This is a genomic window from Halocatena salina (genome assembly GCF_023115355.1).
Classification (GTDB): domain Archaea; phylum Halobacteriota; class Halobacteria; order Halobacteriales; family Haloarculaceae; genus Halocatena; species Halocatena salina.
The window spans coordinates 1,596,565-1,654,235 of the sequence record NZ_CP096019.1 but is presented as its reverse complement, the minus strand read 5'-3'; the positions used below and the strand labels follow the sequence as shown (position 1 = coordinate 1,654,235).

The following is a 57,671-nucleotide window of genomic DNA, read 5'->3' as shown; positions in this document are numbered from 1 at the left end:
CGGTAACCATCCCCGAGGTGGAGAGGATGATGCTGGGACCGTCGTCGGTGACGTCGCGGCGTTCGTCCTCACCGCCATCGATGTGGTTGAACTGGGACGAAAGGAACGGATTTTCGTTTTCGTGGAAGATCCGATCTCGAAGGTCATCACGAAGATATTCGGGGTAGGTAGTGTGAATAGCCGTCGCCTCCCAGATCATCCCATCGAGATGGACGGGCATCTCGGGGATCTTCCCCTCGCGCATCGCCTCCTCGATGACGAGCATGATCTCCTGGGAGCGACCGACGGCGAAGGCCGGAATGAGGACCTTTCCGTCCCGGTCGTACGTCTCCTGGATGACTTCCATCAGCTTCTGTTCGGAGTCGGCTTGGTCGGTCTGGTAGTCGTTCCGGCCACCATACGTTGATTCCATCACGAGCGTCTCGACGCGGGGGAACTCGTTGACCGCACCGTTGAACAGTCGGGTGTCTTCATAGTGGATGTCGCCCGAGAAAGCGACGTTGTACAGCCCATCACCGATGTGGAAGTGGGAAACCGCACTCCCGAGGATATGCCCGGCGTTGTGCAGCGTGAGCTTCACGTCGGGCGCGATATCGGTCACGTCGCCGTATTCCAGTGGGATCGTGTGTTTGAGTGCTTCCCGAACCATCTCGCTTTCGTACGGTGGCGTCCGTCCCTCCTTGGCGGCGACGTCGAGGTAATCCAGCGTCAACAGTCCCATCAGATCACGGGTCGGTTCCGTACAGTAGATCGGTCCGTCGTAGCCGTATTTGAACAGGAGCGGAATGAGCGCCGAGTGATCGAGGTGAGCGTGGGTGAGCACCACAGCATCGATGGAGTTGAGCGGGTTGGCTTCGGGAGCCTGAAGATAGGGCACTTCGTCTTCCGCACCGGGCTTGTCGCCACAGTCGATGAGAATTCGGGTTTCAGCCGTCGAGAGGATGAAACTCGCACGACCGACCTCACGACAACAGCCGAGCGTACTGATCCGAACCCACTGCTCATCGGAGAGTTCCTCGCGGTGGATCTGCCGACCGACGCGCTCTAAGATCTCGCGACGGTCTTCCCGTTCCTGTTTCAGGAAGTTCCGAACGTTCGAGACGGTAGCGGACTCGATCGGTGGCGTTCGAACGACTTCGGGCGTCCATCCGATTTTCTGTGTAATTTCGCGCAGCGTCGATCCGTGACGACCGATCACCATCCCGGGCTTTTGTGCCTCGATCACGACCTCACCGGTATCTGCATGGAAGTCGAGATCCGTCACACCCGCCTCGTCGGGAATGATCGCCCGAATCTGTGCTTCCGCGTCCGTGGGCCGTGCGAGCACGTCGGGATCGGGTCGGACGGTGATGCGTTTTCGAAGTTTCCCCGCGAGCGTCCGAATCAGATCACCGTTCTGTGCGAACTTCTTCGGATCCCGCGTGTAGATGACGAGTTCGGGACCCTCGTATGTCACATCAGAAACGGAGATGTCGTTCGGTATCTCGGCTGCAATCTCTGCTTTCAAATCGTCAAGTTGCTTCTCTACCGTGCTCATAGGTCACGTAGATAGGCGGGGTTCCGGAACAGACCACACCACTGCACGTTACACGACACGTCGTCCAACGTCGATCCGATCGGACATGGAACCAGCACTGAGATCGAACAACAGGTCATACTCTGATATCACGACCGTTCACGACGGTCCGGAAAACCCGCGTTACTCTTTTCTACTGTACGGTCATTATAAAACCCTTCGCAACCACACAGGATATACCTCCATGGGCACAAACAGCTTCAATCGTCCGCGTGATCGACGAACAGGAACACAGACATGCATTTGACGCCGTCTCGTGTTCGGGCAGAATACGAGTTCGTCCGGGATCGGCCGATCGCGTCGTTGATCACCGACGTTCGGGACGCTCTGGGCGAGCAGTTCGAGACGACCGTCGATCCCGTGAGCGATGAGCAGTACCGTAAGGCGGTCGACGTCGTATTCGCCGACGGCGACCGTGCCGTCAACGTCGCCGCCCTCGTTGCCATCCTCCGCGAGCTCGATGTCGAGGAGGATTATCCCGGGTTTGTCGTGGACGAACTGCTCGGCCGGGAACTCGCCGCGACGATCGCCGGTGGACAGCCCCGTTCGCTGCTCGCAGAAGCCACGTTCCACTACGCCGACATTCACCACCATTCGGGCGAGACGGCCGGTATCGACGATCTCGACGCTGCTCTAGCTGCTGGCTTTCAGACACGGTTGCCCGGCTGGGACTGGACCGAAGGGAAGTCACCGTTCGCCGTAGACCGAAAAGGACAGAGCTGACAGGAGTAGACGGTTTCGGCCGTGGTGCTCACAGCCCGAGCCGCTCTGTTAGGGATTCGACAACCGTCTGGATTCGCCCGGACGATCGTGCGTGTGAGAACTTTGGGTACGAATCCGGAACGTCACCGTTTGGGATCCGTTCGGCATCGACGATCACACCTGATTCGTACACGCTCTCCGGATCGACTGCAGCCCCATCAATTGTTTTGAGCCTCGGTTCTACTTCGAGTAGTTGTCACCCATGATCTCATTCGGACGGGAATTCTGCTTGGTGGCGCTTGTACAGATACACGAGGACGGCGGGGATGTTGAGGAACCAAACCAACGAGAGAACTGGCCAAACCCACTTGTTCGGCGTCCACGTGCTTCGTTCTCGCACGTGTTGGTTGTCGAAGTACATACCCACGGGGAAGATGAGCCACGCGAGTATCGTAACGTTCACCATAGTATCGTATTCGTACAGTGGGAAATAGAGGGTCCAAGTAAGCGAGCACGCCACGACGACGTAGTACCAGTATGGCGAGGTCGGGCTAGAATCGTCAAGCGACTCCACATCGGGGGCCTCACTCGACACGTCAGTCTCCGTCGTCGGCGTGTCGGGGGACTCGTGTTCGAAATCCACGACGTAGTGACTGCCATCGCGTTCTACAGGGATTTCACGCCCGAGGATGTCGGCAAACGAGTGTGCGGATACACCGACAGTCGACAACAGCTGATCGAGGGAGGTGTCTCCTGTCAACTGTTCGGGCCACGCGATGTACACCGATGTGTTACGATTCGGGCTCAGTCGAACATCCAACCGGAGAGCGTATGGTGAGAGGATAGTCGTCGGATACGTGTCCGGCACTGCATCGAACAGTACACGTTCGGCACCCAGCACTGTTCCCGATTCGTACTGTTCGTTCGGGTCCATCTCGGCTCCCGCCATCGAGCTGAGATCTGATTCGAGTTCAAGCAGCTCTTCGGCCTGTTCGTCGAATTCGTTCATCGATATCTCGTCGGGACCATCGGGCATCGTGTAGGTGTACAACTATCCTAGATAACATGACTGTTTTGACCGCCAACCATCGCAGGTCACAACGTGTTTATCGGTCCCCCGTGTGGTCGGTGGTGTTCGACGATGTCAGATTCAATTAGCGAGTTGTTAGGACGGAACGAGCACCACGCGCGCGAGTTCGAAAACGACCGCTTCGAGGACGTCCAAGACGGGCAGGCACCGCCCTTTGTCACAGTGTGTTGTTCCGATTCGCGCGTGCTACAAGACGAACTGTTCGAAAACCGTACACCGGGCGACGTCTTCACGGTCGGAGCGATCGGCAACCGGGTGTTCGAGGAGACGGCCACTGGACTAGCCGTCTCGGGTGACGTGCTGTACCCACTGGTGCACGCCGATACGGACACGGTCGTCGTGATCGGCCACACCGGCTGTGGCGCCGTCACAGCTACCTACAAGGATATACGAGACGAGATCGAGGAGCCAGCCGGGATCCGTCACTGCATCGACCTGTTGAAACGGCGGCTCGCAGACGGCGTCGTGGCGCTGCCCGAAGGACTCGACGAGAGCGAGGCGATCAACCGGCTCGTGGAGTACAACGTCGACCAACAGATCGCGATCCTGCGCGAAAGCGACGACGTGCCCGAAGACACCGATATCGTCGGAGTGGTGTACGACTTCCAGGACGTGTACACCGACGAGCGTGGGCTGGTCCACGTCGTCAACGTCGACGGGGTGCGCGATCCCGAGCAGATCGAAGCGGAACACCCCGAACTCGCCGATCGCGTCCAACGGCTCTGGACGTACTGATCGTCGACTATTTCCTTCCATTTAGTTGATACCATGCCGTATTCTGCCCGAACGGTACACCGCCGAAGAACTGTATCCCCACCAAACGAATCATCCGAGTGGGGGTGAACCTCCACCGGACCGCGCTCGGCTTCGTTGTCGAAGCCTCCCAGCGCCAAGGACGGCGACACGTCGAGTTTAATAGGGGTGTCCGTCACGTTCCTACATGAGCAACGAACAGGATCTTGGAATAACAGCCAGTAAGGAGCACGAGACCGGCGACTGGTACGCCCAGGTCGTCCAGAAAGCCGAGCTCGCGGACTACGCCCCCATGGGTGGGTTCATCGTCACGCGCCCCCGTGGATACGCGCTGTGGGAGGCGATTCAGGACCATCTGGATGGCTGGTTCAAAGACAGCGGCGTGCAGAACGCGTACTTTCCCATGTTCATCCCCGAGTCGTATCTCCAAGCGGAGAAGGACATCGTGGAAGGGTTCGATCCGGAAGTGGCGTGGGTCACCCACGGAGGGTACGACGAACTCGATGAGCGGCTCGCCGTCCGACCCACCAGCGAGTCGATCATCACCCCCTACATCTCCCAGTGGGTGCGCAGCCACCGGGATCTCCCTCTCAGAGTGAACCAGTGGTGTTCGGTGGTACGGTGGGAAGCCACCGAGACAAAGCCGTTCTTCCGGACCAAGGAGTTCCTCTGGCAGGAGGGCCACACCGCCCACCACGACCGGAGCGACGCGTGGGACGAGACGATGCTCCGGCTCGACCAGTACGAGCGGCTGTACACCGACGTACTCGCGCTGCCCCCGCTTCGCGGACAGAAACCCGAACACGACAAGTTCCCCGGCGCGGATACGACGACGACGCTTGAAGTGTTGATGCCCGATGGAAAGAGCGTGCAAGCCGCGACGAGCCACTACCTCGGGACGAGCTTCGCCGAGGCGTTCGACATCACCTATCTCGATGAGAACGAGGACGAACGGACCGCACACACCACCTCGTGGGGGCTGTCGTGGCGCGCGCTCGGCGCGATCATCATGACCCATTCGGACGATCAAGGACTCGTCTTGCCGCCCACGATCGCGCCGAAACAGGTCGTGATCGTGCCCATCTGGCAGCAAGACACCCGAGAGGAGGTGCTCGGATACGCCGAACAGATCCGATCGGAGCTTGCGGCAGCGGGGATCCGCGTCCATCTCGACGACCGCGACGAGCGCAATCCCGGGTTCAAGTTCAACGAATGGGAGCTAAAGGGCGTGCCCGTCCGGTTCGAGATCGGCCCGAACGAGGTCGAAGACGAACAGGTGTCGGTCGTCCACCGACCCGACGGGGAAACGGCGGCCGAACCCCGTGAGAACGTCGCCGAAACGACCCGAGAACACCTCGATACGGTGTATGCGAAGCTGTACGCCGCCGCAGAACAACACCGCGACGAAAACGTCCGTGAGGCTGAATCACGCGAGGAGATCCTCGGAACGATCGGCCAGCACGGCGGCTACGTCAAAACCGGTTGGTGTGGTACGGAAGAGTGTGAGGACGAGATCAAAGACCAGATCGCCGCCGAAATCGTGTTGGTTCCCGGCGACGAAGAACCGATCCACGACAGCTGTGGTGTCTGTGGAGAGTCCGCAGAAACGACTGCCTACTTCGCCAAATCCTACTGATCGTCGCCCACAGCGACGCCGGCGTTCGTGGTCCCACCGAGATGGAGGAGTGTCTCGTCGATCACTATTTCTCATGGAGGAGGATATCACCGTTCTGCTAGCAAAGGCTGAAGCATGTGTGCATGAGGGCGGACTGATGACCCTTCGAATTGGACAAACGAACCCACGTATATATGACCTTATTTGACTTGAACATGCCCTTACCCCTTGAGGAGAAATGTCTTAAGAATCTATCGGACAGCTAGCGGTATGACTGAGAGACAAACACCCACGTTCGCGGGCGGTGCCGGGCTCGCGGACCCAGCAGACACCCGTGCGAGCTGTGGTGTCGGTGTCGTCATGGATCTCGACGGTGAGCGGACCCACCAGCCGGTTTCTGACGGGCTCGAACTGCTCGCTAACCTCGAACACCGAGGGACGACGGGCGCAGAGGAAACCACTGGAGACGGTGCTGGCATCTTGTTACAGCTCCCGCACGATTTTTTCGCCACCGAACTCGATTTCTCGCTTCCCGAGCTGTACGCTGTCGGATCGATCTTCTTGCCACAGGAAACGGCTGTCGCTCGGCGGCTGAAAGAGACGATGACCGAGGTACTGAAGCGCAACGGGGTTTCCGTACTGGGATGGCGCGACGTACCCACCGACAATGAGGATCTCGGACGAACCGCGCTTGAGGGAGAGCCCGACGTCCAGCAAGTCGTCGTCGCGCCGACCGACGATTGTGACGCCGAAACGTTCGATCGTCGGCTGTACGTCGGGCGTCGTGCGGTCGAAAACGAAATCAAGACGAAGCGACTGGACGACACTGGTCGGTTTTACATCTGCTCGCTCGACCGGAAGACGCTCGTATACAAGGGGCTACTCACGGCCGAACAGCTCGCTGACTACTATCCAGATCTCCGTGATGACCGACTCGAATCGACGTTTGCGATGGTGCACGCGCGGTTTTCGACGAATACGCTCGGCGCGTGGCACCTCGCTCATCCCTACCGAACGGTGATCCACAACGGCGAGTTCAACACCATCCAAGGAAACATCAATTGGATGCGTGCGCGGGAGAACGATCTCGCACACGAGGCGTTCAGCGAGGAACTCCGTTCCTCGGGCACCGTGAACGACGACAGCGACGGGCCGCGAACGGATCTCGACGCGCTGAAACCGATCATCAACGAAGAGGACCAGTCCGACACTGCAAGCGTCGACAACGCGCTCGAACTCCTCATGAAGACCGGGCGGGACCTCCCACACGCACTCCGAATGTTGATCCCGGAAGCGTGGCGGGGTGAAGCGACCGGCGTCGAACAGCGCCGCAAGGACTGGTACGACTTTCATGCCTCGCTCATCGAGCCGTGGGATGGTCCCGCCTTGGTCGCCGCGACTGACGGCGAGCGCGTCGGGGCGGTGCTCGATCGCAACGGTCTCAGGCCGTGTCGGTACGACGTGCTCGAAGACGACACGCTACTCATGGCCAGCGAAGTCGGAGTGCTCGACGACCAACACGACGCGAGCAACATCCGTGAACGAGGGCGCCTCCAGCCCGGGCAGCTGTTTCTTGCCGATCCCGAAGAGGGACAGATCGTCCCCGACGACGCGGTGTTCGAGGAGCTTCTCGACGGGAAGTACGGCCAGTGGGTCGAGAACGAACAGCTTCGACTCGAAGCGATCGCAGACGAACGGACGGACGTCCGCGATCCGGTCGAGGAACTTCGCTCCCAGCAGGCACTGTACGGCTACACGCACGACGAACTCGACCATCTGATCGAACCGATGGCCCGCGATGGATCGGATCCAGTCGGATCGATGGGCGACGACACACCGCTCCCAGTACTCAGCGAGCACAATCGACCACTGGCGTCGTATTTCAAACAGCTGTTCGCGCAGGTGACGAACCCGCCGCTGGATTATATCCGCGAGGAACTCGTCACGTCGATGGAGTGTCGGCTCGGAAATCAGCGCAATCTACTTGAAGAATCTCCGGCTCACGCCCGCCAGCTCGTGCTCGAGTCGCCGTTTCTCACCGACGAGGAGCTGTCGACGATCACCAACCTCGACGGACAGCTCTCCAGCGCCGTCGTCGATATCACGTATCCCCGAACGGGGAATCTCGAAACGGCGATGGAGAACGTGCGATCGCAGGCCGCAGAACTCGCGGACGATCACGATGTGCTCGTGTTGTCCGACCGCACTGTCAGTCCGGAGCGGCTGCCGATTCCGAGCCTGCTCGCTACGGCCGGCGTCCACCATCATCTGGTCCGGACGGGTCAGCGCAACCGCGTCGGTCTGGTCGTCGAATCCGGCGATCCGCGCACCGTCCATCAGATGGCGACGCTCATCGGCTACGGCGCGGGCGCGGTCAACCCGTACCTCGCGTTCCAGACGATCGAGGAGATCGTCGCTGGACCGGACGGAGCCGACACCGAGACAGCGATCGACGCGTATCTCGGTGCGCTCGAAGACGGCCTGTTGAAGACGATGGCAAAAATGGGTATCTCGACCGTCGAGAGCTACCGGGGGGCACAGATCTTCGAGGCGGTCGGATTAGATTCCTCGTTCGTCGCGGAGTATTTCGAGGGAACGACGGCCAGAACGGGTGGCATCGGTCTCTCCGAACTCGAAGCCGACCTTCGACGGCGACACGCGAACGCGTTCTCCGCCGATACGGATCCCGACATCGAACGACAAGGCGTCTTCGAGAACCGATCAGACGGCGTGTTCCACCAATGGAATCCTCAGACAGTCGGGACGCTCCAGAAAGCTGTTAGACAAGGCGATTACGAACAGTACCGGGAGTTCGCCGAGCAGATCAACGACCAGAACGAACGTCTCCAAACACTCCGTGGGCTGTTGGCGTTCGACGCAGAGCGCGATCCCGTTCCGATCGAGGAGGTGGAGCCGGTTTCGGAGATCGTCACTCGGTTCTCGACCGCGGCGATGAGTCTCGGGTCGCTCTCGCCAGAAGCCCACGAGAACAACGCCATCGCGATGAATCGGTTGGGCGGGAAATCGAACACCGGCGAAGGCGGGGAGCCACCCGAACGGTTCGACACCGAACGGGAGTGCAACGTCAAGCAGGTGGCTTCCGGACGGTTCGGCGTGACGAGTCAGTATCTCGCTTCGGCGGAGGAACTCCAGATCAAAATGGCACAGGGATCGAAACCCGGTGAGGGAGGACACCTTCCCGGCCAAAAAGTCAACGAGATGATCGCCAACGTCAGGTGTTCGACGCCGGGCGTCGGGCTCATCTCACCCCCGCCGCTACACGATATCTACTCTATCGAGGATCTCAAACAGTTGATCCACGACCTCAAAACGGCCAATCCTGAGGCGGATATCAACGTGAAACTCGTCTCGGAAGCAGGGATCGGAACCATCGCCGCTGGTGTGGCCAAGGCCAACGCCGACGTGGTTCATATCTCCGGCCACTCGGGGGGGACCGGTGCGTCACCCAAAACGTCGATCAAAAACGCTGGCCTGCCGTGGGAACTCGGACTCGCAGAAGCAAACCAGATGCTCCGGCACACGGATCTCCGTTCGCGCATCAGGGTCACCGTCGATGGGGGTATGAAAACCGGTCGAGACGTCGCGGTTGCCGCGTTGCTCGGGGGCGAAGAGTACGTGTTCGGAACGGCGAGCCTCGTCACGTCGGGCTGTGTGATGGCACGCCAATGTCACGAGAACACCTGTCCGGTCGGTGTCGCTACCCAAGATGAGGAACTGCGAAAGCGATTCCCGGGGCAACCCCAGCACGTCATCAACTACATGACGTTCATCGCCGAGGAACTCCGTGAGATCATGGCCGAACTCGGCTTCCGTTCTGTCGAGGAGATGGTCGGCCGCGTGGAGTGTCTCACCCAGCGCGAGGACATTACCCACGAAAAGGCCGAGCAGCTCGATCTCTCGGCTGTGCTCGCGCCCGCAGAGGGTGCCCGAACGAAATCGGTCGAGCAGTCTCACGACGTCGATACGGCACTCGATCACGATCTCATCGCCGAGGCTGCCCCCGCGTTCGACCGGGAAGAGCCGGTGTCAATCGACGCCGACATTGATAATACCCACCGCGCGGTGGGTGCGATGCTTTCTAATCGCATCTCGAAGGAGTACGGCAGCGATGGATTGCCCGATGACACCATTACGGTCGATTTCGACGGCGTTGCGGGGCAGAGCTTCGGTGCGTTTCTCACATCGGGCGTGACGATGTCACTCACCGGAACGGCAAACGACTACGTCGGCAAGGGACTTTCCGGTGGGAAACTCCTTGTCAGAACGCCCGAGGAAGCCCCCTACGAACCCGAGGACAACATCCTCATCGGCAACGTCGCGTTGTACGGTGCGACAGACGGCGAGCTGTACGTCAACGGTATGGCCGGTGAACGGTTTGCCGTGCGCAACTCCGGCGTGAAAGCCGTCGTCGAAAGCGTCGGCGACCACGGCTGTGAGTACATGACTGGTGGCGTCGTCGCCGTCCTCGGAGAGACCGGCCGGAACTTCGCTGCTGGAATGTCCGGTGGAGTCGCGTACGTCCTCGACCGCGACGGCGATTTCGAGGATCGCGCCAACCACGGTATGATCTCGACGACGCGCGATCTCGATCCCAAAGACGAGAAAATGTTGCGCCGTCTGATCGAAAACCACGTCATCTACACCGACAGCGATCGGGGTCAGTACATCCTCGAACACTGGGACGAGGAACTGGCCCACTTCGTGAAGGTGATGCCCGACGCGTACGCCGACATCATCACCGAACGGGAAAGCGAGGACGTGAGACGCGATCTCCCCGAAATCTCATCGCCTTCTGTCAGTGATTCGACTGCTCTTTGGGGCGGAGCCGACTGACACACCTTCTCGACTGATCGGAATCCGGCCACCGCTACGCGCCAGTACCATCTGAATGCTGATTGCTTACCAGCTACGTATCACAATCATTTATCTTTATATTATCAATAATAGCAATATTTTTATCCATGGAGGTGATGAATATGTGATGAAGCGCGTGAGCGCTCCGGGAGGAACATTCCAGGTCAGATCAGCCAGATCAGATCACAATGACACACGCTAGTGGGTAGAAAGGTCGAAACGGACCTTGCCCCGCGTTGTCTACTTCGTGCATTCAGCGGTTCATGGTCAGTGGTTCAGGAGGTTGGTGCCCCTCCCTGGGCTATTGGTTTAGTGGAGTTCTTACCTATTATCTATTATTCATCCATCGATGATCGGGTTGTGCTTCGGGTGCTCGACGGAACTGGAATGAGCGGCAGATCTCGACGCCCCGATCGAACTGTTTCGGCTCTGGGTCCCGGGTAGCCAGCGTTTGGGAGGCTTTTTGCCGTCGCGGTTGCAAGCGGGGATATGGCAATGGAGACAACGGACGATCACGGTGACCAGCACCACCATCTGCCAGCGACGGAGGACTGGCCCCGCGGCTTTGGCGAGGCGAGCTGGTGGCCGTTCATCGCCGCACTCGGTGGAGCCGGTCTCTATGTAGGGGCTGGACTGTTCATCCTCGGCAACGGTGAGGAGCCACTCGTCGGTCCGCTCGCCGGTCCGGCCGTATTCATCGCGAGTACGTTCCTCTTCCTCGCCGGTCTCTATGGGTGGATGTACCACGCGTTCGTCACTGACTTTTGGAGCGGTGAAGTGGCTGAATCGAGCGTTCGCGGACTCCGGATGGGTATGTTGCTGTTTCTCGGCAGTGAAATCGCAACGTTCGGCGCTGGCTTCGTCTATTACTTTTTCGTCCGCGCTGGCGGCAATTGGGCGGGCGCACACGTGCCGGAGGGATTGCTTGGGGCACTCGTACTCGGCAATACGGCCATTCTGGTCGTAAGCAGTATTACACTCCATTTCGCACATCTCTCCTTGTTACGAGGAAATCGATCTCGGTTCCTCCAGCTGCTCGGAGTGACGCTCGCGCTGGGGATCATCTTCATCGGTGGACAGGTGTATGAGTACTACGAGTTCATCGTCCACGAAGGGTTCACGCTCACCGAAGGCGTCTTCGCTAGCGCCTTCTTCGGTCTCACAGGACTCCACGGTATCCACGTCACGCTCGGTGGCGTCCTACTGGCAATCGTCTTCGTTCGGGCACTGTACGGCCAGTACTCTTCAGAACGCCACATTTCGGTCAGCACCGTCTCGATGTACTGGCACTTCGTTGATGCCGTCTGGATCTTCCTCGTCGTCGTCATTTACGTCGGTTCGGTCGTCAATTTATAAGCGTACATTACCCGGCTGTACTCCTTTCTCCGGGGATCTCTTTTAGCCATCCCGCCGATCCCTGCCGCATAATAATTTCACCACTATAGTTAGCAGACGGTAGTAGTAATCCATTTTGTTCATACATCCGATATGAACGAACACCACCTTTCATTACTGAGAGCGTCAAACACAGCCTGTGATGTATCCCGTCAGAAAGCGCATCAGACATCATATTTCACCGAACAATCCCCAAAAATGACATCAAGCACACAATACATAACAAAAGAAATGTTCCAATTACAAGATAGAAATGTTCTCGGAGATATAATATCCCAAATAATATCATACATCCCTCAATTGGTTGGGGCACTCATCGTACTACTCGTGGGATGGATCGTTGGCCGTCTGTTGGGCCGGATCGTGACGATGGTGCTCAAAAAAGCGGATATCGGGCGGTTCGTTCCAAGTGGGGAGGACGACGGGCGGGGCGATACTGACGATGGAAAAGGGGTTGGACTTTCGCGTGGTCTAGGGAAGCTGGTGAAATACTACGTGTATTTCATCGCCGTGTTAGCCGCCGCGGAGATCCTTGCTATCCCGATGCTCACGGAGTTGCTCTCGGACGTCGGTACGTATCTTCCGGCCATCTTTGGCGCTGTGTTGATCCTTCTGCTCGGGTTAGTCGTAGGACGTATCCTCGAGGACATCATCGCGGATCTCATCAGCGGCTTCGGATTCGATCTCCACCTCGAAGGAACGCCACTCGAACGGATCACTGGTCGGCGGGGTATCGGTGGTCTTATCGGGCAGGTCGTGGCGCTGTACGTGTACTTCATCGCGTTGCTGGCAGCTGCGGACACCCTCAACATCACGATCCTTTCGAACTTACTGAACACCATCACGGTGTACATTCCCCAGCTCATCGGCGGGGCAGCAGTGCTGTTGGCCGGGATCTGGCTCGGTGATTGGCTCGGAACGCAGATCGCAGAGACGGACCGGAAACGGCTGACCGACTACGTCGGTCTCGGGGTGAAAGCGATCGTGTACTACCTCGTGATCACGATGGCGTTACAGACCGCGGGTTTCAACGCATCGATCTTGAACACGCTGTTCGTCATCGCAATGACTGCGTTGTTCGGTTCGCTTGCACTCGCGTTCATCATCGCTGCCGGCGTCGGTGGCGCACTCGGTTCGAAGGATTACATCGCGGACAACATCGCTGACTGGATGCGGGAGGCCCGCCGATCCGCCTCGTTCGAAGACGAGGATTCGGACATGTCGGGAGAGTCGGGCTTCGAACCACCCAGCGATTGAGAACCCACGCTCGTTTCTTTCTGCCAGACTGTAATTCGCATCCGCATGACCGTCGGATGTCGCAATCAGGATGTATCTCACGCTCGTAGCTGTGGGTAGTGACACTCTCAGAGGAAGCGAAAGAACGGCTCGCGGACGTAGTGGAACTACAGCCGACGAAGAACAAAGAGCTTCAGGAACGCTGGGGGATTGACAGCGGGAGCGAGATTCACCAGTATCTCGAATCGGAGCTCAAAGAGTACTACTACCGAGACGAGAACAGTTTGATTCGCGCGACGCCGGAAGCAGCCGAACTGGTCGGGGTCGATACCGACGAGACGACGCTCAGCGTCCCGCCACGACAAGCGCAGATCATCGATGTCATTGCGGGTCCCGATGAGAAGCCGGAAAGCGTCGTTTCGGTGCTCCATACGGTTCGAGAGACGGGGTTGGATCCGACAGCAGACGAAGTCCGCTCCAGCCTCCGGAAGCTTCAGGATCGGGGTGTCGTTGAGGTGGTACAGACGACCGTTCCGACGTTCCGACTTGCCGTCGAGCGCGAGGAGATCACCGTCGACGTAATCGACTAACGTGTTGGCAACGACACCGAGATCACTCCTCGTGATCGATGCGGTGACGGCGTCGCTGATCGGCGAGTAACCGCTTGAGGGCGGCACCCGGACCACCGTCGATCGGCCAGCCGCGGGTCCGCCAGTTGGGTGGCTCCGGTTCGAAGGACGAACAGCGTCCGGAACACTCCGCGGACGACTGTGAACACGCGTTGGCGCCACACCACGGGAGCACGTCGCCGTCGACCGACCGGAGCGAGAACCACCGACAGTCCGGACGCATCGAATCGACGTACGAACGCCACCCGCGCTCGTAGGCTCGTTCTGCGATTTCGAGTCGTTTGGTGGCTTTCCACTCCGGATCAGCGTACTCGAATCGCGCCACCGACAGGTCGGACTCCCCGTCCGTGGCCCGTTCGAGAATGCGGGTTCCGACAGCCGTTCGATCGAGCGATCTGGGATGCCACACCACGCGGGCGTCGGTTCGTCCTGTCGAGGCCCGATCGCCGCCGGTCGTCACGGTGAGGATTCCGGTCTCGACAGGGAGTCGTTCAAGCAACGCCGGTTCGACCGTCTCCCCGGTCGCCCGGGTTGCGACCCACACCTCATCAGCGAGGGCGAGTGCAACGTCGCGCTGAAGCTGGTCGGTGAGCGCTTGGGCGGCACTCGCGTCGAGATCAGGCTTGTTCTCGATCGCTACGATCCGGTCGACCCAATCGGGATACTCCCACTTCCGTCGGATCTCGATGCGGTTTCCCCGTCGTCTCGTATCGAGGATGCCCCGATCCTCGGCGGTGTGGATCGCGTCCCGAACGTATCGCCACGGGTAACCCGGATGGGGGAGCACATCGCGGTAGTACGCCCACTCCGGCGGCGCGTTCCGAACCACACCTAACAGATCAGCGTCGAGTCGGTGGGTCCCGAACCGTGCCCGTTCGGCGAGCCGATGACGATCGGTCTCGACCACGATGGTGTCCCATCGACGGTGTTTCGTGCCGAGCTGGCGGGCGATGAGCACACGCTCGTCGCTACCGTCGCTGGTGGGCGGCCAGTGGCGCTCGGCCCATTGACAAACGCGAAGCTCGAACGTGAATTCGGACGTCTGCACGGTCGGACACACTCCGACCTGATCGTGAATCCGTGTTTCGATCCGACACGCCACCCGTGCTGTGGGCACCGGTGTCGGTCGCGATTATTCAGTAGTGTCCGTACAGTCCTCCGTTATCGAGAAACGAATGGGCATGTTCGAGTACCGATCGTGGACCCTTCTGGGTCAGAGTGTTGACCGCCTGTTCGTAATCGCGCCACTGCAGATCGTTGTGCTCCGAAGAGAGCTCTGCGGTGGCCTGAAACGATTTCGCGATGAACAGGTGAACCGTTTTGTGGATCGTCGAACTACCCGCCTGAAAGACGTAGTCGTAGTCCTCACGGAAGCCGTCGACGAGTCGAATGTCGTCGATGCCGGCTTCTTCTTCGACTTCACGGATGGCCGTCTGCTGTAGCTCCTCTGTCCCCTCAACGCCGCCCTTTGGGAACTCCCAATCACCGGTGCGGCTTTTGAGAAGCAGATACTCTCGACGGCCACGTGTATCACGGAACAGGATTGCTCCGGCGCTCGTGGCCTCAATCATGCGTACTGATACTCTATCCGGAGTTAAGAGAATGTCGGCCTGTCCGCTTCTTCTCGCATCGATGGCACATCTCATGATAGGATCTGATCACGTCATCGCTGTCAACTGGTCAGTAAGCGTTCTGTCCAGCGGAATGTACGGTAGTCATCCTGTTCGACCCATCAGTACGCCGATCGTCTGATAGTACATGTAAGATACAGTATGAGTCACATTGCGTGGCCGAACAAATAATAAATATGATGCAATCGTTCGTGTTGGATCGCGGATTGTGAATGTAAGTGGTTCGGTGACATTACCGACCGGGGTAGACGGATGGTCACACCGAGAGGACGGGAGCAGTGGCATACTGGACGACGTAATCGGCGGCTTGTCCGAGCGCGTTCGGTGACCGTTCGCGGGGGATGACGATGAAGTCGGCTCCGATGTCGTTGCTCGCATCCAAAACGACGCTGCCGGGGTGATGGGTGAGATACTCCGTCGAGAAGCCGTAAATGATCGAGTGTGAGAGCGGGATGGTGATGTCATCGGTAGCCGCACGGGTTGCCTCCATGAGCTGCTGGCTCAGGGCGTCGGTGTCGGTCGCATCGCTGTCGAGAACGTACAGCATGTGAATTCCTGCTTCGTACTGCTCTGCGATCGCAACCGCGTGTGCAACCACGTAGGGAACGGTGTCAGTTTCGGCGATCGGGACCAGCACGGTGTCGATCTCCATACGTAAGCACTCACGCAGCGGGCAGAAAAACCCACGGAGTACTTGACGGGGCGGACAGTAGTCGATGACATGTTCGAGACGGTGGTCGTCGCAACGGACGGGAGTAAGTCCACTGAGCGAGCGGTCGAGGCGGCGTTCGATCTGACAGACCAGTTCGACGCGGAGCTACACGCGCTCACCGTCGTCGAATCGAACAGTGCGGAGGCTCACAACAGAGCACAGGCGGTACTCCGCAACCTCACCGAACGGATCGACCGGCCAGTCACCACCGTCATCGAGGATGGCCCTCCGGCCGAAGCCATCAGTTCCTACGCGACAGAGATCGGTGCCGATGTGGTCGTCATGGGGATTCGAGGCCGAGATGGTCCATACGGGTATCATCTCGGAAGTGTGGCTGAAACGGTCGTGTACGACTGTCCGGTGCCCGTGCTGACCGTCCATCATCTCGATGTCGAAGCCGACGGGGAGGTGGAGTGAACGGGTCGAAACCACGGGCTTCATTGAGACCTATCCCCTCTGCGCTGTATGAACGAGTCGCTCATCGACGCCGATCAGCTTCCGCTCGCACGGAAGTCCATCCTCCCCGGAACCGGGTTTTTCGTTCCCGACGACGAAGAGGATGGACCGAACCAAGAGCGGATCGAGACGCTTAGCCGGGCCGATACGGTCGTTATCGCCGACAGTGACGCCGACGGACTCGGATGTGCTGCGCTCATCCGGACGTATCACGACGACGCGCTCACAGCCGAGGTTGATCCCACGATGGCGGCGCACGAGCTACCCAACCACGACGTTGCGATCATCCCCGCCGCGCCCCACAGCCTCACCGATGCCCAACAGCAAGTCATCGAATACACGTCTGCGGGCGTCACGGTCTACATCTGTGATCTCTGTCCGGACCGCGACAGTGACATCGAACCGTTGTCGGAACTGACCGACCACGCCGACAGCGTACGCTGGTTCGACCACCATCAGTGGACCGCCGAGTACGAGCGCCGCGTTCGGGCGGCGGGCGTGGATCTCGTCGTCGGTGACTCCGAGACGGAATGTTCGACCGACGTCGCGCTTGAGAGTCTCGACGAAGCGTTTTCGCCCCGGTTCCAAACGCTGGCAGCGGTCACGCGCGACCACGATCTGTGGCTGCGCGAGGATCCCCGGAGCGACGACCTCGCTGATTTCGCCCAGTGGATCGCTCCCGAGATCTACGTGGCGACGGTCCGCCGCCACGGCGTCGACTTTCCCGATGCCGTGGAAGCGTACATCACCCGCCGTCGGGTGGAAAAAGAACGACTCATCGAGAAGGCCGTCGAACGTGCCGAACTGCGCGAGCTGACCGTTCCGTCTGCAGGTGTTGGAGCGCCGGACAACACGGACGACGATGCAGACGAAACGGAGGACGCTAGCGCCGAAGAGGACGACACCCCGCTCACAGTCGGCGTGACGTACGGTCGCTGTTCTCAAAACGAGGTCGCGGAGGCGCTTCGGGAACAGGGCGCGGACGCAGCGGTCGTCGTCAAGCCCAGCGGACCCGTGAGCATTCGAGGAACGGAGACGTTCGCCCGGTGTCACGAGGTCGCAAAAGCGGTCGGTGGCGGTGGCCATCCGAAAGCCGCGGGCTGTAAACCCGACATCTACGACGACATGCTCGATTATGCACATCACTGGACGACGCGGGGAGCGATCGCCAAACGGTTGATCCTCGATGCGTTCCGGTCACTCCCACAAGAGCCATCTCCCGAAGACGACGCCACCGCATAACACCGGGAGTCGTACTGACCACAGTGATGAGCGCTCGGTGTGTGAGCCGCGCGAGGACTTATATGTGAAGCGTCGATGAAACTGTGCCAATGGTCGAAGCGTTCGCTGTCGCGAGCGGGAAGGGCGGCGTCGGCAAGACGACGAGCACGCTCGCACTCGGGATGGCACTGGCCGAGGAGTACGACGTCACGGTCGTCGACGCCGACACAGGGATGGCGAACATCCTGTTTCACACGGGGTTGACCGATGCTGATACGACACTACACGACGTGCTTCGGGACGAAGCCGCCGTGGTCGAGGCGTCTTACGACCGGTTTGGACTGCGAGTCGTGCCGTGTGGGACGAGTTTGGCAGGGTTTCGGGACGTCGATCCCGCTCGGTTGCGCAACGTTGTCGCCACGCTTGCAAGCGATACCGACGTGCTGTTGCTCGATTCGGCGGCCGCCTTGGGAAGCAAAAGCGCGGTGTTACCCGTTGTGCTCGCAGACCGCGTAATCGTGGTGGTCGAACCGACGATTCCGTCGGTATCGGACGCCTTGAAGGTACAGGAGTACGCTACCTCGTATGGAACGGGCGTGGCAGGCGTGCTGTTCAACCGCGTTCGAGACGACGACGCCATCGACGCCATCGAACGGAAAGTGACCCGATTTTTCACGGGACCGGTTCTCGGCACGGTCCCCGAAAGCACGTCGCCCCGATCGGCACGACGGGCCAGCGAACCGCTGTTAGCCCACGCTCCGGAGTCGGTTGCCGCCCACGCCTATCGAGAGGCCGCGCTGGCACTCGACGTACGGACCGGCGACTCGGGAGCCGTCGCCGATCGGTTTCGGAGCGCAGTCATCCCCGACACACCATGACGGAGTTGGTCATTCCCCAAGGAGAACTCCTCCGGTCGCGCGTGGTTTCCGACGTTCGGACCGTGCTACTCGAAGCGCTCGATCGGTCCCTGACCGGCTACGTCGTCGTCGTGCCCCACCGAGACGCGGCCACCGGCGTGTTCACGTTCGAACGAGGCGTTCCAGTGCTCGTCTACCACGCCGGCACCGACGCCGGCGGCGAGCGAGCGCTTGCGGTGTTTGAGGACGTTGGACCGTGCCGGATCGATCTGTACGCGCTGTCCCTGAAACGACTCCGCTCCGTGCACGACGGAACGGCCCTGTCCGTACCTCCGGTGCTGCCAGCGACGTATCTCACTGGCGATCGCGCGCTCATCGCTCGGACGCGCAAGCGAGCGGCGCGACGGGCTGACACCGATGTCGATTCGGCCGAGAGCCACGCCCCGCCACCCGCTGATCACGACGCCGTGGCAGCGTTCCTCGACGACGCAGATCGGATCGAAACGCTCCGAGAACAGGCGCAAAAGGAGGCGAAACGGCGCGCACAGGAGTGGGGACTCGACGAACAGTTGGTCGACAGAGAGGATGGCGTTCGGTCGTAAAACGAAACGGAACAGTGGCCCTGAGACCACACGGTCAGTTGGATCGGATACTGAACTGAGACGAACCGTCGATGAGCAACGTCTCCTTGATGAGCACCTCGTGACCACGTCGGAGCCGCTCGGACAACGCCTGATGGGAGATGCCAAGTTCCGTGGCGAGTTCGTCGAGATCTACCTCTCGGGGAACGTCGAAATAGCCCGATTCGCACGCGATCGTTAACGCATTGAACTGTTCTTCCGTAAGTCCGTACTGTCCGACGACTTCCTCGGACAGCTCACGGATGCGCTCGACGCTGAACGAAAGCCGGTGTCGCTCACAGAACTCGTTCGTTTCTGAGAGTTCGCTGCGTTGTGGATACATGATCCGGAGCGTCCACTGCTCGCTGTCACCAGCAGCGTCCAACACCGTTGCGTTCGTGCTCGTGAGTATCTGAAGAACGAGTCGTACCTGCCTGATCCACTCCATCCGGTACAGGCCCTCGTTCCCAAGCGACGCCAAACATTCGAACCCATCCACGCTGTGATCCCGTTCGAAGCCTCGCTCAACCGTCTCACGATCGACGCCGCGCACCCAGAGCAACGGCATCACAGTCCCAGATCCCGTCTCGATGATCTGCTCACACTCAAACGTCGCGTCCGGCGCAACGGAGAGGGTTTCGCTGAGCGCGAAATCCGATGCCGGAAGGGTTGCCCACACGACAGTCACCATTGATGACACGTATTCGTAGGAATGTACTAAATCTTCCTCATTCTACATTAAGCGTCATCACAGACGGAATTGGGATGAGATCTGCGGGACGAGCGACCTCTTCGAAAGGAGATCGTTGAAGTGGAGCACGGCGTTCGTAGCGGGCCGATAGTGTCGCATACCCATGCAGTCACCAGATGACACTGTCTCAACCGGTCCACGATGACGTCTCTCGTTAGCCCACAATAGTGAGAATTAATCAACATTATATTTCATCATACACGTGCACGAGCACTGTTCAGTCGTCAGTATGATGTTCGGTACTTTTTGTCGAGTGCGTTTAGTACAATGTGAGTAAATCTTTTGTGGGTTGGCCGGCGAGTGTCAATCATGGCCACTCATACAGCACGGTACGACCAGCACCTCTACGTGGATGGGGACTGGGAAAGCACCCCAGAGCGGATCGAGGTTCCGGACCGCGCGGAAGGAGGAACGTTCGCGGAGATCGCGGCCGCAGACGCGGACGATGCTCGGGCCGCGTTGCGTGCTGCCGACCGCACTAAAGAGCCGATGCGCCAGACCACGATTCCCGAACGTGCGGGCTGGTGTGAAGAGATCGCGGACGGATTGCGCGCGCGATCGGACGAACTCGCCACGATCATCGTTCGGGAGGCTGGGAAACCGATTTCGAGCGCCCGCGGTGAGGTCGAAAGCGCCGCCGAGCGCTTCGACCGGGCAGCCCAAGAGATACGTCATCTGAAAGGCGAATTCCGAGAGGGAACGACGGAGGGCCACGAGGGATGGGAGGCGATCGTGAAACACGAACCGGTCGGGACGGTATTGTGTATCACGCCGTACAACTACCCACTCGGAACGACTGCGCTACAAGTCGCGCCCGCGCTCGCGGCGGGCAACAGCGTCGTTCTCACACCCTCCAGCAAGACGCCGATCAGCGCGGCCTTGCTCGCGGAAGTCATCAGCGACGTGTCCCTGCCACCAGGCGCGTTCAACTTCGTTCCGGGGCATGGAAGCGAGATCGGCGACGTGTTGGCGGGCGATGACCGGATCAATACCATCGCAATGACGGGCTCATCGGCAGCCGGAGAGCACGTTGCCGGCGTGAGCGGAATGGTGACGTTGCATATGGAACTGGGTGGGAACGCACCCGCCGTCGTCTGTGCCGACGCGGATCTCGACGACGTCGTTCCCGCCTGTACTAAGGGATCGTTGAAGTACGCAGGACAGCGCTGTTCGGCTGTCAGTCGGATACTCGCCCACGAATCCGTACACGACGAGCTCGTCGAACGGCTCGACGCCGAGATGGAGACGTGGATCGAGGGCGATCTGTTCGATGAACGGACGGATTTCGGACCGCTCATCTCCGAAGATCAGGCTGAGTGGGTGGATGAGTTGGTCACCGACGCAGTCGATCGCGGGGCGCGACTGATCCGTGGCGGAGAGTACGATGGGCGGTATTACGAGCCGACACTGCTGGCTGACGTACCCGACGACGCCCGGCTCGTCTACGAAGAGCAGTTCGGACCGGTTGCGACGGTCACGCCGGTTTCGGACACCGAAGAGGCGCTCGCACTCGCAAACGGAAGCGACCTCGGGCTGGATGCGTGCGTGTTTACCCAGAACTACGACCGGGCGCTGTCGATCGCCGACCGGCTCGAAGCGGGATCGGTTCGCATCAACGGCGCACCGAGCCACGGTCTCGGTGACATCCCGTTCGGTGGAATCAAACAGTCAGGGATCGGTCGGGAAGGGATCGACGCCTCGATCCACGCGATGCTCAGAGAAAAGAGTGTCATCCTCTGAGACCGAGACTGTAACTGATGCGCGATACAACCCTGGTCTGTACACTCGGTCCTGCTTCGAACGATGAATCGACGATTCGCGATCTCGCAGCGGCCGGTATGGAGATCGCCCGTATCAACACCAGCCACGGCACTCCCGAACAGTACGCATCGATCATCCAGCGGGTTCGGTCTGTCGAAGCGACGCTCGACCGTCCGCTTGGAGTGGTGCTCGATCTTCAGGGACCGGAAATTCGAACCGCACCACTCAGCGAGCCGATCACGCTCGTAGAGGGGGCGACGGTTCAGTTCCGGGCTGGCGACACGGTAACCCCCGAGGAGATCGGCATATCGAGTCCGATCGTCGACGCCGACGTTGGCGCGGAGATCTATCTCGATGACGGTCGCATCGAGGCGGTCATCGAGCGCGTCGATGCGGAGACAGTTGCGGCGCGGATCACGAGCGGTGGCGAACTCGGCGGGCGCAAGAGCGTTGTCGCGCCAGAGGTCGAGTTCGACGTGGACGTAGTAACCAGCACCGACCGCGCGGCGATCGAGGTCGGGATCGAGCATGGCGTCGATTTCGTCGCTGCGAGTTTCGTGCGCAACGCGACCGATGTGATGGCCGTCGCGGAGGCGATCGAGTCACGAGGGGCCGACATTCCGATCGTTTCAAAGATAGAACGCGGGGAAGCCGTCGACTCGATCGACGACATCATCGACGTCTCCTACGGCGTAATGGTCGCACGGGGTGATCTCGGAGTCGAGTGTCCGATCGAGGACGTACCGATGATTCAAAAGCGGCTGGTCCGCCGGTGTCAAGCCGCTGGTGTCCCGGTGATCATCGCCACGGAGATGCTCGACTCGATGATTTCCTCGACTCGACCTACGCGGGCGGAAGCGTCGGACGTCGCGAACGCCGTTCTCGACGGGGCGGATGCAGTCATGCTCTCGGGGGAAACCGCTGTCGGCGAGCAGCCGGTGGCCGTCGTCGAGACGATGGATCAGATCGTCACCACGGCCGAGGCGAGCGGAGAAGCGGGTACGCGCCGCGAACAGCGGGTACCAGCAGCCAACGGAGCTAGCACCGACGCACTGGCTCGCTCGGCTCGGTATCTCGCCCGTGATGCGGGTGCCAGCGCAATCGTCGTTGCGAGCGAGTCGGGGTACACGGCGAGGAAAACGGCGAAATATCGCCCGGAGGTCCCCATCGTGGCGTCAGCTCCGGACGAGCGCGTCCGCCGCCAGCTGTTGTTGTCCCACGGAATTCTCCCGCGCGCGACTGAGTATACGACCGGTGGTGCCCAAGCGATCATCGAAGGAGCGGTCGAGACCGCACTCGAAACACCGGTCGTTGAAAGTGGAGACACCGTAGTCGTGCTTTCGGGTATGATGACCGATCTTCCCGGCACGGACGCGACAAACCTGCTCAAGCTCCACGTTGCGAGTGAAGTGCTCACCACTGGCCAGTGTGTCGTCGCCGGTCGCGTTGCCGGTCCCGTCGTTCGCACGACGGATGGGGAGCTGACCGACATTCCGGACGGAGCGATCATTGCGGTACCCGACTCGTTCGACGCGGAGTTCACCGGCGATCTCTCGCAGGTCGGTGGCATCGTCGCCGAACGACGCGGCATGACGGGGTATCCCGCGATCGTTGCCCGCGAGCTGGACGTGCCGATGGTGAGCGGTGTGGCCGTCGATGCTCTCACCGGCGCGTCGACGGTCACGCTCGACGCCGAACGCGGTGTCGTGTACAAGGGCGTCATTCGGGAGTACGGTGACGAGCCACGAGACGAATAGCGTCGCGTCACCGGGCGATATCGGACTCCCACGCGTCCATCGGGTTTTTACTGACGGTAAATATATCGTACCGTATGGAATCTCTCGATCCCCGCGTTCGTATCATCTGGGGTCTCACCGGTCTCCTGGGTGCGATCGTGGTGAGTCTCGGCGTGGCCATCGTCGATACGTTTCTGTTCTCGATCGGGCAGTGGCTCGCCGTCGTGGCGTTCGTGGGCATTGGCAGCTGTGTCGTTCCGTACACCCTGCTTCGGTACCGCGTGTGGCAGTTCGAGATCCGAGATGACGCGCTCCATCTCGAACGAGGCGTGTTCACCCGCGTCGAAACCGCGGTACCGTTCGTCCGCGTCCAGCACGTCGATACCCAACGCGGACCGGTGGCACGGCTCCTCGGATTGGCAAGCGTCGTCGTCTACACGGCTGGCTCGCGGGGCGCTGACGTAACCATTCCGGGACTTCGTTCTGAGCGCGCGAACGCGCTCCACAACCGGCTCCGGGAGCTGGCGATCGAAAGCGAGGAGGATGCAGTGTGAAACTCCATCCGTTGAGTGGCGTCTGGAACGCGCTCGGCCGTGGAGTGAACGTCGGCTCGTTCGGATTTTTCCTCGGAATGATGGGGGTCGCAGCGATGGATGGGCCGATTTTGCTCGTGTTCGGGCTAGCCGCCCTGGGATTCGTTCTCGGGGTCGGCTACGGAGCGGCGTACTACCTCGTGTTCGAGTACGAACTCACGACCGAGACGTTCGATGTGACCTCAGGGGTACTCAACCGTCAGCACCGCGAGATCCCGTTTCACCGCATCCAGAACATCGACGTCACACAGTCGCTCGGAAAACGGCTGTTCGGGGTCGCCGTCCTCACAGTGGAAACGGCAGGTGGTGGATCGACGGAGATAACCCTAGACTTCGTCTCCGAGGAGAAAGCGGCGTGGCTCCAGTCGACCGTTCGGGATCGAAAGCGAGCGGCAGGGGGCGACGACACGACGGTGACAGAGGATACCGACACAACGATCGACACCGATCAGTCACCGAGACCGCTGTTCGAACTGCAATCCAGTGAACTTGCCGTCTTGGCGGTCGCGTTTCTCCGTCCGGGTGCGTTTTTCATCGCGCTCTTTGGAGTCCCGCTCATGGCTGATCTCGGGAGTTCGCTCCTCCTATCGATCGCACGGCCGTTTGGGGGACCAGAACAGCTCTCAGTGAGTACTCTCTCACCCGACTCGGCGATCGTCCTCGCGTTAGTGGGTATCCCGCTGGTGATCGCCGGTGCGTGGGTCGTGAGCGCACTGGTCACTGTCGTCGAGTATTTCGGATTCAAGCTTGGACGGGCAGGCGAGGATCTCGTCTACCAACGCGGGCTGTTGCAACGGTACAGTGGCACCATACCCGTCGAGAAAGTCCAATCGCTCACCATCACCGAACCGGTGCTCGCTCGACCGCTGGGATACGCCGGGTTGTCGGTCGAGACGGCCGGATACGCCCCGGGACAGGCGAACGAACAGGGATCACAGTCGGCGATCCCGCTGTCGAATCGGTCCCGAGTGTTCGAACTCGCCCACGAAATCGAGCCGTTCGAAGATCCGACGTTCGTCCGGCTTCCAAAGCGAGCACGGCGTCGGTATTTCGCCCAGTATCTCCTCGTCGTCGGTGGACTGATCGCCGTGGGATATCTCCTTTCGCAGGTCCTCGGCGGGTTCACGCTCTGGTATCTGCCGGCGGTGGTTCTTCCGATCACCCCGATCGCGGCTCACTACAAATGGAAACACCGGGGCTATCACGTCGGCGAGGAGCACGTGGCGTTTCGGACCGGCTACTGGCGACGAACGACGCAGATCGTTCCGTACTACCGGCTTCAAGCCGTCTTTACGAGCCGAACGATCTTCCAACGCCGACTCGGACTCGCCACGCTGACAGTCGACATCGCAAGTTCGACTACGCTGGGAGGCAACTCGCCGACAGCCTACGACATCAACAGCGACACTGCCGACCGGCTGTACACCCTGTTGGGTGAACGCCTCCAGCGCACACTGTGACCCCGTCACCAACAAACCGGAACACACCGACTGTAGCCACTGCCGTTGCCGTTATCTCCGACCGGACCGTTACACCGGACGTGACTCCAGACGAGGTCGAACGCCTCATCGAGGCGGAAATAGAAGACGCCAGAGCAACCGTCACTCACCCGCGAGGAGACCACGACGAGGATCACCTTGCCGCTGTGGTCGTATCACCGGCGTTCGACGGTGAAACATTGGTCGACCAGCATCAACGCGTGTACGATGCACTTGGTGAGCACATGACACGAGATATCCACGCGCTCGAACTGAAAACGTACACACCTGACGAACACGACGAACAGTAAGGAGCTGGCCGCTCGCGGTCAAATCTATCAAACCATCAGCCTATATCCCTACGCATCTCCTACAGTGGGTAGCATGTTCGATCGGATTCACGAGGACGTACAGACAGCATTCGCACGGGATCCGGCAGCCAAAAGCGTTCCCGAGGTTCTACTGTTTTACCCAGGACTTCATGCGATCTGGATCTACCGCCTCGCACACACGCTCTGGGAACGCGGATTTCTCCTCACCGGTCGATTCTTGTCTCATCTGGCGCGCTTTCTGACGGGCGTCGAGATCCACCCCGGAGCTGAGATCGGTCGACGGTTTTTCATCGACCACGGGGCGGGCGTCGTGATAGGAGAGACCGCGGAGATCGGTGACGACGTGATGTTGTACCACGGGGTAACGTTGGGCGGTGACTCGTTAGAACCCGAAAAGCGCCATCCGACGCTCGAAAACGACGTGACCATCGGTGCGAACGCCACGCTGCTCGGCCCGATCACGGTCGGCCACGATTCGAGCGTCGGGTCCGGGTCGGTCGTGCTCGAATCCGTCCCGCCCAACTGCACCGTCGTCGGGGTGCCTGCGGAGCTGGTCGGTGACTGTGGAACCGACTACCTCGCGGAGGCCCAAGAGGAGTTCGGGGAGTGATGTGGCGCAGAACTGATGACTGTTAAATCGCATTCGAGCCGATATGGAGCTATCGAGCTAATCAGATCTATATGTGTGTTTGTAGACATCAAGCTGTACGTGGTTCATACCGAGGGTTCTGCTTTCAGGCTGTTTAGGATCACCCCTCATCCTCTCGAACCCGTTCTCCCTCGGCGGTTTCCGGGAATATCTTTCCGGGGTTGAGCGTGTCGTGTGGATCGAGTGCGCGTTTGATCCGCCGCATCGCCTCGACGCCCGATTCGCCGTGTTCGGCCGTCAGATACTCCCGTTTGCCCAGCCCGACGCCGTGCTCGCCTGTCGCGGTGCCGCCACAGTCGATGGCTTTCTCGACAATGTGGCGGTACACGTCCTCGCCGCGGACCACCATTTCCGGGTCGTCGTGATCGACGAACACCGAGTAGTGGACGTTGCCGTCGCCCGCGTGGCCAAAGCAAGGAACGAGCAGATCGTGCTCCTCGGCCAGCGATTTCGCATACCGAATGATTGCCGGATACTCGCTGATCGGCACGGTCACGTCGCCGGGATGGAGCGGCCTGCGATCGGGATCGTACGTCTGGAGCGCGATGGCAAGCTCCCGGCGGGCCGTCCACAGGTCATCCATCCGCTCGTCGTCGGTGGCGATTTCGAACCGGTCGACGTCGTGGCGCTCGAACGCGGAGCGACAGCGCGAGACCGCGGTTTCAACGCCGGGACTGTGGAACTCCAGAAACACCATCGGGGCGTCCGGGAGTCCCGTGTCGAGGTGTGCGTTCGCCATGCGAGCACTCAAATCGTCGATGAGTTCGATGGTGGCGACATCGACGCCCGACCGAACCGCGTCAAAGACGGCTTCGGTCGCCGCATCGAGCGTCGGAAAGATCGCCCGCCCGCCGCGTGTTTGCTCCGGCAGCCGTTCGAGTTCGAGGGTTGCGCGCGTGACCACTCCAAGCGTTCCCTCGCTCCCAACGAACAGATCCAAGAGATTGTAGCCGCTTGAGGTTTTGATCGCCGTGCTGCCAGTTGTGATCACCGACCCATCGGCGAGAACCACCTCCAGTTCGAGCACCCAATCACCGACTTCGCCGTATTTGACGGTCGTCATTCCGCTGGCGTCGTTGACGATCATGCCACCGATCGTTGCAATATCGTTGGCGGCCGGCATCGGTGGGAAAAATAGCCCGTGTTCTTCGACCGCCTCGTTGATCGACGAGCCGATCACGCCCGGCTCTACGTCGATCTGGAAATCGTCGGGCCGAACGTCGAGCACTGCGTCCATCTCCATCATGTCCATGCTGATTCCCTGGTGAGCCGGAACGGGATTGCCTTCGAGGCTCGTTCCCCCGGCGTACGGCGTAACCGGAACCCCACGATCGGTTGCTGCCGACAACACAGCAGACACTTCAGCGGTGGATTCGGGACGGACGACCGCGTCAGGCGTGACGGCGAGATCGAACGCTTCACCACCGAAATCGGCAGCATGGCTCTGTCTGTCCGACTCCGTGTACGAAACTGCCACCCCTACATCGTCGAGAAACGAACAGTCGTGAGTCACGATACGTGTCAACAACCCCGTGAAGATACATCTATCGGGAGCTTTGAATGTCGATTCAGCTGAGAGGCGAGACGGTGTCACGACACACGAAGGATATTCAGTAGTCCGGACTAACAGGGAAGTGGACGTGATTTCCGGTGAGTGAAGAGTATTTCCAGCGTCTCGTGGATCCAGATCGGCTCGCAACGTATCTCGAATCCGAACTCGGACCGGTCGAGGAGTACCAACTCGACCACCACCAGGAGGGTCATTCCAACGAAACCATCTTCGTTACGTGGGGCGCACACGATCTCGTCGTCCGTCGGCCGCCGCCGGGCGATGTGGCTGAGACAGCCCACGACGTGCTTCGCGAGTACCACGTGCTCGATTCCCTTCAGGAGACGGCTGTGCCGGTGCCGAGGACGGTACTGGCGTGTGAGGATCACGACGTGCTGGGTAGCGATTTCTACGTGATGGAACGGCTCAGGGGCAATGTCATCCGCTCGAACGAACCCGAGCAGTATCAGCGACCCGCCCCACGACGGGCGATCGGAACCGAGCTCATCGAGACGCTCGCGGCCATTCACACCGTCGACTACGAGGCGGTCGGTCTCGGCGATCTCGGCCACCCGCCCGGATTCACCGAACGACAGGTACGGCGGTGGTCTGAACAGCTGATGTGGGCCTTCGAAGTGACGGCCGAAGAACGGGAAGTGACGGAGCTGTACGACGTGATGGAGTGGCTGCAATCGAACGTGCCTGACTCGACGCCATCGACGCTCGTCCACGGAGATTACAAACTCGACAACGTGATGTACGCCGGTGAGGATCCCGAAATCGTCGGCGTGTTCGATTGGGAGATGAGCACACTCGGCGATCCCTTCACTGATCTGGGGTGGCTGCTGTCGTACTGGTGGGACGAGGGAGATCCCGATCCACCCGAGGCGACACAAACGCTTTCTGCGACGTTCATGCAAACGGAAGCGTATCAGACGCGCCAAGAACTGATCGATCGCTACGAGGCGGAGACGGGCTTTACGTTCGAGAACGACCGGTTTTACCGCGCGCTCGCCGTGTACAAGCTCGCTGCCCTCGGAGAGATGTTCTTCAGACGGTATCTCGAAGGTAACTCGGACGATCCGATGTATCCGCGCATGCGCGAGGGCGTCCCACAGCTCGCCGAACGTGCTCAACGGATCATCGACGGCCACGAACCGTTGTAAGCAGGTTCTCCGGCTTTCGGATCGGGATCCAGACGTCAGTACCGACCCATCCCTACCCCCGGACTATAACACGGTTCCCGATCACAACAGTGGTATGCAGCCGTTGCCAGGGCCTGCGTTGTTCAGTCCGTTGGGTCCGGTACCCGTGCTGTTTCTCGTGAGCGCCATCGTGTTCTCCTGTGGGGTGGCGTGGCAGTTAGGCGGGCAGGAACGCTATGAGACCGTCAGAACCCGCTTGCTGTTGGGCGTTCCGTGGGGATCGATTTCGGTCGCGGCGGGACTACTCGGCGTGTACTGGTTCGTGCAGGGGGGATGGTCCGACCCACATGCTCCGACGGTGATTCCGTTTCGGTCGTGGTCGTACTTCGCTCCGACGGGGATCGTGCTGTCGTCGTTCACCCATTCGAGCTACAACCACCTGCTCGGGAATCTCATCGGGACGCTCACAGTAGGGGTGCTTGCGGAGTACGCTTGGAGCCATTATCCCCGTGGACGAGGCGTGCGTGTGTTCTCATCGTTGCAAACCAATCCGTACGCGCGTATACTGGCCTTCGTGGGCGGGTCGATCGCCGTCGGACTGGTGTCTGGAGTGTTCTCGCTCGGTCCCACGATCGGGTTTTCAGGCGTGGTGTTCGCCTACGTCGGTCTCGCACTCATCAGATACCCGTGGGGAACGCTGCTCGCGCTGCTGTGGAGCCGCGCGTTGTTGCTCGTGTATCGATCGCTCAGGAATCCGACGATCATCCAAGGAGGCCACACCCAGTTCAGTACGCCGTGGTGGGCAGGTATCTCCTTGCAGGGTCACGTGTTGGGACTTCTCACTGGGATCGTCCTCGGGATCGTGGTGCTCAAACGACGGTCGGTTGCCGTGGATCGATTCCGACTGTGGTCGGCAGTTATCCTCTTTGCCGTTCTCGAAGGCGTATGGGCGGTGTACCTCCCCGTGGACGGCGGTCGATTCATGCTCTTTCGGGCGATCGGCGTGGGTGCTGTCTTTCTGTTTGCGGCTTTGCTCATAAACGCACCCAGACGCGACACCACCCGTCTTGCCGGTAAGACCGATATCGGATACGGAGTGCTGGCACGGCGGATCACGGTCGCATTCGTTCTCGTGCTCGCCGCTGTTGCCATCCCGTACAACCTCTACACAGTGTCCGATTCAACCCCCGGAATCACTGCCGAGAACAGCATCGAAGTCGATGAATACACCGTCGCGTACGCCGAGCAGATCCCTCATCAGTACATCTCGGCCGTCCAGATCGACGCGTTCGACGAACCGACGAACGTGACCACGAGCGGTGTCATCGTGATGAACGATCGACGGGAGATATGGTGGCCAGAGATATCGAAACGCCGTCTCGCGTTCGTGGGAGCGGCCAGTATCCGTATTGGCGGTATCGGAGTGCGCAAAACGGTCCACGTGCGCCGTCCCACGTGGAACCCCATCGGCAATCACTCGGTGTACACCGTACAGCTCGTCCACGACAACGAGCGATCACTCGTGTACAGCTCACAACCGTCCCGAGCAAAACCGGTGGTCGACGGTCGTCGGATCACTGTCGTTCCCGGCGAGCAGTTCCGCGTTCGGGTCACCCAAAACGGTTCCATCCTCGGCAACACACCAGTCCCTACACCCAATGAAACCACATCTGTCGGCGGATTGATGCTCAATCGAACGAAGCGAATGCTGTACGCACAACGCAACGACACGTTGGTTCGAGTAGCGACCTACGAACCACCCTGAATATCGTGTTCAATCGCTGTCGATCGGTTCGAGCAGCGTCGCGTTGCCGACGTGCGAATCGCTGTCGAAGCTGTCCACACGGACCCGAACCCGGGTGCCGACGAGCGCGGGAACACCGTCCGAAATATGGATGAAGCTGTCGCCGACGCGGGCGATGAGGGTGTCGCCTTCGATGTCGGTGACGAACAACTGCAGCTCTTCACCGGGTTCGAACGACGGTCGATTCGTCCGGAACCGCCAGCCTTTCAGATACTTCTCGAACAGACTCATACGCGAGTCACCTCCGTCGATTCCCGATCAGAAACGTATTCGAGTCCGAAGCCGGTCAGCGCGGCGACGATGAACACGGCGAACAACAGCCAGCCGTGGAAGACGAAGGGGACGACCTGAGTCGGGTTGACGACCATCGACTGTGTGAACCAGTCGAACTGCCCCGGTAAATTCTGGATTTGAGCATAGCCGACGAGCACGCCACCGGCCCACGGGAAGATGTACCCGAGCGCCGTGGTGTTCGCATCGAGAATGTTGGCTCGGCGGTAGCCGTTGATGTTGAACTTCTCACCGATGCGGGCGATGTACGGCGCGACAGCGATCTCCGCAGCGGTGTTGATCGTGATCATCGCGTTTGCGGTGGCGGTGACGAGCACCATCACCATTTCCGCCCGCCGAACCGAAGTGGCCACGGTGTTGAGCAGCCAATCCTGGATCGCTTCGAATCCGCCGCCCCGGATCATGATCCGCGAACCGGCGACGATCAACAACACGAGAATTGCCAGCGGGAAAAAGCCCGCCGCACCGGAGTAGATGCTGCCAGCGACGCCCGTCTCTGCGGGGGCGACCAGCTCGATGAACGGAAGCCACGAAATCGACTGTGCGAGCCCGAACTGTTCCGAGACCTGGAACACGAGCATGTCGCTCAGGGAGGCGAGTCCCAACAGCAGGTTGAGCACGACCGCGACGATCAGCCCCCACGAGATCGCTTCGATGATGTGTCGCCCTCGGACGGCAGTGCCGATGACGATGAACATCGAAACGAGATGCACCAGCCCGAGCGGGTTGCTGTTTGCGACGAACAGCTGTTTGGCGCTCTGGGAGATCGAAGGGCCGGACATCATCGAACCAGCGATCAGATAGCCGATGAACGCGAGCACTGCGGCGATGATCGCGTATTTGAACCGCGAGGCGACCACGCCCCCGATGTCCGATTCCTGAGTAACCGCGCTAACGATCGTCGTGTCGCTGACCGGCGCGAGGTTGTCGCCGAACGCCGCTCCCGAGAGGATCGCCCCGAACAACAGTATCGGACTGGTCCCCAACACGACACCAGCCGGAAAGACGAGTGTCGTGAACGCGACGGTCGTACCGTAGCCCGTCCCGATACCGGTCGCAAGCAGTCCCGCGAGAATGAACACCACCGCCGGAAACAGCGATGGGCCGACGTTGAGTACGTCAGCGGCCCACACCAGCCCGGAGACGAACCCGCCCGCCTGAATCGTCTCCGCGAACATCCCGGCCCACAGCCACGCGACGATAGCCGTGGCCGCAACGCGCTGGGTCATTCCATCGAATATCGTGTTAGCGTACGATGTCCAGTCGCCTTTTACGAACAACATTCCGACGATCAGGGCGATGAGCATCCCCGCGACCAATCCCGTCGTATCGCTCACCCGGAGCACGCCGCTCTGGACGATCGCCCACACGATGAACAGGGCGATCGGTAGCGTGCTCATCCACTTGCCGCCGTAAAACTCGATCTCCGACTGGTTCCGCGCCGTCGCTGCTTCAGACAACTCCTCTCCGATATCTGTATCAGTCGGTTCCTCACTCATTTGTAAACAACGATTGTGTGAGAATGGAAGCGACGACTTGAATCTTGTGAAATTCGAGTTATTCCACAGATTCATTCGTCGTATAAGGGTGCTCATTGGTGACTGAGTGATCGTACACCCGGAGACGGGCCGATGATCTTGTGGGCGACCTCGAATTCAGGGGTCGGACAGCGCTTCGAAGGGTTTATTCCCGATCTGGGCTTGATATTACGTACTATGGCCGATAAGCCCGCCAGCATGTACCGGGATATCGATAAGCCGTCGTATACGCGACGGGAGTATATCACTGGCATTCCCGGATCGAAGATCGCACAGTACAAGATGGGTGACATTGACGCCGATCCAGATTCGTATCCCATCCAGATCAGTCTGGAAGTCGAGGAGGCAGTTCAGATCCGCCACGGTTCGATGGAGGCATCCCGTCTGTCCGCCAATCGCCACTTGATCAAAGAGCTCGGCGAGGGCAACTACAAGATGATCCTCCGGAAGTTCCCCCACCAGGTGCTTCGGGAGAACAAGCAGGCGACCGGTGCCGGTGCGGATCGTGTTTCCGATGGCATGCGCCAAGCGTTCGGGCAGATCGTCGGCACCGCTGCACGCATCCAGAAGGGCGAGCGCCTGTTCACCCTCTGGTGTGAACCAGATCAGGCCGACGTCGCCAAAGAGGCGCTCCGGCGCGCGTACAACAAGCTGTCACCCCCGTGTCGCGTCGTGGTCGAACGCGGTGAAGAAGAACTCGTCGCGTGAGCGTCGAAACCGGTCGAACGGAGACCGAAGTGCATGAGGCGGACCCTTCGTGATGTCTTACTTCATCTAACTGTATGGAACCATTCGAAGCGATCTAAGAGATATCAATAACAACCGACACGAACATCACGGAGCTGATGGCTGAGTCGAAGCACGGGCGGCGTACATTCGACTGATTTAAAACCAGCCCGATACGCACCCAGACATCAAATCTGGCTGTAGAGTTGCAAATCCAGAGAGTATACTCGTTATTTTTGAGTTATAGCAGTGACAGTCCGGCCACCACGAGAGACATCACTCCTCTCTAACCCCTTCAAGAAACCCGATGATCTCGTCGTTCACATGTTTAGAAGATTCAATAAACGCCAGATGCTTGCCCGCCAGCTCCACAAACCGCCCGTTGGGCAGCCCGTCCGCAAGCTCTCGGCTCGCCTCGACAGGAACCACCGGATCCTCCACTCCGTGCAACACGAGCGCGGGCACCGTGATCTCGTAGGGTGCGTCACAGGAAAAGCCACACCACGCCTCGGCCTGAGCCTGCCACGCCGCCGGGTCGGCGTCCTCTTTTTCTCGCCACGCCTGAATCCGCTCGATAAACTCCGCGTGCTCCAAAAACGCCTCACTGAAACACGGTTCGAGCGACGACCGACCCGTATCACCCATCAGCTCAAGTGCGTCAGTCGACACCCGTCCGCCGTCCAACGCGGTGCCCATGAGCGTGAGGCTCCGGACACGGTCGTATTGGTGGGCGTACGCGAGCGCAACCGTTCCGCCGAACCCCGTGCCGACGAGATGTACCCGACGGACACCGTGAGCCGACAGCACGCGTTCGACATCCCTAGCGAACACGTCAATGTCATCCGTGACGCCGTTCTCGACGACGGATCGTCCGGTGCCCCGTGGGTCGAACACAAGCGTCTCAAATGGACCACAGAGCGCTGGGTGTTGCCAGCCCCACAACCACGCGCCATACCCGACATCGTTCAGAAACACCACCGTTGGGCCGGATCCGTGTGCCTCGTAGTACAACGAACAGTCCTCGATAGACACGACCGGCATACCTGCCGTTAGATCCACCGAGTGACAACGCTTTCGTCGAGATGCTGTTACCGGGCGTCGAGTTTCTGTTGAAGGATCGTCGGGGCGTCCGCCAGCGCTGCATCGAGTGCGTCGACGTCCGGCCCACCGCCTTGTGCGAAGTCCGGCGGTCCGCCGCCGCCACCACCGACGCGATCGGCGAGTTCACGCACCACTTCACCGGCGTTAACATCCACTTTGTCAGGCACGGCAACCACGAACTGAGCGCTCTCTCGGCCGCTGCCCAACACGGCGACCGACTCCTCCTCTGCGATCGCAGTCGCGGTCGCGCGAAGCTCCTCAACGTCGGCGTCGAACCGTTCGACCACTGCGGTGGTCCCGTTGCCGTTGATAGCGATCTCCTCGGCCGTGCCACCGTGGGCGCGAATCTCGGCGAGTTCCTCTTTTAGCGCTTCGATCCGTTTGCCGCGGTCTTTCCACTCCTCGAAGAACCGCTCTGCGGTGTCGGGCACTTCGAGGGGCGAAACGTCCAGCGTCTCTGCGGTCTCAGAGAGCGCGGTTTCGATGCGCTGTGTGGCGTCGATAGCCGCATTCCCGGCCGAAAAGATGATCCGCTCGACACCGTCTTGGACGCGTTCGGTCGAACGGATCTTGATACAGCCGATGTCACCGGTTCGTCCGACGTGCGTTCCTGCACACGCCTGTACGTCATCATCAACGTGGATCAGCCGGATGTTCGTCCCCGGCGGGATACCACCCTGATAGATATCGAAGCCGTACTGTTCTTCGGCCACGTGTCTGTCGGGCCATTCCTGCACGACGGGCGTGTTGTCCCGCACGATCCGGTTTGCGATCCGTTCGATTCCCTGTCGTTGGGCTCTGGAGATCCGCTCGTAGTGGGTGACGTCCAGTCGAGAGCTGTCGACCCCCTTTTGGGCACCGGCTTGGCGGACGTGGTCGCCGAGCACCTGCCGAGCTGCATGACCGATGATGTGTGTCGCGGTGTGATGAGCCATCAGCCGCTTTCGACGCGTTGCATCGATCTGTCCCCGAACGAACTCGCCTTTCCCCGGATCGTCGTCGGTCCAGTGAAGGATGACGCCGTCCCGTTGTTGGACGTCGCGGACGTCGACCGACGTGTCATCCGTGCTGAGCGTCCCTGTGTCGGCGGGCTGTCCACCACCCTCTGGGTAGAACATCGTCTGATCGAGCACCACGACGAACCCCTCTTCACGCTCGATCACGTCGAGAACGATCGCCTCGAACTCCATGCGGTCCTGATCGTCGTAGTACAGCCGTTCTGTCGGGGGCAGCTCGCTGATATGCTCTTTGAGATCGTCGTGACCCGTCGCCTGGGTCGTCGTGTCCGTGTGTGCATCATCCGTCTCAGTCTCGGACGGCTCGGTGTGGCGAGCGGCAACTAGCGAGAAGAAATCGTCCGGAATCTCGACCGACGCGCCGTGTTCTTCGGCGATCTCGGCGACCATATCCGGCTGTATCCCGTGCGAGTCGTACAACTCGATGAGTTCTGTCGTCGAGATGGGTTCGTCCTTGTCCGCATACTCTTCGGCGAGCTGTCTGACCCGGCGACCACCTCGATCGAGGGTTTCGCGGTATTTGTCCAGTTCCGTCCGGACGATATCACGGATGGTGTCACGGTTCGTGTATCCGAGGCGCTCGGCCTGCATATCCACAAGTTCGTCGAGTGGTGCGCTAACTCCCACCGTGTCGGCGAGCCGCTTGGTTCGTCGGAGCACCATGCGAACGAGATAGCCGGACTCGACGTTGCTCGGCACGATGCCGTCGCCAAGCATGTACGCCAGCGTCCGGGAGTGATCCGCGATGGCGTAAATCGTTTCGAGCGGCTCCATCAGTTCTCGAAGCCGTTCGACATCGACGTCAAACTCGTCCGCGATATCTGCACGGGCGCTTTCCATGTCTTCGGCTTCGTCGATGTCGAGGTTGCCGGCCATCGTCGCCGCACGGTGGACGAGTGAGTCCTCCTCGTCAGTCAGATCGATCCCGGCGTTGTCCCGCAAAAACGAGATCATTTCGGGATAGACAGCCTCATACACCGTCGGCGTTCCTTGGCTCACCCACGTCCACCGCTCTAACCCATAGCCGGTGTCGACGATGTACGTGTCCATCTTCGAATACCGGTTGCCGTCTTTCATTTCATACTCGCCGTCGGAATCCTGTTCCATCGACATGAACACCAGCGTCGCCAGCTCGACACCCCGGTAGATGACTTCGATGGCTGGACCGGCGTTCCCCCCACCGACCCACGGATCCTCGATGTAGGTGAGTTCCGTTAGATCTGCGCCCAGCGACTCGAAAAACTCATCACAGTACTGAACCGTCTGGTTTTTCCAGTACACCTCACCGTGGTAGGCATACCCCTCGGCGTCCTCTTGTGTGTTAAAGGTGTCGTGGGACATCATCTCGAACGCCATCGTGTGACGCCCCGTTTTGCCGACGTTTTGGATGTCATCCATCCGAATGGAGGGCTGGCTGATACACAACGGATTCGCAGGCGGGGGGGCCTGCCCACTGGTTACGAGCGGCTGAAAATCGTAGATAGACGCCTGCGTTAACAAGACATCGTCCCGCCAGCGATTGGCTGCGACGGGGTACGGATCGATGCGCTCGTGGTCGTGATCCTCGAAAAATGAAAGAAACTCCTCGCGCATCTCTTCGAGCGTGTACGACGCGTCGAATCCGGGGTTGCCGATGAAGCTGTACTGTTCACACGGCGGTTCACCACACGTTTCACGCGCCTCGTCGCGGGTCCAGAAATGTGCGCCACAGGAGACACACTCCTTTCGTGTAAACCCCTCCTGCTCGAAGTACTCGAGCTGATACTCCTCGTCGAGTTCACTCATCGCGTTCCATTTGGCCGACCACTGGGTAAAACCCTTCCGAACGCCCGTCTTAGACGCTTGTTTATATTTTATTTATCCACTGATTGACGAAATATACACAAATTTTATATTTAGTCGTTGGCGTCTCGATCACATTCCACAGGTGGGATGAGAGCCTTGATCGTCACTCGTCCAACGCGAGTCCCGCCAACAACGCTTCTAGTTGCACGCGTTCGTTGGCTCCGAGCGTGAGGCGGTAGTCGGTTTCTCCGATCCGATCCATCAGCTGAACCGCCTCACGCTCTCCGAGGCCGTACTCCCACACCGATCGGTGGAGTTGGTCGATGATGTCATCGCCCGCGATACCTTCCTCAGTGAGCAACGTCTCAAGGATCGATCGTGCCGCCATGAAATCGCCCGCAAGCGCGAGCTGCACCATCTCCTCTATCTCTTCGGGGCGAGCAGTGCTGGCGATGTCGTAGACAGTTTCTTCGTCGACCGTCTCACCCACTACACCCGCCGCCTGTAAATCGTTGATGGCTTTGCGCATGTCCCCCCCAGCAGCGTACACCAGCGCATCGATTCCCGCTTTAGTGATCTCGATCCCTTCGGCGTCGGCGATCTGGCGGATCTGTCCGGCGATCGCGTCGTCTGCCAACGGTGAAAACCGAAACACCGTACACCGGGACTGTATCGGATCGATTATCTTGCTCGAATAGTTACACGAGAGAATGAACCGCGTGTTGTGTGAAAACTGCTCCATCGTCCGCCGAAGTGCGCTCTGAGCATCAGACGTCAGTGCGTCCGCCTCATCGAGAAATATGACTCTATAGTCATACCCGCCGAAGCTCGATCGGGCGAAGCTCTTGATCCGATCGCGCACCACGTCGATCCCTCGCTCGTCGGAGGCGTTCAGTTCCAAGAAGTTCTCTCGCCAGTGCTCGCCGTAGATCTCTTTTGCGATCGCCACCGCGCATGTGGTTTTCCCAACACCTGCCGGGCCGGCAAACAGTAAGTGGGGGAGATCGTTCTGTTCGATGTAATTTTCGAGTCGTTGGACGATGGTTTCGTGCCCGGCAACTTCGGACAGCGATCCGGGGCGGTACTTCTCGATCCAAACCTCCCGTCCCTGTGGCGGCGCGTCGCTCATACTCGCATCTCACAGCGTCCGGACTTAACTGGCTTGCAGTCCGGTCGCCCGAGTCAATAGATCGATTCTCGCGGCGTCAGGATTCGTCTGTGTGCGTGCGAATGTGGCCGACGTGAGCGGCGTATTTCGTCTCGTTGGCGGCTTCAATCAGTCGCTCGTCGGCAGTCCCACTTTTTTCCGCTCGGGTGAGACGGTCGCTCACTTCGTTCGTGCTGCGACTCGCTGTCACCGGGCTGCGCCCGGTTGCTTGAGGAACTTCGTTCCTCTCTGCGCTCGCAGGAACGCAACAAAGATGGGCAAAAAAAGCCGCTCGCTGCCGCTCGCGGTGACGACACCTGCGTCTCCCGCCTCCGCTCTGCGACTGCTTGCCTAGCGTGACGCTCGCCCTTCCACTATCTCGGAGTGATTCCCCGAGAAAGCAGGCGTAGGAAATAACAGCGTCCGATCTCAATGCTCGTTGCAATCCATCGAGCAACCGCTGCGGATTAATTGTTAGTGTGACATAACATTTCCATTCCATCAGTACCTTTATGTGTGATGGGGCAGGGAACGATAGATGAGAACGCTTGCGTGCGCCGCGGGGCGTGTGCGTTCATGTTGAACGCGCCGGGTGATTGGGCCACCCGACGCTTGGGTTCTCAGATTGCCCGAAAACCCATGATTGGGAACGAAGCAGAGACATGTAACGGTGTCGAATCGTATCAGAAACGTGACCAGCCACCTTTTTTCCGTTCGGGTGCGCGGAGCGCACCCTCACGCAAAAAACGTGGGCGAAAAAAGGCCGCTCGCTGCGCTCGCGGGAACTGCGTTCGTGGGGGGAAGATGACGCTACCGGTGTTTCAGTTCTGGAATCGGCTGGGTGAGTCAGTGAATCTCTCGACGGTTGAGGATCGATCGACGATCTCGAAAGCGGAGCTGTACTACGTCGTGGATGTGGGGCAAGGCGTCTGGTGCAGACCGTGTCGGAGTACGGGCTGTGCCCACGCCACGCAGATCGAGGAGATTCTAGCAACGGCCGGGCTTGGCCGGTCACAGGTGGCGTACGACGATTTGCCCGGCATTGCGAATATCACGCGCTACGAGGCGGCAGAGGAGCTGGTCGTCGCTGGCTGGTTCGAGAACGGCGGCCGAGTGCGGTATCATGAACAGCGCGACGGGACCGTCGTCCAGTCGGTGTACACGCCGGAAGACGATCAGGACCCGACTGCGATAACTGAACAGCCCGAGGCGACGAGTGCCCCAGCCGCGTTAGTCGCACTGTTGGCGGAGTACTGCCACTATCGCCAGCGCGGTGATCTCGATGGATTGCGGGCCTGTTACCCTGACGTGGCTCGTGTCGTGGATGCGCCGCCTGTCGTCCACGCCGACGACTGAGAACACGGAGGCGGCGGCGGCGGTCGCGGGGCGGAAGCAGGGCGGAAGCGGTCGCGGGGCGGTGGCGGGAGATGCAAGTGTCGTCACCGCGAGCGGCAGCGAGCGGCTTTTTTTGCCCATCTTTGTTGCGTTCCTGCGAGCGCAGAGAGGAACGAAGTTCCTCAAGCAACCGGGCGCAGCCCGGTGACAGCGAGTGAGAGCCAGCGAGAGCTGTGCTCTCGCGCTGTGAGGGTGGCCGGAGGCCACCCGAACGGAAAAAAGGTGGTGGTGCGATAGCCTTTAGCGCGCGCGGCCGGTTGCACTCAATAATGAGCCAAGCGACGCGAACGCGCGATCTCGCCGCGGTTATGGGGTTGGAGGTGCACGTCCAACTCGAAACCGAGACGAAGATCTTCTGTGGCTGTTCGACCGACAGCGCCGACGCCGATCCGAACACACACACTTGTCCAGTCTGTCTTGGCCTTCCGGGAGCATTACCAGTAGTGAACGAGCAGGCAGTCGAGATGGCTGTCAAGATCGGAAAGGCACTCGACGCCAACATCCCCGAAGAGACGCGATTTCACCGGAAGAACTACTACTATCCTGATCTGCCCAAGAACTTCCAGATCACCCAGTACGACAATCCGATCTGTCAGGACGGCAGTCTTGAACTCTCCGTTTCGGGAAGTCGCCGCGTGATCGGGATCGAACGCGCTCACCTTGAGGAAGATCCCGGAAGCCTAAAACACGAAGGAGGGAGCATCGAACGCGCGGAGTACACGAAAGTCGACTACAACCGCGCTGGGATGCCCCTGATGGAAATCGTCACACGACCGGATTTCCGCAGTCCAGAGGAAGTACGGGCGTTCCTCGCAAAGCTGGAAGAAGTGCTCGAATATCTCGGCGTGTTCGACGCCGAACGTGACGGGTCGTTGCGCGTCGACGCCAACATCTCATTGGTAGCGACCAGCGAGATAGATGACGGCACCATCGACGAGGAAACGCTCACCGCGGCGAACCGGACCGAAGTGAAGAACATTTCCAGTCACAAAGGAGCTGAAAAGGCGTTGGCCTACGAGATTACCCGCCAACGCAATGCGATCAAACGCGGGCGAGCGGTCGAACAGGAAACCCGCCATTGGGACGAGGATCGGGGGGTAACGGTGTCGATGCGGTCGAAAGAAGCCCAAAAGGACTATCGGTACTTCCGAGAAGCCGACATCCCGCCGCTCCGAGTCGCGTCGTGGAAAAACGAAATCGAAATTCCTGAACTTCCAGACGCGCGCAGAGAGCGGTTCAGGACGGAATACGGCGTGGGAGAAGAGACCGCCTCAAAGCTCACGTCCACGAAACGAATCGCCGATTTCTATGAGGCGCTAGCCGATACGTTCGATCCCGAATTCGTGGCCACGTGGGTTGCTGATCTACTTCTCGGAGAGTTGAACTATCGCGACATGACGCTTTCGTCGGTGGACCGCGAAGCGTTCGTCCAACTGTTAGAACTCGTTTGGACCGACGAGATCACGGAGAAAAACGCCGAAGAGGTCGTGTTGCGGACGATGCTAGACGAAAATCTCACCCCAGACGAGATCGTCGAACGCGAAGGACTCGGAAAAACCGACGACGACGCGGTGGCCAGCGCTGTCGAAAGCGCCATCGAGAACAACCCCGAGGCGGTCGCGGACTACCACGCCGGCGAAGACGGCGCACTCAACTACCTCGTCGGTCAGGTGATGGCCGCTACCGGTGGCAGTGCGGATCCCCAAACCGTAAACGAACTATTAAGAGAAGAGCTCGTTTAATAATGTTCTGACGTGGGCGGAAATACTTACCGCAACTATTTGTATTTCCAGCGGTTATTGGGGTGCAATGTCAGGGCTGTTGCCGACTGGCACGAACGCTAGTTCGGAGCAGAACGGTGATCCTCGGACGTTGTGGCTGGACAGTGATGATACAGGGGACTTGTTGTCTTCGCTTTCTTCGGACACCGCACGCGCGATCCTCACGGCACTGCACGAGGAGCCACAAACCGCCTCGGAAGTGGCGACTCGCGTCGATACGTCGGTACAGAACGCTCGTCACCATCTCGCGAAGCTAAAACAGGTAGGGGCGATCCGAGTTGCCGATACGCGCTACTCGGAGAAAGGCCGAGAGATGAGCGTCTATGCACCGAGCGAAGAGCCACTCGTGGTGTTCGTCGGGCGGGAAGAGCGAAAACACAGTTTTCTCGACTCGCTTCGGGGACTGGTGTCGATCGTCGGACTGCTTGGAATCGTGAGCCTCCTCGTTCAGTGGTTCGTTACACCGACAATCGATAGGACGAGAACCGGACAGCTTCCAGAACAGCTTCCACGGGCCGGAGACGCGCTGGGAAGCAGTGGCGGGGTGGGACTCTCACCGCTCGGCGTGCCACCCGGTGTGATATTTTTCGCCGGAGGGGTGCTCGTGCTCCTGTTCGTGGTGGTGTTACAACGCAGGGAAGCCATTCGTGACCTGATCGCAAGATGAGATGAACACCCTCGAAGCCAGACGCCGACAGGATGCGGTTCGTACATCGAGCCGGTCGTCGCACACCGAACGCTCCACACTCGAAACCGGACGTGATCGAAGCGGGGGACAGAGGACGCGTCGACGACGATGAGTCAGCGCGAGATGGCCGTCGTCGGCGTAATCGTCCTGCTTCTCTGGACGTCGTTCGTGTTTCCGCTCTCCTATTCCTCGCTCGCAGTCGATAGAACGACGGAGTCGTCGACCGACGTGATCGATAATTTAAAGCATCAGATCAACCGTCAATCCTATCAGCCACCGCCGACAGTCGACGAGGAGGTCGAGGTCGCGATACCGATCGACACCGGAGCCACGCCGAACGTGCACAGCGAGAACTACTCCGGGTCGTTCGTGGTCGACCGCCGGTCCACCAAAAACGGGCAGCAGTACGTTCACGGATCGATGGCGATGTCTGACGTACGGCCGTTTCTGAACGCCACTCGCGCAAACCGAATCCGGATCACAAACACGAACACGTCCGGAGACGGGCGTATCGCATCAGGTGTCAGTGAGATTTCCGCAGATCGCCTCCACGAGCGTGGACTCACTGGGGAGAACGTTACAGTCGGTATCATCGACAGTGATTTCCGTCCTAGTCATCCAGCCATCGCGTCGCAGGTCGGTGGCTACGCCACGATCGATCCTGACGGGGACGGAAAACACGGGACTGCGGTGGCAAGCGTCGTCGTTGACACCGCGCCAAACGCGACGCTGCAACTCGCCGCAGTCGGCACGACGACGACGTCCGAAGAGTACGCCGACGCTGTGGAGTGGCTCCAACGCTCGGGAGCCGACATCATCATCGATGCGGGCAGTTACTACGCCCACCCTGAAAACGAAACCAGCGAACTCACCCGAATCGCTGAGGGGGCTGCCTCTGACACGGTGTTCGTTACCTCTGTCGGGAATCACGCGGGACGGTACTGGTCAGGCAACCGATCCTCGGACACGTGGGTGTCGTTCCAAGGAGACTCACAGATGAATCCGTTGAACGATGGTAAACCGCTCAGTGGAACGGTACAGCTCACCCTCCGGTGGGACGGTTGGCCAAGGACCACGGAGGATTACGATCTGTATCTCTTCCGGGCACAGCCCGGTACGGATGCAGTCGTCGCACAGGCCACCGGTCACGACGGACGGCCGTTCGAACACCTCGAAACGACCGTTCCCGAGGGGCGGTACTACGTTTCGATCCGGTCGAAGTCCGACACCGTCACGACCAATCAGCTCGAACTGTTCGCCAACCACGAGTTACGGTACCGATCGCACGGCGGCCAGGCTGCACCGGCTACCGCGAGTGGAGTGATCGCCGTCGGAGCGATCGATGATGAATCCGTGAAATCATTTAGCGCGCGAGGGGCTAACGTGGTTGCACCCGACTTAGTGGCAATCGACGGCATCACCGTCGAAGACGGAACCTCCTTTTCGACGCCGTACGTGGCTGGAGCTTCCGCACTCGTTCTCGCATCGAACCCCGGAGCAACTCCCACGGACGTACGAACGGCACTGTTTCTCACTGCTGAAGACGTAGAGGCGAACGGAATCGACGACCAGTCCGGCTATGGGATGATAAACGCTACCCGGGCCGTCGACTATCGGAACAGTGATAGCCGATCTCAACGGACCGATCCACCGAACTCGACGCGGTGACGAGCCGAAGTCGACCCTACGCCTTCGTGCGTTTTCTTGTGAGGTTGTCGAAAGAGTTAGGGCGGCGGTCGGCCTAGCAGGGTCACAACAAGAGGAGAGCGCAGTGGAGCTGATCATTACTGAGAAAGACAACGCTGCCCAGCGCATCGCGGAGATTCTGAGCGACGGCAGCGCAACGACGGAGCGCCACAACGGGGTAAACGTGTATTCCTGGGGCGGTCGCCGTTGTATCGGGCTGTCGGGCCACGTGGTCGGCCTGGACTTTCCCACGGAGTATTCCGATTGGCGAGACGTACGGCCGTCAGAGCTCGTCGATGCGGAGGTAGTGAAAACCGAAACGCGAGAGAACATCGTCGCCGCGCTCCGGTCGCTGGCGCGGAACGCAGAAACCGCTATCATCGCCACTGATTACGATCGGGAAGGGGAACTCATCGGCAAGGAGGCGTACGAACTCGTACGCGAGGAGATCAGTGGACCGATCCAGCGTGTGCGGTTCTCCTCGATCACCGACGAGGAGGTTCGATCGGCGTTCGAATCCCCCGAAGAGATCGATTTCGATCTCGCAGCGGCTGGCGAGGCCAGACAGATCATCGATCTGTTGTGGGGGGCATCGCTCACGCGCTTTCTCTCGCTGTCGGCCAAACAGCTCGGCAACGATTTCATCAGCGTCGGCCGGGTCCAATCACCCACACTCAAACTCATCGTCGACCGCGAGCGGGAGATCGAGGCGTTTGATCCGGACGAATACTGGGAGCTGTTCGCCGATCTCTCGGGCGACGAATCGTTCGAAGCCCAATACTTCTATCGCGAGGATGGCACCGAACAGGAACGGATTTGGGACGAGGCGACGGCGACGACGATCGACGAGCAGCTGACCGCGGCGACCGAGGCGCGCGTCGATTCCGTTCAACGGCGCACCCGCACGGACGAGCCACCCACCCCGTTCAACACCACACAGTACATCCGTGCGGCGGGTTCGATCGGGTTCTCTGCCCAGCGCGCGATGAGCATCGCAGAAGAGCTGTATACGGCAGGCTACATCACCTACCCGCGAACCGACAACACGGTGTATCCCGAGGATCTCGACCAACGGGCGTTGCTCGATACGTTCGCCGACCATCCCAGCTTCGGTGAGGACGCTCGAACGCTGCTCGAACTGGAAGATCTCGAACCCACCCGAGGAGACACCGAAACCACCGATCACCCGCCCATCCATCCCACCGGTGAGTTTCCCGATGATCTCGGTGAAGACGAATGGCGAGTGTACGAGCTGGTGGTCCGGCGGTTCTTTGCGACGGTCGCCAAACCCGCGACATGGCGGCATCTCAAAGTCGTCACCATCGCAAACGACTGTCGGCTCAAAGCCAACGGGAAACGGCTCGTTGATCCCGGCTACCACGACGTCTATCCCTACCACTCGACTACCGAGAACTACGTTCCGCCACTCGAAGAAGGGGACGTCCTCGATATCACTGACGTTCGACGCGAGGAAAAGCAGACCCAACCGCCCAGACGACGAGGCCAGTCGCGGCTCATCGAAACGATGGAAAGTATCGGGATTGGTACAAAAAGTACCAGACATAATACCCTGCAAAAATTATACGATAGAGGATACATCGAAAACGATCCGCCTCAGCCGACGGCGTTGGCGCGGGGCGTCGTGGAAGCCGCCGAAGACTTTGCTGACCTAATCGTGAGTGAGGAGATGACCGCCCAGTTGGAGCAGGATATGACGGCGATCGCGGAGGGCGAGGCGACGTTGGAGGCGGTGACCGACGAGTCACGTGAGATGTTACAACAGGTGTTCGAGGAGCTACAGGGATCCCACGAGGAGATCGGTAGGCATCTCCGCGAGGCGTTAAAAGCCGACAAGGCGTTGGGACCGTGTCCGGTGTGTGGAGAGACGTTGTTGGTACGGCGCTCCCGGTACGGGTCGTATTTCATCGGATGTGACGGTTATCCCGACTGTGAGTACACGCTACCGCTGCCGAACAAGGGTGAGCCGCTGGTGATTGACGAGACGTGTGATGAACACGAGCTACACCATGTGAAAATGTTGGCTGGACGAGACACGTTCGTCCACGGCTGTCCCCAGTGTGCCGCAGACGCGGCCGATGCGACCGAGGACCGGATCATCGGGGAATGCCCGGCGTGTGGGAAAGAGTACGGCGGTGAGCTGGCGATCAAACAGCTCCGCACCGGCTCGCGGCTCGTGGGCTGTACCCGGTATCCCGACTGTGAGTACTCGCTGCCGCTGCCTCGTCACGGTGAGATCGTCGTCACTGACACGGTGTGTGAGGACCACGATCTTCCCCATCTCGAAGTCCACGGCGAGGACGACGACGATGAAGAGCCGTGGGAACTGGGCTGTCCGATCTGCAATTACGAGGAGTACCAGGAGCAGCACGCAGTCTCGACCCTCCGAGACATCGATGGCATCGGCGAGAAAACCGCCGAAAAGCTCGAATCGGCCGGCATCACGTCGATCGAAGAGCTTCAAGACGCAGCTGCCGAGGAGGTGGCGAGCGAGGTGTCTGGCGTGAGCGCCGACCGAATCAGGGAATGGCAAGCACAAGCGGCCGCGTAAACCACCTTCTTCTTATATGACTGACCCGCCATAAATCATGATGAATGCTCACACCAACCAATGGATAGACAAGACGGAGCGTTGAAATTTATTCGGATGGAATGGCTCCGTAATGACTGCCGGTGAGCGCATCGCGTCGGTGAGTGAGGTCCCAGACGACACGACAGTGCTGTTCACCGTTCGGGAGACGGCGACCGACGAGCGAAAGGAGGGCATACTGGTCCGTTCGAACGGCACCGTCATCGGATGGTTGAACTACTGTCAGCATTTCACACACATTCGTTTGGATAAAGGCTCGGGGGCGGAGCTGCGCGACAGCGAGATCGTCTGTACCAACCACGGCGCGATGTTCGACGCCGACACGGGCCAGTGTACGTACGGGCCGTGTGATGGGGCGTACCTCCACACACTCGATGTGACGAGCGAGGACGGTGCGGTGTATCTCACCGACGATGAGTATGAGTTCGTCGCCCTCGGTCCCGCTGAAACCGACGATCTCGATCTCACGTCCACCTCGAACGTGGAATTTTGATCGATCACGCCGACAGAACACCGCTCTCGATCGCTACGCAGAGACAGACCGCCACGAGTCCGAGCGCCGCAACGATCGACTGGCTTTTCACGGTCTTTTTGCTGTGATAATTCGATAACATGAACGGACAGATAACGACGATACTCCCAGCAGCGAGCCAGCCGTTCCATGAATCGACGAACGCCACGAGGAAGTAGTTGCCTACCACGAGAACACTGGTGTGCACCACTGTCAGCCCACGATAGTAGCTTGTTCCATCCTCGACCACGAATCCCTCGTCCGTGAATCGGAGGAGTCGAAGCCCACCGACGGCGATGATGAGGAATCCGACGACCACGCTCACCACTGGATGGGGCGAGATGACGGTCTGAAAGAGCACAGCTCCAGTCACCAAATACACGAACACGTCGAGGAACGCGTCAATCTCCGGGCCGACGTCGGACTGACACTCATAGCGCCGAGCAACGTAGCCATCGAACTTGTCGAACGCGAATCCACCGGTCAAGACGATGATCGCCCAGTTTGGTTCACCGGAAAGTAACAGCACCGTCGCGGCCCACGCGAACAACAGCCCGATCAAACTACAGCAGTCCGCAAGACTCAGCCGCAACAGAATATGCTGTCGAGAGGACGGAGACGGTCGCTGAAGTCCGATCCGCTCGATCGATCGCACGGTTCGAGCCACCACGCTTTTATCCGTCATTCTAACCATTTCCCACATATTATTAATTGAATATAAAAATATTCTACAATATTTACATAGGATACGGAGAGGATCGTTTCGAACGGTTCGCCCGTCGGCTCCGGGTGGTGTATCAGTCAGTGCCGGCGTCGGACAGCGCCCACCGCGTTTTGTGTGTCCAACCGAACGCCTTTCCGTAAACGATGAGCGTCTGTCGGTCGAAACCGTTAGTTTCGAAAAGTGTTCGTGAGGGAACGTTGTCGATTGCGACCAGCGCGGTGATCGTCGTCGGACCATCCGCTCGGGCTGCCTCCCGTCGCGCGTGGGCAACGAGAGCGGTTCCGATGCCCCGCTGTCGATGCGCCGGATCGACGTGCAATCGCCAGAGATACGCAGTGTTGCTCGCTTCGCCAACGGTGGTTTCGATCGCCGCCACATACACTGGACGAGTACAGCTGAGGACGACGTGGCCCAACAGCTGCCCATCGCTGCGGGCGAACACGACGATATCCGTGGAATCGAGGTGCTGAAACGCCCGTTCAGAGATGTCGGCGTCGAGATCCCGCTTCCGGCGGGCGTCGATCGTGATACCATCGGGAGTGTGATCGCTGTCGTCACCGTCGTGGAGCGACCGCGCGTACACGTACAGCAACGATCCTTTCACGCCACGCCTTGCAAGCGCCTCGTACACCGCACGCCCGTACTCGTTGCGGGTGAGCCGCCACAACCGATCGAGTATCACACGAGTATCACGTACGGCCGGGTTGTGAACGTGGGCGTATGGGGTGATATTGCTGACAAGTGTGACTCAACGAAACGGACGTCCGTCGTGACAGCGATCACCGTGCCAGAACCCGATTGCAGAGACGAATGATCGACACAGTGAGGAGCAGGACCACAGCGCCACAAACGAAGCTCATCACCGACGGAACATGTGGCTCGATCGTCCATAGCCCACTCCAGACGCAGATCGTGACGAGGAGGAGACAGCGAAACCGCCCACCCGGGCCGATCCGCGTGAACCACGCGTCGATCGAGTGGCCGACAGCCGTTCGGGAGACGGCGTATCCGACCACGATACTGCCTCCGCCGTAGCCGACCCACGGCCAAACGACGGTCCATTCGCCGACGAGCCACACGACCGGCGACAGCACGGCGAGAACGCCAATCAAGACTTCATAGAAGAGTCGTCGGGCGCTCGTTTCGTCAGGTGGGACGTGCCAATCAACCATACATCATACATATATGTCCATGTGTATGTATGATCAGGTGATTCGTCACGCTCGTCAACGCGGGCGTCCGGCTCGCGTCTTCGTTGATGTGGCGTGAAGAAATTTATTGGGAAATTTCGTGCTTGCTATTCGTCGTCGTAGATCAAACATTCATCTCACCCAGAGAGCGTGGTCTGATGGGTGTATCTGGTTGATCTACGTCAGTGCGTCCTTCACTTCGGATCTTGTTCAGTCCCCAGTCGATAGCTCTCGTCCACCTTCGATGTGGACGAGTTCCTCGACGGGAGGGAGATCGGCGTCAGTGTCGGTGATAATTTCGATGCGTCGAGTGGTTTTCTCGGTGGCGTATTCGATCAGTGGTGTGGCGTCGACGGGCCGCTCCCCAGCGCTGTCGGTGTAATCGAGTGCGCCAGCGACGTGGCCGAGCAGTTCTTGGAGGGTCGAACGCACGATTTCCGGATCGACGCCCGAATCCGCGATGAGCCGCTGGACTTCGTGCATCCCGAAGCCGACGTGGCGGCCTTCGTCGCTGCGAATGCGGGTGATGCCTTCGATGAGTCCTTCGAGATGAACGGGATCGCCGTCTTGGAGATCCGCCCCTGTCGGACTGTAGCTCGACTGGATGCCGTAGTAGCCGGTTTGTGCGAGGACGCTCTCGATGATGAGGTGGTAATGACAGTACGCTCGCGCCCGATTGGTCGGGGAATCCTCCGTGAGAAGGCGATCCATCGCCTGTTCGGTCTTCTCGAACAGCGCGACGTAATCGTCGTTGAAATACCGTTGATCCGTGGGTGCGGTCACCTCAAAGCCACGTTCTTTTGCGACCGGATCGATCACGTCACGCCAATATCGATCGAAAAACTGGGTGTGTTTCGCCTCCTCGTACAGCTGTGACGTGAGAAACATCTGTTTGTTCACGTCCTCGGTAACGAGCAACAGAGGCGTGAGATCTTCCGTTACGGACTCTTCGCCTGCACCGAACAGCGCGAGAGTCCGGCGGAGACCGTCGAACGCCGGTTCTGTCAGCTCGTGGGCGACCAAACGATGGCGGTCCTGCTCGAGGAGTTCGTCGGAGATATCTTCGTAGGGGTCCCAGTGGCGATACACCGCGTTCCGGAAGTATCCACCCGCAAACGACGATGGGTCGAGCCGATGGGTACGATCTGCGTCTCGGATCTGTGTCATTGGTGTACAGTGATACGTTATGTATCGGAGTGGTTAAACGCTCCTCTCAAACTATCGACCACTCGAACTCCGTTCATTCACCTCACAGCACTCACTCGCCCACGGCGTCCATCGCGGCTTCCAGCGTGAATCGGCCTTCGTACAGCGCCGTACCGACGACGACGGCCGCCGCACCGGCGCGTTCGAGCGCACGGATGTCCGCGATCGAACCGACGCCGCCGCTTGCGATGACGGGAACGTCGACCCGATCGACGACGCGCTCGACCCGATCAGTCCGTACCCCCTCGAGTTGTCCCTCCACGTCCACATCGGTGAACAGGATGGCACCTGCGCCCAGTTCCTCGTAGCGTTGGGCCGCCGTCGCGGGATCGAGTCCGGTGCCCTCAGTCCAACCCGAGACGACGACCTCACCGTCTTTCGCGTCGAGACTCACCATCACCGAACCGGGATGCTCCTCGCTGATCGTCGCCACGATCTCGGGCGTTTCGACCGCTGCCGTCCCGAGAATCACGCGGTCGATCCCCTGCTCAAGGAGACCGATCGCGTCCGACGCCGTACGGATTCCGCCACCGACTTGAACGGCGACGGGGTTGGCAGCGAGTTCCGCGATCGCCGAGGCGTTGCGTCTGGTCCCCTCGAACGCCCCATCGAGATCGACCAGATGCAACGTAGACGCACCAGCATCGAGCCACCGCGTTGCGGCGTCGGACGGATCGCCGTAGGTGCGCCCTGTCCCGCGTTCACCGCCGACGAGCTGTACGGCCTGTCCATCCTGCACGTCGACCGCGGGGATGACTTCGAACTCCGGAAACATACTCGCACCTCGGAGGGCGTGGGGTTAAACGGGTCGGATACGGTCGTGACCCCAGTGTGGCAGCGAGACGACTCGACACGCAGCCAGCCGGCGATCATCGTTCGAGAGATCGAGCAAACGGGCAGTGGGAGTAGTCACACATGCTGAAACTGCAACAGCAAGGCCTAACATTGTGGCCATCAAATCGCCGATGATGCCCACTGTCGAATACCTGAACTACGAAGTGCTTGACGACCAGGGATGGTCGCTGGACGATGGCGACCTGTTCGAGAAAGCCGCAGACGCGGACTTCGACGAAGAAGATTACGGCACGATCGACGTAAACCCCGGCGAGTACATCCTTGAAGCTGCCGAAGCCCAGGGATACGACTGGCCGTTCTCGTGTCGGGCTGGGGCCTGTGCGAACTGTGCCGCCATCCTCAAAGAAGGAGAGATCGAGATGGACATGCAACAGATCCTCTCGGACGAGGAAGTCGAGGATCGAAACGTGCGGCTGACCTGCATCGGATCACCGGGTGCTGACGAAGTCAGGATCGTCTACAACGCGAAACACCTCGACTACCTCCAAAACCGCGTCATCTGAGCGGAACGGAACACCATCGCACGAACATCACGTCTCATCGAGCGCATTTTTTCGTTTTTCGGTGGAGAGACCGGCGGCTATTTCGACTTCGAAGGTGCTCGACGGTTCTTTGAGAGAGTCGATCGCGTTCGAAACGCGATCGGACGTTCTCCGAACGCTTCGTAGGCTCGGAATCGCCATTAAATGTAAAAATATATCCACTCTAGATACCGGTAGAATACCGCAGGATACCAGCGATGCCACCGAACGCGTTCATCAGTTGTTCGCCTTCCTCGAAGTCCGTGGAGATGAGTTTCGTTTCGGTTCCACGCTGTTCTGCGATGTCGATCAGGTGCTCGATGATGTCTTCTCGGGTAGCAGCTTCAGCGGTAACGACATCCCCACACTGTTCACATTCGTGATCCGGCGTGTTCTTCCGGCGGTCGATTACTTCCCGTTGTTCGTGGTCGTTCTCACAGACGTAGGTGACCACGTCCTGACGGAGATCCTCGCTCAGCAACAACCGATCGACGGCTCCCATCATGAGGTTCTGTCGGGTCGACTCGAAGCCGTAGGTCGCAAGCTCCCCTTGGTGGAGTTCCTTGAAGAACTCGTCCATCTGGGACTTGTCCTTCATCATCTCCGTTTCGGCGAGCACGTCACTGGCGGCATCGACGAGGTCCGACAGGCCGGACTCGTCGGTGTAGGAGACGTCGAACTTCCCGAGCACGAGATCCTGTAGCTCGTGGTGGAGATACTCGCCGTCCAAGAACTCGTCTTTGGTCGGTGACGGACCGCCGACGAGTACGCCGTCCATTTCGTGGCGTTTGGGAACGAACAGGTCGTCTGCCATCTCCGCGACCTCTTGATAGAAGTTGTCGATGGCTTCGAGCCGGAGCCGTGCGAACCGTTGGGCCGACTGTCCCCCTTTTCTCTGCTTGCCGGGCACGAGCGAGGAGGCGCTTTTGACGGGTTCGACTCGCTTTCCTTTGAGCCAGCCGACGTTCGCCTCGCGCCGATCGAGAACGATCAGCCCGAACAGTCCTTTGTCACCCAGCATCTCTTCGAGCGGCTCGGTGAGAAAGGCAGAATCACAGTGATAGATGAACGACTCGATCGGCTGAGGGGGATGTTCGAGCACCTTGGTTACCATGTCGGTTTGGCCACCACCGGCGTCGATCGCACCCGAGAACAGCACCATCCCGTTTTCCGGTGGGTTGTCGTAATACCGAAGTCGATCCTTGATGCTGGTGAGAGCGTCTTGGACCGCCGTTCGCGTCTGTTTTGATTTGATGTTCGATGCTTCGCTGTGCTCTTGGGTCACGTGAGCGACGATGTCACTGATCTGACGATCGGAGGGAACGTAGATGGACACGAGTTGTGTGCCTGATCCCGAATATTCCGTGAGTTCCTCGATCACCTTCCGGAATTCGTATTTCCGTCGATCCGACTGGTCGTCATCATTCATTGGGGGGAAATAGATGGATGAGGCGTAAGTACCCTTTGCACCGAGGGAAGAGTTTAGTGTCCCACCCCCTGAGAAAGGATGTATGAGTGGGCGGGTCTTCGCTATTGGGGGCGGGAAAGGCGGTGTCGGAAAAACGACTGCCGTCAGCAATCTCGCAACCGCACTCTCGGCTGCCGGCTACGATGTAGTAGCTCTAGATGTCGATCTCGGAATGTCGAATCTCGGACCAGTGCTCGGGATCCAACCCGACGGTGGTCCGACGATTCACAACGTTCTCGCCGGAGATGCCGGTATCAGTGAGGCGACCTATAAGACTGATAGAGGCTTCTCGGTCATTCCCGGGACACAAGCCCTCGACGAGTACGCTGCCGCCGATCCCTCCCGATTGCAGTACACGACAGGACCGCTAACGGAAGAGTACGATGTCATCCTCTTGGACACCAGCGCCGGACTCTCCGATGAGGTGATCTCCCCGCTGCGTCTCGCCGACAGCGTCGTGCTCGTTACGACGCCGGACGTCGTGGCGATCAGGGATGCAGCAAAGACGGGCGAACTCGCCGCCCGCGTCGGCGGCACCGTCGAGGGCGTCGTCGTCAACCAAGCACGTGAGGACGAAGAAACCCAGGAGTTGATCGACGAACTGGGTGACGAGGTGCTGGCTGCGGTTCCCGAAGACAGGACGATCACCATGAAGCACATCGTCGCGCGGACCGGCAGCCCTGCGGCAGTTGCCTTTTCGGATCTGGCAGGCACTCTTGTCGGTGTCGATCAACTCCAAGAGACCGACGGAGCGTACGCGACACAGGCGTCGCCAGACTCGGCTCCTGAGAATGGCGGTGGTCGTGCCGACACGGGGGAAACAACGCAGCCGGCGGATCCTGCTGAGGAAACAGGGGCGGCTCCAGAGACCGAAGGCGAAAGTGGGCCGATAGCGACGGCCGCGTACGATCAAGAACGAGCGGAGACGGAGTCCTTTTTCACCGAGAAACGCGAGGAAGAAAAGCGAGCGAGCGCGCTCGGACGGCTTCGACGCATCTTCGAGTGATTTCACTCGGTCTCCGCCCGTTCGCGGACGAGATCACGGAGCGAGTCGCTGTCGTCGATGGCCTCGATCTCATCGCGTTGGATGAGTGCCGTTTCTTCGACCGATTCGCGGTTGGTGTCCTCGACCACGTACACTGACGTCGTTTTCGTGACGTGTCCGACAGAGCTCATTATTTTCGCGCGTTTTTCGGCGGTTCGTGTGAACGCCGAGTGTCCTGTGAGCATCTTCATCCGTTCGCGGTCGTCTTCGCTGACCGCCTTGAACGGCGACCGTCGCGTTGGATGGACGTCGAACCCGACGCGGGTAAGGACAGTGACGAGTTGCTCGTCGTCGGGACCGATCTCGGCGTCGTCGGGATCGTCGTCGTCGTGGATCGACTCGGGATCGAACACGTCGATCGGATCCGTGAGCGGTGCCTCGAACAGATCTTCGAGTTGAACAGCGACTTCGACGCTCGCATTCATCCCGTCCTCGTACTTCGACACCGTACGTCGTGAGACGCCGAGTTCCGTTGCGAGTCGGCCGAGGCTCCAGTCACGATCTTGACGAGCGTCGGCCAGCACACTGCCGTCGATGTTCACGTACAGTCCACCGGGAGCGGCGTAAATGAGCGGTGGGACTTCCTCGACGAACAGATCCATCGCCGTGTCCGGGCTGAGCACCGGAACGCCGTGCCGGAAGTAAACGACGCCCGGATCGAGCTGCTCATCGCGGGTTCGCAAGCCGATAACGATCGGTGTCGCGTCGAGATACATCCCGAGTCGACGCATTTCCGTCCCGATCGGAGTATCGAACGAATCGATATTTCCAAGGATTTTTACCAGGATGATCTCCTCACCCCGGCGGGCTGCGACGTCGAAACTCTTTGGCCGTACAGCACACCGGTCGCTCACGAGAAAGCCCGCGTCCTCAAGCATGGCTATCACGTTCCCGACCAGTGCAGACCGAGACATAGATAGTTATAGGTGATTCTGTCCATATATGCGTTGTGTCGTTGTAGATATCTGTCTCGATCGGCTGGCGAAAGCCGTTTGAGCGCTGGCCGGAAAGCACTCGTGTGACGGTTATCGGGATCGATGATACGGATTCCCGCGAGACTGGGATGTGCACCACGTACGTCGCTCACACGGTCGCACGACGCTTTCGTGAACGCGAGCACGCGCTCGATCGCTCGACACCGGACGAGCGGCCCCTGCTCGTTCGATTGAATCCCGCCATCGAGCACAAAACACGAGGGAACGCCGCTGTCGCGGTACCCACAACCCTTGATCCGGAACGTGCGGTGTCGATCGTGAGTGAGATCGTCGATCGGCTGGCACAGGTCGACGATCCGAACACCAATCCAGGAGCGGTCGTCGCACCCGACACTACCGAGTGGAGCGGTGTCGACGCCACCGACGCTGTGTTCGCGTTCGCCACGGCAGCACTGGGCGAACGACTCACCATCGCCGATGTTGAGCGTGTTCTCGATGTCACCGGCTACCGATCGGCCCATTGGGGCAACGGTCGCGGGCGGATCGGCGCGCTCGCCGCCGTCGGTGCGTGGATCGGGCGACAACGAGCAGTAGCCGACGACACTCACCGCACGGATCGGGAGAGTGCAGACGTTTTCGACGACTGGACGTACGAGTGCATCTCCTATCGCCACCGAGAGCGCTGGGGTACCCCCCGTGACGTCGGGGACGAATCTGTGTATCGAGCGGCCGATGAGGGCTATCCAACGGTGTGGGACACGGTCGACCGCGAAGAACGGGAGCTAGTGTGTGTGCCACACACGCCGTGTCCGATTCTGCACGGCATCCGTGGAGACGATCCCGACGAGTGTGAGGACGTTGCCGCGATGATCGACAGCGAGCCAGTGGCAACGCGCGAAACGTTCGTGACGAACCAAGGCACCGACACGCACCTTCACGACGCCGAACACGTCGACACCGTCGTGGATGGCCGCGCGTACCGAGTGGGAGGAACGGTCAACAGCCGACCCGAAACGAAGCAGGGGGGGCACGTGTTTACGACCCTCAAAGACGACTCGGGAACGATCGACTGTGTAGCGTTCGCACCGACGAAGCGCTTCCGCGATCGCGTTCGCGCGCTCAGACCGGGCGATCGCATCACGGCCTGTGGAGAAGTGGCGGCGGGAACGCTCAAATTGGAGAAGTTCGCCGTCCGCTGGCTACGAGAAACCGAACGCATCACCCCGACCTGCCCGGACTGTGAACGACGGATGGAAAGTGCTGGGCGCGAGCAGGGCTATCGCTGTCGGGACTGTGGCACGAACGCTTCCGAAAAAGTCGAGCGGAAGATCAAGCGCGATCTCGAACCCGGCTGGTACGAAGTGCCCCCCTGTGCCCGCCGCCACGTCGCCAAACCGCTGATCCGCGGCGGGTTCGACGCGCCCATACACCCCGAGCGGTAGGCTGACAGGGCAGAACAGGGCAAAACGGGAGATTCGATCGCCGCTATCGTTTTGGTGTTGTGGGTACAATGTACATACATGAGCACGAAGAAAGTGAACTTTCGGCTTCCGGAGGAGCTCATTACCCACGCCGATGTTGCGAGTGAAGTAACGCACAAGAACCGTACTGAGCTTCTCATTGAGGCGCTTCGGGAGTATATAGCGGACATCGAATCAGATGAAGATTTCCGCGAGTCGGTCGTGGAGTTGTATCTCACCGACGAGATTGATTTCGAGACGTTGGAACTGATCATTGGTCGTCAGGATGCGAAAGCAGTACAATCTTCGAAGCGGTTGCTCGATCGGAGTGACGAACTCGCGGACACACTCGGAGAACAGTGAGCGTGGATGGTCGTCGTTGACACCAGTGCATTCGTTTCGATCGCAGTCGGAGACTGCTTAGAACTCGTCCTCACAGGGTTCGATATCACCACAACGACCCGAGTCGTAGACGAACTCGAGAACACCGCAGCGTATGATGATCCACACGGACGCGGTGCGACAGCCGTACTCGAACGCATGGACCACGTTGCAGTACGTGATGTGACGGCACCAGAGCTACTATCAAATCGCATTGATACTGGCGAAGCAAGCTGTGTTGGGGCTGTTCGAGACACCAATGCATCCGTTCTCGTCACAGACGATTTCAGGGCACTCCCAGAGTTAGCGGCGCTCGTAGAGACTGACATCGTTCTCTCTCCGGTGCTTCTTCGAAGCCTTTGCGATCGTGGCGTTCTCACCGAATCAGAAGCTCGCTCTGCACTCGAAACGATAGCAACAGAGCGAGATTGGCTCGACGCACCGATC

The 57,671-nt window shown here is 59.7% G+C and carries 53 protein-coding genes (2 of these 53 only partly in view); 32 read left to right on the top strand and 21 right to left on the bottom strand.

Translation table 11 applies throughout. The features are described from left to right. Positions 1-1,537, bottom strand: partial view of a beta-CASP ribonuclease aCPSF1 gene (locus MW046_RS08445; RefSeq protein WP_247992676.1) — the 5' portion only. Its footprint begins 377 nt before the window's first position; 1,537 of the gene's 1,914 nt are visible here — the first part of the coding sequence; its start codon is at positions 1,535-1,537; its stop codon lies beyond the left edge, outside the window. A 276-nt stretch (positions 1,538-1,813) separates the two neighbouring features. Here MW046_RS08445 and MW046_RS08440 point away from each other — a divergent pair, with 276 nt between their 5' ends. After that, positions 1,814-2,299, top strand: a complete 486-nt coding sequence (locus tag MW046_RS08440) for a DUF7984 family protein (protein WP_247992675.1) — start codon at positions 1,814-1,816, stop codon at positions 2,297-2,299. A 247-nt stretch (positions 2,300-2,546) separates the two neighbouring features. On the opposite strand, the gene MW046_RS08435 is transcribed toward MW046_RS08440, so the two are convergent. After that, positions 2,547-3,314: a hypothetical protein gene (locus tag MW046_RS08435; protein ID WP_247992674.1), complete on the bottom strand. Its 768-nt coding sequence runs from the start codon at positions 3,312-3,314 to the stop codon at positions 2,547-2,549. 105 nt (positions 3,315-3,419) lie between these two features. On the opposite strand from MW046_RS08435, the gene MW046_RS08430 reads away from it, so the two are divergent. The 6 genes from MW046_RS08430 to MW046_RS08405 all read left to right on the top strand — a co-directional run bounded on the left by MW046_RS08430 (position 3,420) and on the right by MW046_RS08405 (position 13,832). Further along, positions 3,420-4,103: a carbonic anhydrase gene (locus MW046_RS08430; protein WP_247992673.1), complete on the top strand. Its 684-nt coding sequence runs from the start codon at positions 3,420-3,422 to the stop codon at positions 4,101-4,103. Positions 4,104-4,308: 205 nt separating this feature from the next. Next, positions 4,309-5,757 carry a proline--tRNA ligase gene (gene proS, locus MW046_RS08425; RefSeq protein WP_247992672.1) on the top strand — a complete coding sequence of 483 codons (1,449 nt, stop codon included), beginning with the start codon at positions 4,309-4,311 and terminating at the stop codon, positions 5,755-5,757. Between the two features lie 249 nt (positions 5,758-6,006). After that, a complete protein-coding gene (gene gltB / locus MW046_RS08420; protein WP_247992671.1) occupies positions 6,007-10,590 on the top strand; it encodes a glutamate synthase large subunit in 4,584 nt (1,527 codons plus the stop codon). 516 nt (positions 10,591-11,106) lie between these two features. Beyond that, positions 11,107-11,967, top strand: a complete 861-nt coding sequence (locus MW046_RS08415) for a cytochrome c oxidase subunit 3 (protein ID WP_247994752.1) — start codon at positions 11,107-11,109, stop codon at positions 11,965-11,967. A 132-nt stretch (positions 11,968-12,099) separates the two neighbouring features. Beyond that, the gene (locus MW046_RS08410; RefSeq protein WP_368411322.1) at positions 12,100-13,263 is read left to right on the top strand and encodes a mechanosensitive ion channel; all 1,164 of its coding nucleotides are present in this window, start codon (positions 12,100-12,102) and stop codon (positions 13,261-13,263) included. A 98-nt stretch (positions 13,264-13,361) separates the two neighbouring features. Then, entirely contained in the window at positions 13,362-13,832 is a 471-nt protein-coding gene (locus MW046_RS08405) for a DUF5797 family protein (protein ID WP_247992669.1), read from the top strand. A gap of 22 nt (positions 13,833-13,854) precedes the next feature. On the opposite strand, the gene MW046_RS08400 is transcribed toward MW046_RS08405, so the two are convergent. From MW046_RS08400 to MW046_RS08390, 3 genes are all read right to left on the bottom strand, one after another. Then, positions 13,855-14,919, bottom strand: coding sequence for a DUF5787 family protein (locus tag MW046_RS08400; RefSeq protein WP_247994751.1), 1,065 nt, complete (start codon positions 14,917-14,919; stop codon positions 13,855-13,857). 88 nt (positions 14,920-15,007) lie between these two features. Continuing rightward, positions 15,008-15,442, bottom strand: coding sequence for a bis(5'-nucleosyl)-tetraphosphatase (locus MW046_RS08395; RefSeq protein ID WP_247992668.1), 435 nt, complete (start codon positions 15,440-15,442; stop codon positions 15,008-15,010). 316 nt (positions 15,443-15,758) lie between these two features. Beyond that, a complete protein-coding gene (locus MW046_RS08390; RefSeq protein ID WP_247992667.1) occupies positions 15,759-16,154 on the bottom strand; it encodes a universal stress protein in 396 nt (131 codons plus the stop codon). A gap of 69 nt (positions 16,155-16,223) precedes the next feature. Here MW046_RS08390 and MW046_RS08385 point away from each other — a divergent pair, with 69 nt between their 5' ends. The 4 genes from MW046_RS08385 (at position 16,224) to MW046_RS08370 (ending at position 19,350) form a co-directional block, all read left to right on the top strand. After that, on the top strand, positions 16,224-16,631 hold the full coding sequence (locus MW046_RS08385) for a universal stress protein (protein ID WP_247992666.1): 408 nt from the start codon (positions 16,224-16,226) through the stop codon (positions 16,629-16,631). A 48-nt stretch (positions 16,632-16,679) separates the two neighbouring features. Next, entirely contained in the window at positions 16,680-17,912 is a 1,233-nt protein-coding gene (locus MW046_RS08380) for a DHH family phosphoesterase (protein ID WP_247992665.1), read from the top strand. An 89-nt stretch (positions 17,913-18,001) separates the two neighbouring features. Further along, the gene (locus MW046_RS08375; protein ID WP_247992664.1) at positions 18,002-18,769 is read left to right on the top strand and encodes a nucleotide-binding protein; all 768 of its coding nucleotides are present in this window, start codon (positions 18,002-18,004) and stop codon (positions 18,767-18,769) included. Beyond that, complete coding sequence (locus MW046_RS08370; RefSeq protein ID WP_247992663.1) at positions 18,766-19,350, top strand: DUF8054 family protein; 585 nt, start codon at positions 18,766-18,768, stop codon at positions 19,348-19,350. Before MW046_RS08375 ends, MW046_RS08370 begins: the two co-directional genes overlap by 4 nt. Before the next feature lie 34 nt (positions 19,351-19,384). Here the strand turns inward: MW046_RS08370 and MW046_RS08365 are convergent, their stop codons facing one another. Further along, positions 19,385-20,059 (bottom strand): helix-turn-helix domain-containing protein, encoded by a 675-nt coding sequence (locus MW046_RS08365; protein WP_247992662.1) that lies wholly within the window; start codon positions 20,057-20,059, stop codon positions 19,385-19,387. Positions 20,060-20,428: 369 nt separating this feature from the next. Between MW046_RS08365 and MW046_RS08360 the strand changes: the two genes are divergently transcribed. From MW046_RS08360 to cysE, 6 genes are all read left to right on the top strand, one after another. Then, entirely contained in the window at positions 20,429-21,859 is a 1,431-nt protein-coding gene (locus MW046_RS08360) for an aldehyde dehydrogenase family protein (RefSeq protein WP_247992661.1), read from the top strand. 17 nt (positions 21,860-21,876) lie between these two features. Further along, positions 21,877-23,637, top strand: a complete 1,761-nt coding sequence (gene pyk, locus MW046_RS08355) for a pyruvate kinase (protein ID WP_247992660.1) — start codon at positions 21,877-21,879, stop codon at positions 23,635-23,637. A gap of 74 nt (positions 23,638-23,711) precedes the next feature. Further along, positions 23,712-24,170: a PH domain-containing protein gene (locus tag MW046_RS08350; RefSeq protein ID WP_247992659.1), complete on the top strand. Its 459-nt coding sequence runs from the start codon at positions 23,712-23,714 to the stop codon at positions 24,168-24,170. Continuing rightward, positions 24,167-25,669, top strand: coding sequence for a PH domain-containing protein (locus MW046_RS08345; RefSeq protein WP_247992658.1), 1,503 nt, complete (start codon positions 24,167-24,169; stop codon positions 25,667-25,669). The genes MW046_RS08350 and MW046_RS08345 overlap by 4 nt, the downstream gene beginning before the upstream one ends. 80 nt (positions 25,670-25,749) lie before the next feature. Then, positions 25,750-25,998, top strand: a complete 249-nt coding sequence (locus tag MW046_RS08340) for a BolA family protein (RefSeq protein ID WP_247994750.1) — start codon at positions 25,750-25,752, stop codon at positions 25,996-25,998. Between the two features lie 73 nt (positions 25,999-26,071). Then, on the top strand, positions 26,072-26,629 hold the full coding sequence (gene cysE, locus MW046_RS08335) for a serine O-acetyltransferase (RefSeq protein ID WP_247992657.1): 558 nt from the start codon (positions 26,072-26,074) through the stop codon (positions 26,627-26,629). Positions 26,630-26,768: 139 nt separating this feature from the next. Here the strand turns inward: cysE and MW046_RS08330 are convergent, their stop codons facing one another. Beyond that, complete coding sequence (locus MW046_RS08330) at positions 26,769-28,181, bottom strand: FAD-binding oxidoreductase (protein ID WP_247992656.1); 1,413 nt, start codon at positions 28,179-28,181, stop codon at positions 26,769-26,771. A gap of 137 nt (positions 28,182-28,318) precedes the next feature. On the opposite strand from MW046_RS08330, the gene MW046_RS08325 reads away from it, so the two are divergent. Both MW046_RS08325 and MW046_RS08320 read left to right on the top strand, forming a co-directional pair. Next, complete coding sequence (locus MW046_RS08325) at positions 28,319-29,383, top strand: phosphotransferase family protein (protein ID WP_247992655.1); 1,065 nt, start codon at positions 28,319-28,321, stop codon at positions 29,381-29,383. 94 nt (positions 29,384-29,477) lie between these two features. After that, positions 29,478-31,127, top strand: coding sequence for a rhomboid family intramembrane serine protease (locus tag MW046_RS08320; RefSeq protein ID WP_247992654.1), 1,650 nt, complete (start codon positions 29,478-29,480; stop codon positions 31,125-31,127). Between the two features lie 9 nt (positions 31,128-31,136). On the opposite strand, the gene MW046_RS08315 is transcribed toward MW046_RS08320, so the two are convergent. Both MW046_RS08315 and MW046_RS08310 read right to left on the bottom strand, forming a co-directional pair. Continuing rightward, positions 31,137-31,397 (bottom strand): DUF7513 family protein, encoded by a 261-nt coding sequence (locus tag MW046_RS08315; RefSeq protein WP_247992653.1) that lies wholly within the window; start codon positions 31,395-31,397, stop codon positions 31,137-31,139. Then, a complete protein-coding gene (locus tag MW046_RS08310) occupies positions 31,394-32,956 on the bottom strand; it encodes a Na+/H+ antiporter NhaC family protein (RefSeq protein WP_247992652.1) in 1,563 nt (520 codons plus the stop codon). The genes MW046_RS08315 and MW046_RS08310 overlap by 4 nt, the downstream gene beginning before the upstream one ends. 216 nt (positions 32,957-33,172) lie before the next feature. Here MW046_RS08310 and MW046_RS08305 point away from each other — a divergent pair, with 216 nt between their 5' ends. Next, entirely contained in the window at positions 33,173-33,703 is a 531-nt protein-coding gene (locus MW046_RS08305; RefSeq protein ID WP_247992651.1) for a 50S ribosomal protein L16, read from the top strand. A gap of 294 nt (positions 33,704-33,997) precedes the next feature. Here MW046_RS08305 and MW046_RS08300 read toward each other — a convergent pair whose 3' ends face one another. The 4 genes from MW046_RS08300 to MW046_RS08285 form a co-directional block, all read right to left on the bottom strand. Next, the gene (locus MW046_RS08300) at positions 33,998-34,762 is read right to left on the bottom strand and encodes an alpha/beta fold hydrolase (RefSeq protein WP_247992650.1); all 765 of its coding nucleotides are present in this window, start codon (positions 34,760-34,762) and stop codon (positions 33,998-34,000) included. Positions 34,763-34,809: 47 nt separating this feature from the next. Continuing rightward, positions 34,810-37,623 (bottom strand): alanine--tRNA ligase, encoded by a 2,814-nt coding sequence (alaS, locus tag MW046_RS08295; RefSeq protein WP_247992649.1) that lies wholly within the window; start codon positions 37,621-37,623, stop codon positions 34,810-34,812. Between the two features lie 163 nt (positions 37,624-37,786). Continuing rightward, positions 37,787-38,752, bottom strand: a complete 966-nt coding sequence (locus MW046_RS08290; RefSeq protein ID WP_247992648.1) for a replication factor C small subunit — start codon at positions 38,750-38,752, stop codon at positions 37,787-37,789. A 76-nt stretch (positions 38,753-38,828) separates the two neighbouring features. Continuing rightward, positions 38,829-38,981 carry a hypothetical protein gene (locus tag MW046_RS08285; RefSeq protein ID WP_247992647.1) on the bottom strand — a complete coding sequence of 51 codons (153 nt, stop codon included), beginning with the start codon at positions 38,979-38,981 and terminating at the stop codon, positions 38,829-38,831. A gap of 593 nt (positions 38,982-39,574) precedes the next feature. On the opposite strand from MW046_RS08285, the gene MW046_RS08280 reads away from it, so the two are divergent. From MW046_RS08280 to MW046_RS08255, 7 genes are all read left to right on the top strand, one after another. Beyond that, positions 39,575-40,126 (top strand): hypothetical protein, encoded by a 552-nt coding sequence (locus MW046_RS08280; RefSeq protein ID WP_247992646.1) that lies wholly within the window; start codon positions 39,575-39,577, stop codon positions 40,124-40,126. A gap of 61 nt (positions 40,127-40,187) precedes the next feature. Continuing rightward, the gene (locus MW046_RS19420; RefSeq protein WP_282190201.1) at positions 40,188-40,313 is read left to right on the top strand and encodes a hypothetical protein; all 126 of its coding nucleotides are present in this window, start codon (positions 40,188-40,190) and stop codon (positions 40,311-40,313) included. Positions 40,314-40,434: 121 nt separating this feature from the next. Continuing rightward, positions 40,435-41,907 (top strand): Asp-tRNA(Asn)/Glu-tRNA(Gln) amidotransferase subunit GatB, encoded by a 1,473-nt coding sequence (gene gatB / locus MW046_RS08275; protein ID WP_247992645.1) that lies wholly within the window; start codon positions 40,435-40,437, stop codon positions 41,905-41,907. A gap of 67 nt (positions 41,908-41,974) precedes the next feature. After that, entirely contained in the window at positions 41,975-42,613 is a 639-nt protein-coding gene (locus MW046_RS08270; RefSeq protein WP_247992644.1) for an ArsR/SmtB family transcription factor, read from the top strand. A 129-nt stretch (positions 42,614-42,742) separates the two neighbouring features. Continuing rightward, positions 42,743-44,302, top strand: a complete 1,560-nt coding sequence (locus MW046_RS08265; protein ID WP_247992643.1) for a S8 family serine peptidase — start codon at positions 42,743-42,745, stop codon at positions 44,300-44,302. Positions 44,303-44,405: 103 nt separating this feature from the next. After that, the gene (locus MW046_RS08260) at positions 44,406-46,889 is read left to right on the top strand and encodes a DNA topoisomerase I (protein WP_247992642.1); all 2,484 of its coding nucleotides are present in this window, start codon (positions 44,406-44,408) and stop codon (positions 46,887-46,889) included. A 112-nt stretch (positions 46,890-47,001) separates the two neighbouring features. Continuing rightward, on the top strand, positions 47,002-47,421 hold the full coding sequence (locus tag MW046_RS08255) for a Rieske (2Fe-2S) protein (protein WP_247992641.1): 420 nt from the start codon (positions 47,002-47,004) through the stop codon (positions 47,419-47,421). A 4-nt stretch (positions 47,422-47,425) separates the two neighbouring features. Here MW046_RS08255 and MW046_RS08250 read toward each other — a convergent pair whose 3' ends face one another. The 5 genes from MW046_RS08250 to hisA form a co-directional block, all read right to left on the bottom strand. Beyond that, positions 47,426-48,133: a CDP-alcohol phosphatidyltransferase family protein gene (locus tag MW046_RS08250; protein WP_247992640.1), complete on the bottom strand. Its 708-nt coding sequence runs from the start codon at positions 48,131-48,133 to the stop codon at positions 47,426-47,428. 103 nt (positions 48,134-48,236) lie between these two features. After that, positions 48,237-48,845 (bottom strand): GNAT family N-acetyltransferase, encoded by a 609-nt coding sequence (locus tag MW046_RS08245; RefSeq protein ID WP_247992639.1) that lies wholly within the window; start codon positions 48,843-48,845, stop codon positions 48,237-48,239. Between the two features lie 97 nt (positions 48,846-48,942). Continuing rightward, positions 48,943-49,335, bottom strand: coding sequence for a hypothetical protein (locus MW046_RS08240; protein ID WP_247992638.1), 393 nt, complete (start codon positions 49,333-49,335; stop codon positions 48,943-48,945). A gap of 228 nt (positions 49,336-49,563) precedes the next feature. Next, the gene (locus tag MW046_RS08235; protein WP_247992637.1) at positions 49,564-50,520 is read right to left on the bottom strand and encodes a ferritin family protein; all 957 of its coding nucleotides are present in this window, start codon (positions 50,518-50,520) and stop codon (positions 49,564-49,566) included. Positions 50,521-50,611: 91 nt separating this feature from the next. Beyond that, positions 50,612-51,334, bottom strand: coding sequence for a 1-(5-phosphoribosyl)-5-[(5-phosphoribosylamino)methylideneamino]imidazole-4-carboxamide isomerase (hisA, locus tag MW046_RS08230; protein ID WP_247992636.1), 723 nt, complete (start codon positions 51,332-51,334; stop codon positions 50,612-50,614). A gap of 193 nt (positions 51,335-51,527) precedes the next feature. Here hisA and fer point away from each other — a divergent pair, with 193 nt between their 5' ends. Continuing rightward, positions 51,528-51,917, top strand: a complete 390-nt coding sequence (gene fer / locus MW046_RS08225; protein ID WP_247992635.1) for a ferredoxin Fer — start codon at positions 51,528-51,530, stop codon at positions 51,915-51,917. A 27-nt stretch (positions 51,918-51,944) separates the two neighbouring features. Here the strand turns inward: fer and MW046_RS08220 are convergent, their stop codons facing one another. After that, a complete protein-coding gene (locus tag MW046_RS08220; RefSeq protein ID WP_247992634.1) occupies positions 51,945-52,097 on the bottom strand; it encodes a hypothetical protein in 153 nt (50 codons plus the stop codon). A gap of 22 nt (positions 52,098-52,119) precedes the next feature. Next, the gene (gene prf1 / locus MW046_RS08215; RefSeq protein WP_247992633.1) at positions 52,120-53,364 is read right to left on the bottom strand and encodes a peptide chain release factor aRF-1; all 1,245 of its coding nucleotides are present in this window, start codon (positions 53,362-53,364) and stop codon (positions 52,120-52,122) included. Between the two features lie 82 nt (positions 53,365-53,446). Between prf1 and MW046_RS08210 the strand changes: the two genes are divergently transcribed. Beyond that, positions 53,447-54,409, top strand: a complete 963-nt coding sequence (locus tag MW046_RS08210; RefSeq protein ID WP_247992632.1) for a MinD/ParA family ATP-binding protein — start codon at positions 53,447-53,449, stop codon at positions 54,407-54,409. Positions 54,410-54,411: 2 nt separating this feature from the next. Here MW046_RS08210 and MW046_RS08205 read toward each other — a convergent pair whose 3' ends face one another. Continuing rightward, complete coding sequence (locus MW046_RS08205; RefSeq protein WP_247992631.1) at positions 54,412-55,362, bottom strand: transcriptional regulator; 951 nt, start codon at positions 55,360-55,362, stop codon at positions 54,412-54,414. 104 nt (positions 55,363-55,466) lie between these two features. Here MW046_RS08205 and MW046_RS08200 point away from each other — a divergent pair, with 104 nt between their 5' ends. From MW046_RS08200 to MW046_RS08190, 3 genes are all read left to right on the top strand, one after another. Further along, complete coding sequence (locus MW046_RS08200; RefSeq protein ID WP_247992630.1) at positions 55,467-56,825, top strand: tRNA(Ile)(2)-agmatinylcytidine synthase; 1,359 nt, start codon at positions 55,467-55,469, stop codon at positions 56,823-56,825. Positions 56,826-56,903: 78 nt separating this feature from the next. After that, positions 56,904-57,206, top strand: coding sequence for a CopG family transcriptional regulator (locus MW046_RS08195; RefSeq protein WP_247992629.1), 303 nt, complete (start codon positions 56,904-56,906; stop codon positions 57,204-57,206). 6 nt (positions 57,207-57,212) lie between these two features. Continuing rightward, positions 57,213-57,671, top strand: partial view of a PIN domain-containing protein gene (locus tag MW046_RS08190; RefSeq protein ID WP_247992628.1) — the 5' portion only. It continues 30 nt past the right edge of the window; only the first 459 of its 489 coding nucleotides appear in the window; the start codon lies at positions 57,213-57,215; its stop codon lies off the right edge, out of view.

Excerpts from the sequence above, each read along its gene's own strand:
- MW046_RS08440 (WP_247992675.1), top strand. The coding sequence starts at position 1,814 with ATGCATTTGACGCCGTCTCGTGTTCGGGCAGAATACGAGTTCGTCCGG.
- MW046_RS08435 (WP_247992674.1), bottom strand. The coding sequence starts at position 3,314 with ATGCCCGATGGTCCCGACGAGATATCGATGAACGAATTCGACGAACAG.
- MW046_RS08430 (WP_247992673.1), top strand. The coding sequence starts at position 3,420 with ATGTCAGATTCAATTAGCGAGTTGTTAGGACGGAACGAGCACCACGCG.
- proS (WP_247992672.1), top strand. The coding sequence starts at position 4,309 with ATGAGCAACGAACAGGATCTTGGAATAACAGCCAGTAAGGAGCACGAG.
- gltB (WP_247992671.1), top strand. The coding sequence starts at position 6,007 with ATGACTGAGAGACAAACACCCACGTTCGCGGGCGGTGCCGGGCTCGCG.
- MW046_RS08415 (WP_247994752.1), top strand. The coding sequence starts at position 11,107 with ATGGAGACAACGGACGATCACGGTGACCAGCACCACCATCTGCCAGCG.
- MW046_RS08410 (WP_368411322.1), top strand. The coding sequence starts at position 12,100 with ATGAACGAACACCACCTTTCATTACTGAGAGCGTCAAACACAGCCTGT.
- MW046_RS08395 (WP_247992668.1), bottom strand. The coding sequence starts at position 15,442 with ATGATTGAGGCCACGAGCGCCGGAGCAATCCTGTTCCGTGATACACGT.
- MW046_RS08390 (WP_247992667.1), bottom strand. The coding sequence starts at position 16,154 with ATGGAGATCGACACCGTGCTGGTCCCGATCGCCGAAACTGACACCGTT.
- MW046_RS08385 (WP_247992666.1), top strand. The coding sequence starts at position 16,224 with ATGTTCGAGACGGTGGTCGTCGCAACGGACGGGAGTAAGTCCACTGAG.
- MW046_RS08380 (WP_247992665.1), top strand. The coding sequence starts at position 16,680 with ATGAACGAGTCGCTCATCGACGCCGATCAGCTTCCGCTCGCACGGAAG.
- MW046_RS08375 (WP_247992664.1), top strand. The coding sequence starts at position 18,002 with ATGGTCGAAGCGTTCGCTGTCGCGAGCGGGAAGGGCGGCGTCGGCAAG.
- MW046_RS08370 (WP_247992663.1), top strand. The coding sequence starts at position 18,766 with ATGACGGAGTTGGTCATTCCCCAAGGAGAACTCCTCCGGTCGCGCGTG.
- MW046_RS08365 (WP_247992662.1), bottom strand. The coding sequence starts at position 20,059 with ATGGTGACTGTCGTGTGGGCAACCCTTCCGGCATCGGATTTCGCGCTC.
- MW046_RS08360 (WP_247992661.1), top strand. The coding sequence starts at position 20,429 with ATGGCCACTCATACAGCACGGTACGACCAGCACCTCTACGTGGATGGG.
- pyk (WP_247992660.1), top strand. The coding sequence starts at position 21,877 with ATGCGCGATACAACCCTGGTCTGTACACTCGGTCCTGCTTCGAACGAT.
- MW046_RS08350 (WP_247992659.1), top strand. The coding sequence starts at position 23,712 with ATGGAATCTCTCGATCCCCGCGTTCGTATCATCTGGGGTCTCACCGGT.
- cysE (WP_247992657.1), top strand. The coding sequence starts at position 26,072 with ATGTTCGATCGGATTCACGAGGACGTACAGACAGCATTCGCACGGGAT.
- MW046_RS08320 (WP_247992654.1), top strand. The coding sequence starts at position 29,478 with ATGCAGCCGTTGCCAGGGCCTGCGTTGTTCAGTCCGTTGGGTCCGGTA.
- MW046_RS08315 (WP_247992653.1), bottom strand. The coding sequence starts at position 31,397 with ATGAGTCTGTTCGAGAAGTATCTGAAAGGCTGGCGGTTCCGGACGAAT.
- MW046_RS08310 (WP_247992652.1), bottom strand. The coding sequence starts at position 32,956 with ATGAGTGAGGAACCGACTGATACAGATATCGGAGAGGAGTTGTCTGAA.
- MW046_RS08305 (WP_247992651.1), top strand. The coding sequence starts at position 33,173 with ATGGCCGATAAGCCCGCCAGCATGTACCGGGATATCGATAAGCCGTCG.
- MW046_RS08300 (WP_247992650.1), bottom strand. The coding sequence starts at position 34,762 with ATGCCGGTCGTGTCTATCGAGGACTGTTCGTTGTACTACGAGGCACAC.
- alaS (WP_247992649.1), bottom strand. The coding sequence starts at position 37,623 with ATGAGTGAACTCGACGAGGAGTATCAGCTCGAGTACTTCGAGCAGGAG.
- MW046_RS08290 (WP_247992648.1), bottom strand. The coding sequence starts at position 38,752 with ATGAGCGACGCGCCGCCACAGGGACGGGAGGTTTGGATCGAGAAGTAC.
- MW046_RS08280 (WP_247992646.1), top strand. The coding sequence starts at position 39,575 with ATGACGCTACCGGTGTTTCAGTTCTGGAATCGGCTGGGTGAGTCAGTG.
- gatB (WP_247992645.1), top strand. The coding sequence starts at position 40,435 with ATGAGCCAAGCGACGCGAACGCGCGATCTCGCCGCGGTTATGGGGTTG.
- MW046_RS08270 (WP_247992644.1), top strand. The coding sequence starts at position 41,975 with ATGTCAGGGCTGTTGCCGACTGGCACGAACGCTAGTTCGGAGCAGAAC.
- MW046_RS08265 (WP_247992643.1), top strand. The coding sequence starts at position 42,743 with ATGAGTCAGCGCGAGATGGCCGTCGTCGGCGTAATCGTCCTGCTTCTC.
- MW046_RS08255 (WP_247992641.1), top strand. The coding sequence starts at position 47,002 with ATGACTGCCGGTGAGCGCATCGCGTCGGTGAGTGAGGTCCCAGACGAC.
- MW046_RS08250 (WP_247992640.1), bottom strand. The coding sequence starts at position 48,133 with ATGGTTAGAATGACGGATAAAAGCGTGGTGGCTCGAACCGTGCGATCG.
- MW046_RS08240 (WP_247992638.1), bottom strand. The coding sequence starts at position 49,335 with ATGGTTGATTGGCACGTCCCACCTGACGAAACGAGCGCCCGACGACTC.
- MW046_RS08235 (WP_247992637.1), bottom strand. The coding sequence starts at position 50,520 with ATGACACAGATCCGAGACGCAGATCGTACCCATCGGCTCGACCCATCG.
- hisA (WP_247992636.1), bottom strand. The coding sequence starts at position 51,334 with ATGTTTCCGGAGTTCGAAGTCATCCCCGCGGTCGACGTGCAGGATGGA.
- fer (WP_247992635.1), top strand. The coding sequence starts at position 51,528 with ATGCCCACTGTCGAATACCTGAACTACGAAGTGCTTGACGACCAGGGA.
- MW046_RS08220 (WP_247992634.1), bottom strand. The coding sequence starts at position 52,097 with ATGGCGATTCCGAGCCTACGAAGCGTTCGGAGAACGTCCGATCGCGTT.
- prf1 (WP_247992633.1), bottom strand. The coding sequence starts at position 53,364 with ATGAATGATGACGACCAGTCGGATCGACGGAAATACGAATTCCGGAAG.
- MW046_RS08210 (WP_247992632.1), top strand. The coding sequence starts at position 53,447 with ATGAGTGGGCGGGTCTTCGCTATTGGGGGCGGGAAAGGCGGTGTCGGA.
- MW046_RS08205 (WP_247992631.1), bottom strand. The coding sequence starts at position 55,362 with ATGTCTCGGTCTGCACTGGTCGGGAACGTGATAGCCATGCTTGAGGAC.
- MW046_RS08195 (WP_247992629.1), top strand. The coding sequence starts at position 56,904 with ATGAGCACGAAGAAAGTGAACTTTCGGCTTCCGGAGGAGCTCATTACC.